Origin of the sequence: Fulvimonas sp. R45, from assembly GCF_030504985.1 — a bacterium.
In the GTDB taxonomy this organism is placed as follows: Bacteria; Pseudomonadota; Gammaproteobacteria; order Xanthomonadales; family Rhodanobacteraceae; genus Rhodanobacter_A.
The window spans coordinates 55533-112179 of sequence record NZ_JASERU010000011.1 but is presented as its reverse complement, the minus strand read 5'-3'; the positions used below and the strand labels follow the sequence as shown (position 1 = coordinate 112179).

The following is a 56647-nucleotide window of genomic DNA, read 5'->3' as shown; positions in this document are numbered from 1 at the left end:
CACCCGCGTCCCGGTCACCGTGCTGGCGATGCAGGACGTGGCGCCGAACGGCCGCCGCCCCGCCATCCTCTACGGCTATGGCGGCTTCGACATCCCCACCGCGCCGCACTTCGTCGGCCCGGAGCTGGCCTGGCTGGAGCGCGGTGGCGTGCTGGCCTTCGCCAACATCCGCGGCGGCAACGAGAACGGCCAGCAATGGCACGCGCAGGGCCAGAAGCTCGACAAGCAGAACGTGTTCGACGACTTCCACGCCGCCGCGCTGGCCCTGCTCGCCGCGCGCTGGACCGACCGCGCGCACCTCGGCATCCTCGGCGGCAGCAACGGCGGCCTGCTGATGGGCGCCTCGCTGGTGCAGCACCCCGGCGACTACCGCGCGGTGGTCTCGATGGTGGGCATCTACGACATGCTGCGCCACGAGACCGAGTTCGCCAACGGCGCCTACAACATCCCCGAGTACGGCAGCATCGACGACCCCGCCCAGTTCAAGGCCACGCTGGCGTATTCGCCGCTGCAGAACGTGAAGCCGCATGTCGCCTACCCGGCGGTGCTGATGACCACCGGCGCCAACGACCCGCGCGTGGCGCCGTGGCAGTCGCGCAAGTTCGCCGCCGCGCTGCAGGCCGCCACGACGTCGCGGCAACCGGTGCTGCTGCTCACGCGCATGAACGCCGGGCACGGCATCGGCGCACCGTTCTCGCAGCGCGTGGGGAACACCGCGATCATGTTGACGTTCTTCGCGCAGGAGCTGGGGTTGCCGCGCGGGAAGTAGGCTGGCGTGATAGCTCGGCTGTTCGCCTGCGGCGGGCTTTCTGCCGTTCGTTGCACGGATCGCAGCGCCCGCTCGCCTGCGGAGGGAATGCCGCAGCCTGTCATGCCCTCGCTTTCTCCAGCGTGGCCGGACGCTTCGTCTTGCCTCGCGCTTCATCTCCCTCGCCGTCATTCCGGCGCAGGCCGGAATAGTTGTTGATGTCGGTCAAGCGCTTGCGCCAAAGGTCGGCAAACGGAGCGCGACGAAGACAGCCCGTCTGCCTCGAGGGCGGGGCAAAAGGCGCCCTCCCCTGCGTGCAGGGGAGGGTTGGGGAGGGGTGCTCTTGGCTTGAAAGCCAAAGCGTGACCCCCTCCCAACCTCCCCCTGCACGCAGGGGGAGGAGTTCATGGCCTACGCCGGAATGACGGGCGGAAGCGGCGAGGCTTTCCAGCCGTCGAAGAGCCGGAGTCCAGTGACGGACTCGTGCGCAGCACGCCTGTCCACACCCTCACCCGCCCCGGAACTCCCGTCGGTACATCGAGGGCGTGGTATTGAACGCGGCGGCGAAGTGCTGGCGCAGCGACAGCGGCGTGCCGAAGCCGGCCCGTTCGGCGACACGCTCGACCGGCTGCGCGGTGGTTTCCAGCAGGCGCTGGGCCAGCGCCAGCCGCTGCGACAGCAGCCACTGGCCCACGGTGGTGCCGGTGTGCCGGCGGAAGTGACGGGTGAAGTTGCGCCGGCTCATCGCCGCGCGTGCGGCCAGCGAATCGAGGCTGTGCGCCGCATCGAGATGGCGCGCCGCCCACGCCAGCGTCTTCGTCAGCGGCGTGTCGCGCGCGGTGGCCAGCACCGGTTGCTCGATGTACTGCGCCTGGCTGCCTTGGCGGTGCGGTGGCACCACCAGGATGCGCGCGACGCGGGCTGCGGTATCCGCCCCCAGGTAATGACGCATCACGTGCAGGCAGCAGTCGATGCCGGCGGCGGTACCGGCCGAAGTGAGCACGTCGCCCTCGTCCACGTACAGCACGTTCGGATCGACACGCACGCCGGGATAGCGTTCGGCGAATCGGGCGGCCCAGCGCCAGTGCGTGGTGGCGCGGCGGCCATCGAGCAGGCCGGCCGCGGCCAGCACCCAGGCGCCCAGACATAGGCCCACCACCAGGGCGCCGCGCGCATGTGCGCGGCGCAACGCGGCCAGCAGCGGCGCCGGCGGGATCTCGTCCGGGTCGCGCCACGAGGGCACCACCACGATGTCGGCCCGCGCCAGCTCCCGCAGGCCGTAGCGGGCATCGATGCCGAAACCGGCCTGCGCGCGCAGCTCGCCCGGCTCGGCGGCGCACACGCGCACGTCGAACAGCGGCGCGTCGCCACCCGCCGTGTCGCCGAACACCGCGCACGGCACCGACAGGTGGAACGGCCGGATCAGGTCGAACGCCACCACCGCCACGCGCATCTTCGTCATCGCCGCCGCTCCATCGAGATTGGCCTGATCATAACCATAATTGTCATTCGGGCCACTCCCGGTCGCAGCCGGCGGGGGCGGATCATGTCTTCGCCGGGGCATACCGCCCTTCATCCCCAGGGAGATCATCATGACCACGCCGTCCCAGCTTCCGCGCCGCGCCCTCGTCGTGATCGACGTGCAGAACGAATACGAGACCGGCGGCCTGCGCATCCAGTACCCGCCGGTGGCCGACTCGCTGCGCAACATCGGCCGCGCGATGGACGCCGCGCACGCCGCCGGCATCCCGGTGATCGTGGCGCAGCAGTCCTCGCCGGTCGACGCGCCACTGTTCGCCACCGGCTCGCGCGGCTGGCAGTTGCACGAGGTCGTCGCCAGCCGCCCGCGCGATCACTACCTGCGCAAGACCCTGCCCAGCGCCTTCGCCGGCACCGACCTCGGCGAGTGGCTCGAGGCGCACGCCATCGACACTCTGGCGGTGGCCGGCTACATGACGCACAACTGCAACGACACCACCATCAAGCACGCCTTCGACGCGGGCCTGCAGGTGGAATTCCTGGTGGACGCCTCCGGCAGCGTGCCCTATGCCAACCGCGCCGGCTCCGCCACCGCCGAGGAGATCCACCGCGTGTTCGCGGTGGTGGAACAGTCGCGCTACGCCGCGGTGGTGACCACCGACGAGTGGATCGCCCACCTCGCCGCCGGCACCACGCCGGAGCGCGACACCATCCACGCCTCGCACCAGCGTGCGCTGGCGCGGGCGGTCGCGGCCGCCTGAGGCTCCGCGCTTCCCCCGCCGCGCGGGGGAAGCCGGGCGACTGCACAGCCGGCCGGCCGCACGGCTCGCGCTAAGCTGTGCGCTTTTCCGCCCCGATGCCCGCCATGTCCGCCCTGCTCCCCGCCGTCGAACACGAAACCGCGCCGAACCCCACCCACAGCATCGTCTGGCTGCACGGCCTGGGCGCCGACGGCCACGACTTCGCGCCGATCGTGCCGGAGCTGGCGGCACCGGGCTGGCCGCCGGTGCGCTTCGTGTTCCCGCATGCGCCGGTGCGGCCGGTGACGGTCAACGGCGGCATGCCGATGCGCGCGTGGTATGACATCGCCGACTTCGACCTGCACGCGCGCCAGGACGCGGCCGGCATGCGCGCCTCGATCGAAGCCACCGAAGCGTTGATCGCCCGCGAGAACGACCGCGGCGTGCCGGACGAGCGCATCGTGCTGGCCGGCTTCTCGCAGGGCGGCGCGATCGCGCTGGCCGCGGGGCTGCGCCATCCGCGCCGGCTCGCCGGCATCGTGGCGCTGTCCACCTACCTGGTGCTGGGTGACAGCCTGGACACCGAGCGCAGCGCGGCCAACGCCGCCACCCCGGTCTTCCAGGCCCATGGCACGTTCGACCCGGTGGTGGCGCCGCCGCGCGGCGCCGACGCCCGCGCGCGGCTGGAGGCGCTGGGCTACGCGGTGGACTGGCACGCCTACCCGATGGCGCACGCGGTCTGCCCCCAGGAAATCGGCGACCTGCGTCACTGGCTGGGCCGCCGGCTCGCCGGTTGAAGCAGGTGCTGCGGCATACTTCGCCGCATGAGGGGAGTCCACACGAAACGCCACGGAAACGCCACGCCGGCGACTGCCAGGCGGATGCTTTTCGTGCCAAACGTGGCTAGTGAATCCCTCTCCCCCCGGGAGAGGGTGGCGGCAGCCGGGAGAGGGTGCGGGCAAAGCAGGACGTGGCGGCGATACCGAACCCTCACCCCAACCCCTCTCCCCACGGGAGAGGGGCTTGAACCCATCGCGCGGCACATACCCGACCAGGCCGCCATCGCATGAGCGAAGCGCCTCCGCCCCGCCCCGAACGCGCCCCGCTGCCGGACTTCTGCAGCCTGCCCGCGCTGTTCGCGCTGTTCGTGGTGGGCGCGCTCACCGTGACGGTGATGTGGCTGGCGCCCGACGGCCAGCGCGACTGGCGCGCGTTCAGCGTCGGCATGGCCTTCGTGGCCTGGCTGGCGCTGCTGCTGGCGGTGGCGCTGTGCAAGCTGGCGCCGCTGCTGCAGCGCCTGCCGCGACGCTGGCCGTATGCCGGCGTGTGGTTGCTGATGGTGCTGCTGGTGGCGCTGGCCTGCGCGGTGGCGCAGTGGCTGGACGGCGCGCTGCAGCTGCAGCTGGTCCGCGGCGGCGGCCTGCGCTTCGTGCGCGACGGCGCGCTGATCGCCGCCCTGCTCGGCGCCGCGATGCTGCGCTACTTCTACGTGCTGGCGCAGTGGCAGGCCCGCCTGGCCGCGGTGGCGCACGCGCAGGTGGAAGCGCTGCAGGCGCGCATCCGCCCGCACTTCCTGTTCAACAGCATGAACACCGTGGCGGCGCTGGTGCGGGTGGACCCGGCCGCGGCCGAGCGCACCATCGAGGATCTCGCCGAACTGTTCCGCGCCGCGCTGGGCCAGCACGGTTCGCGCGACGGCACGCTGGGCGAGGAGCTGGCGCTGGTCGAGCGCTACCTGGCGATCGAACAGCTGCGCCTGGGCGAACGCCTGCGCGTGCACCGCGACCTCGACGCGGCGCCGGCGGATTTCCCGCTGCCGCGCCTGCTGCTGCAGCCGCTGGTGGAAAACGCGGTGCGCCACGGCATCCAGCCGCTGCGCGGGGGCGGCGAGATCGTGCTCGCCGGCCGGTGCGACGGCGGCTTCGTCGAAATCACGGTCGACAACCCGCTGCCGCCCGTGCCCGCGCGCGGCGGCAACGGCCACGGCCTGGACAACGTGCGCCAGCGCGTGGCCTTCCGCTATGGCGCGCGCGCGCAGGTGCAGGCGGGGCCGCGGGACGGCCGCTTCGTGGTGCGCCTGCGGCTGCCGCTGGAACCGGGGGAGGACGACGATGCGCGTGCTGATCGCCGATGACGAACCGCTGGCGCGTACCCGCCTGGCCGCGCTGCTGGGCGAGTGCGAGGGCGCCGAACTCGCCGGCAGCGTCGGCGACGGCGAAGCCGCGCTCGACGCGCTGGCCGGACTGCAGCCCGACCTGCTGCTGCTCGACATCAACATGCCCGGCCTCGACGGCACCGCGCTGGCCGCGCGCCTGGCCGGCCGGCCGCGGCCGCTGGTGGTGTTCTGCACCGCCTACGAGAACCACGCCATCACCGCCTTCGAGCTGGGCGCGGTGGACTACCTGCTGAAGCCGGTGCGGCTGGAGCGCCTGCGTGAGGCGCTGCAGCGCGCGGCGCGCCGCCTCGACGCCGCGCCACGCGAACCGGCCGGCTACCTGCACGCGCGCGTGCGCGGCGAGCAGGTGCGCGTGGCGCTGGGCGAGGTGATCTGCCTGCTCGCCGAGGAAAAGTACGTGCTGGTGCGCCACACCGGCGGCGAGCTGTTGATCGACGACTCGCTGCGCCAGCTGGAAGACGCCTATCCCGAGCAGCTCGTGCGCCTGCACCGCAACTGCCTGGTGCCGCAGGCGCGCCTGGTCGGCCTGAAGCCCCTCGCCGACGGCCGCGCGCTGGCCCGTCTCGCCGGCACCGACTTCAGCCCCGAGGTGAGCCGTCGCAATCTGCCGGCGGTACGCCGGCTGCTGCGAATGGGCTGACACGCACCGCGGACGGCCACACGGCGCGGGCATCTGCGCGACAATGGCCGCCGATCTTCCGCCGCGGAGCCGCCATGACCGTCCCCACCCTGCGCATCGCCACCCGCCAGAGCCCGCTCGCGCTGTGGCAGGCCGAGCACGTGGCGGCGCGGCTGCGCACGGCGCATCCGGACCTGCGCGTGGAACTGGTGCCGATGACCACGCGCGGCGACCAGATCCTCGACCGGTCGTTGGCGACCGTCGGCGGCAAGGGGTTGTTCCTCAAGGAACTGGAGGTGGCGATGCTGGAAGGCCATGCCGACCTCGCCGTGCACTCGCTGAAGGACGTGCCGGCGGAACTGGAGCCCGGCTTCGCGCTGCCGGCGGTGCTGCCGCGCGCGGACGCGGCGGACGCGTTCGTCAGCAACCACCACGCCGACCTCGCCGCGCTGCCGCACGGCGCGCGCGTGGGCACGTCCTCGCTGCGGCGGCAGGCGCAGCTGCGCGCGGCACGGCCGGACCTCGAGCTGCTCGACCTGCGCGGCAACGTGGGCACGCGGCTGGCCAAGCTGGACGCCGGCCACTACGACGCGATCGTCCTGGCCTGCGCGGGGCTGGAACGGCTGGGCCTGGGCGAACGCATCCGCAGCCGGCTGGCCGCGCCGGACTGGCTGCCAGCGCCGGGGCAGGCGGCGATCGCAATCGAGGCGCGCGCCGACCGCCCGGCCGTGCTGGAGCACCTGGCCGTGCTGGACGACGCCGAGACGCGCCTGGCGGTGAGCGCCGAGCGCGCGATGAACCACGCGCTCGGCGGCAGCTGCACGGTACCGGTGGGCGCCTGGTGCACGGTGACCGAACGCGGCCTGCACCTGGCCGGCCTGGTGGGCGACGCGGCCAGCGGCCGCCTGCTGCGCGCCGAGGCGCACGCCGCGCAGGACCACGCCGAAGCGCTGGGCCGCGAAGTCGCCGCGGCGCTGTTCGCGCAGGGCGCGGGCCGGCTGCTGGGCCACTAGGCGGAAAACGAAGAAGCCCCGGCCTGGAGCCGGGGCTTTCGGGCAACCGCGGACCGCGGGCGTGCGTCAGAGGTTGTAGACGACGTTGGTGGTGGCCAGCGTGTCGGTCTTCTTCACACCGGGCAGCACCGAGCTGTGGTGGCGCACTTCGTAACCCACCTTCAGCGACAGCTTCTTGGTCATGCTGACGGCGAGGCCGGCGTCGTCCTGGAAGTACTTGTCCTTGGAGCCCGATTCCGTCAGGAAGGTGTTCTCGAACGTGGTGTTGTCGGTGAGCCGGTACTTGTAGTTGACCAGGCCGCGCAGCACCACTTCCTTCTGCCGGTCCTGGTGGTACGGCGTGCTGACGCCGTTCACCGTGATGGTGGTGTCGGCCGGCTGGTATTCCTTGTAACCGGGGCCGACTTCGAACGACAGCTCGGTGCGCTGCGTCTTCAGCGCGATGTAGCCGTAGCCGATCGAGAGGATCGCCTGCCAGCGGTTGGCGCCGAACTGGTCGTGCTCGTAGCGGCCGGCGCCCACGATGTAGCTGCGCGGGTCGAGCTTGTAGCCCACCGAAGCGCCCATGTCATAGCGGTTGGCGGTGGTGTTGTATTTCTTGAGGGTGTCGCCGTTGCTGTCGACGATCTTCACCTGGCTCTTGGAACGCAGCGCGTCGAGGAAGAAGCTGTTCTTCCACTGCGCGTTTTCCTGGTTCAGGCCCAGCTTGGCGTCCAGGTTCTGCGAGCGCGTGTTGCCGGTGGTGGACGCGAAGCCGAGTTCACCCGAGCCGGTCCAGCTGCCGTTGGCCTGCTGGGTGCCCGAGGTGTCCTGGGCCTGCGCGGCGAAGCAACCGGTGGCGGCGAGCACCAGGCTGGCGAGCAGGAGTTTCTTCATGGGGACGGTCCTTGCTTTGTTAAAACGCTGTTGAACGCGCACCTTAACGGGACGGCTTGAATACGCCGTGAACACGCCCGGTCAGCCGGCCTGCATCGTCGGCGCGGGACGCGGGGCGGCGGCGCGGTACAGGCGCCGCTCGATGCTGCGCCCGAGCACGCAGGCCAGCGCCCCGATCAGCACCGGCCAGCGGTCGTCGACGGTGAAGTGGGTCGCCAGCAGGGCCACGCAGGGCACCGCGTAGGTCAACAGCGCGCCCAGGTAGCGCTGCCGCCACCAGCGGTTGCGTCGCCGCGACCCGGCCAGCGCCTGCCAGCGCATGCCCTCCACCAGGCCCAGCAGCAGGGCCAGCAGGAGCAGGCCGATGATCCAGTCGCGGTTGCCGCCGATGCGCGCGGCCGGGTCCTGCGAGACCACGCACAGCAGCAGCCACAGCCCGCCGCCGTAGCAGGCGGCCACCGCGCGGTCGAGCGACAGCGGCCCGACCAGGGCGGACGGGCGGATGGCACGCTCGCGCCGCGCATAGACCACGCAGGCCAGGCTGCCGGCGGTCAGCGCCACGGCGGCAAGGCGGGTGGCCCAAAAATCGTTGCTGCCGTGCACCAGCCCGGCCACGCCGAACACCGGCAGGTAGCACGCCAGCGCCAGCAGCGCGTCGCGGTCCGGCCGCAGGCCGCGCTCCAGCCGCCAGCCACGCCAGCCGCGCAGCGCCGGCATGCCCAGGCTGGCCAGCAGCGGGCCCAGGCTCACGAACACCGCTCCCAGCAACAGCGGCACCAGGGCCTCGCCGCGGCCGATGCTGTAGATGCCCAGCGCCAGCCCCAGGCCGAGCAGCATCCAGACGCCGTAGCCGCAGGCGGCCAGCGTGCGCAGTGCGGTCGCGATCCAGCCGGGTGCGGGGCGGATTGGCTCGGGCATCGGCATCCTCTGGTGTTTCGCCGCGGCCGGTGGTGGCGGCCGTCCATCGATTGAACACGGATCGACGACGCGATGTCCACCTCGCCGACGCCGACTTGCAGCCGGGGCGCACCGTCTCCATGCTAGGCGGGCCCACGCTTCCGACCCCCGCCATGGACCGCTACGAGCGCATCCTCACCCTGCACCGCGTGCTGAAGTCGGCGCACTACCCCGTGCCGCTGCCCAAGCTGATGGACGAGCTGGAATGCTCGCGCGCCACGCTGTACCGCGACATCGCCTTCCTGCGCGACGCGCTGGGCGCGCCGATCGAGAGCGCCGGTGGCGAGCACGCCGCGTTCCGCTACGAGCAGCGCGAGGGCGAGCGCTTCGAGCTGCCCGGCCTGTGGCTGACCTCGGACGAACTGGCCGCGCTGCTGGCGCTGAACGAGCTGATCGGCCGCAGCGGCCCCGGCGTGCTGGCCGGCGCGCTGGCGCCGTTCAAGGCGCGCATCGAGCACCTGCTGTCCGACCAGGGCAGCGGCAAGGCGCTGCCGGTGGAGCGCATCCGCGTGATCGCCTGGGGCGAACGCAAGCTCGACCAGCACGTGTTCCGCGTGGTGGCCGGCGCGGTGCTGGAACGCCGGCGCCTGCGCTTCCGCTACCGCGCGCGCACCACCAACGCGGACAGCCGCCGCACCGTGTCGCCGCAGCGGCTCACCCACTACCGCGACAACTGGTACCTCGACGTGTGGGATCACGATCGCGAGGCGCTGCGCAGCTTCGCGGTGGACCGCATCGCCGACCCGCAGGCGCTGGACGAGCCCGCGCTCGACGTGCCCGAGGCGCAGCTCAACGACGCGCTGGCCTCCAGCTACGGCATCTTCGCCGGCGCGCCCAAGGCCTGGGCCACCATCCGCTTCTCCCAGCATGCCGCGCGCTGGGTGGCCGACGAACACTGGCATTCGCAGCAGAAGGGCGCGTGGCTGCCCGACGGCCGCTACGAACTGCAGCTGCCCTACTCCAACTCGAAGGAGCTGCTGATGGACGTGCTGAAGTACGGCCCCGACGCGGAGATCGTGGCGCCGCTGCCGCTGCGCGAGGAGATGAAGTCGCTGCTGCACCTGGCCCTGAGCGGCTACCAGGGCCGCGGCTGACGCGCCATTCAGCGGCCGGCCGCGGGATGGAACGGCCAGAAGTGCGGGATCAGCCACATCGACAGCGCGCAGAACACCAGGATCAGCGGGATGCCCACCTTCATGAAGTCCGTGAAGCGGTAGCCGCCGGCGTAGTACACCATCGTGTTGGTCGGATAGCCCACCGGCGTGGCGAACGAGGTCGCCGCGGCGAACGCCACCGCCACCACGAACGGGCGCGGGTCGACGTGCATCGCGCCGGCCACCGACGCGGCGATGCCCACCATCAGCACCACCGACGGGTTGTGGCCCATCAACTCGGTGAGCAGCGCGGTGAGCAGGTACACCATCAGCAGGGCGGCCAGCGGCCCGTGCGTGCCGACCAGGTCCATGCCCAGCCGCACCAGCGCATGCGACAACCCGGTCTTCTCGATCGCGATGCCCAGCGGCAGGATCGCGCCGAGCAGGATGATGATCTTCCAGTCCATGCCTTCGTAGACGTCCTTGCGCCCGAAGCACCCGGCCAGCGCCATCGCGGTGGCGCCGCAGATCGCGGCGATCGGGATCGGCAGCCAGCGCAGGCCCGAAGCGACCACCACGGCCGCCATGATGCCCACCGCGTAGATCGCCTTGCGCGGCGTGCGGCGCATCTCGTCGCGCTGGCCGAGCACGATGAAGGCCTCGTCGTTGCGCAGGTTCGCCAGCGCCTTCTCGTCGACCAGCGCCAACAGCACGTCGCCGACGGCGAAGCTGACGTCGCTGAGCTTGTCGCGCAGCACCTGGCCGCGCCGGTGGATCGCCAGCACCACCGCGTCGTAGCGCCAGCCGATGCCGGTCTCGCCGACACGCCGGCCCTCGACCGCGCTGGCCGGCGCCACCATCAGCTCCACCATCACGCGGGCGTGGTCGTCGTCCTTCACGTAGCGGCTTTCCGGCGCGTTGCGCAGGTCGGCCTGGCGCCGGAAGTCCTCGATCTTGTCCCAGTCGCCGCGCACCAGCAGCACGTCGCCCGCGGCGATCTCCTGCGAGCGCGGCGACCACATGTGCTTTTCGCCGCGCAGCAGCTCCAGCGGATACACGCCGTACGTCTCGCCCAGCCTCGCCTCGGCGAAGCTCTGGCCGATCAACGCCGAACCGGCGGGCACCTCCAGCTCGGTCACGTACTTGCCCACGTCGGCCTGCACCGGCTGTTCGGCATCGACGTGGCGCGGCAGCAGCCAGCGGCCGACCAGCATCAGGTAGGCCATGCCGACCACGGCCAGCACCGCGCCCAGGCGCACGAACTCGAACACGCCGAAGGCCTGCAGGCCGTGCTTCTGCGCCAGGCTGTCGGCCAGCAGGTTGGACGAGGTGCCGATCAGCGTGCAGACGCCGCCCATCTGCGCCGCGTAGGCCATCGGCATCAGCACCCGCGCCGGCGAGGTCCGGGTGCGCTGGCACACGCGCAGCGCCAGCGGCAGGAAGGTGGCGACCAGCGCGATGTTCTTCACGAAGGCGCCGATCGGCGCGATTGCCAGCATCATTGCCAGCGTGAGCACCCATGGCCGCCTGATCCGCGAGAGCAGGCGGGTGAGCGGGTCCAGCGCGCCGGAACGCTCGATGCCCAGGCTCAGCGCGAACATCGCCGCCACGGTGACGGTGGCCTCGTTGCTGAAGCCACTCAGCGCCTCGGCCGGGCTGACGATACCCAGCACCACCAGCGCCGCCAGCACCAGCAGCGCGACCAGGTCGATGCGCAGCTTCTCGCTGGCGAACAGCGCCATCGCCGCCGCGACGATGGCCACGGTCGCCCAGGCCTGCCAGCTCACGCGCACCCCGCGCACAGGGAAACGGAACGCGCGCCGCGGCGCGCCGGGACGATGGCCGGTCTCACGGGCTTCCTCGCTTGCTGCGGGCAGGGCATGGTCGCATGCTACGCGGACACGGGACGGGCGCAACGGCTGGCCGCAGCGTGCGCGATCCCCGGCGCCGACGGCGCGCGCCACCCATGCAGGACCTCCACTTCGCTTTCACACGCATGTCTTCCCTCGCCATCGACGATCACGCCTCCACGCCGCCGCGCCGCCCCACCGTGGCGCTGGCGCTGGGCGCGGGCGGCGCCAAGGGGCTGGCGCACATCGGCGCGATCGAGGAACTGGAGCGCCAGGGCTTCGAGATCATCGCCATCGCCGGCTGCTCGATGGGCGCGCTGATCGGTGGCATCTACGCCACCGGCAAGCTCGACGTGTACCGCGACTGGGTCACCACCCTGGCCCGGCTCGACGTGCTGAGGCTGGTCGACTGGACCTTCCGCGGCGGCGGCCTGATCAAGGGCGACAAGATCATCGACACCCTGCTGGAGATGATCGGCGACGCACGCATCGAAGACCTGCCGCTGTCGTTCACCGCGGTGGCCACCGACATCGACCGCGAGCGCGAACTGTGGCTCAGCCGCGGCTCGCTGTTCGACGCGATCCGCGCCTCCATCGCCATCCCCACCGTGTTCCGCCCGCACCACGTCGACGGCCGGCGGCTGGTCGACGGTGGCCTGCTCAACCCGGTGCCGGTGACGCCGCTGATCCGCGAGGCGGCCGACTACCTGGTGGCGGTGAGCCTGGACGGCCCGCCGCAGCCGGCCACGCCGGAAACGCTGGAGGCGGACGGCGTCCAGCGCCGCCGCGGCCTGCTGCACCGGCTGCTGCCGCACGCCAGCGGGCCGGACAAGCCGCACGAACCGGGCATGCTGGAACTGCTGGGCCGCTCGATGGACCTGATGCAGGCCAACCTGTCGCGCCTGCGGCTGGCCGCGTACGAGCCGGACCTGCTGATCCAGCTGCCGCGCAACGTCTCCACCGCCTACGAGTTCTACCGCGCGAAGGAACTGATCGAGCTGGGCCGCGAGCAGGCGCGAAAGGCGCTGGAAGGCTGGAAGGAACGCCATCCCGGCCAGTTGTCGTAACGCCGCGCCCCTCCCCCTGCTTGCAGGGGGAGGCTGGGAGGGGGTCCAACCTCGCGGCGAGGTTGGGTGACCCCTCCCCAACCCTCCCCTGCAAGCAGGGGAGGGCGCCGCGGTGCCTCAGCCCGGCCCGTGCTTCTTCAGCCAGTTCTCCAGGTAGGCCTTCAGCACCACGGCGTTGTTGTGCTCCTCGTCGCGCGCGCCGAACAGCAGGGTGACGCGGTGGCGCTCGGCCTGCTCGGCCAGCGGGCGCCAGTGCTCGGCCAGCGCGTCCAGCTCGCCCGCGTAGCGGTGGCGGAAGCCTTCCCAGCGCGCCGGGTCGTGGCCGAACCACTGCCGTAGCGCGGTGGACGGCGCCAGTTCCTTCAGCCACAGGTCGATCGCGGCGTCTTCCTTCTTCAGGCCGCGCGGCCACAGGCGGTCGACCAGCACGCGCCGGCCGTCGGACTTCGCGGCCGGCTCGTAGACGCGTTTCACGCTGATGCTCACGGCAAACCTCCCTGGCGGGAAGCTTCAAGCATACGCCGCCGCCATCCATGCGCCGTGACGGGCCTTGCCGGCCCGCGTCGACCCGCGCCTGCCGGTTCCGGCGCGACGACGGGCCGGCGCTCAGAGTTCCTCGACCCGGGTCACCTTGCCGCGGCGCATCAGCCAGGCCACGCCGCGCAGGTCGGCCAGGCCCACCCACAGGCGGTCCAGCATGCCGTACTTCGACGTGCCGGCGGTGCGCGGGCGGTGGCCCACCGGCACGCTCACGCTCTGGAAGCCGGCGCGCTTCACCAGCGCCGGCAGGTAGCGGTGCATGTGGTCGAAGTACGGCAGGCGCAGGAAGGTCTCGCGCTCGAACAGCTTGAGGCCGCAGCCGGTGTCGGGCGTGGCGTCCTTCAGCATGCGCGAGCGCACCGCGTTGGCGATCTTCGAGGAGATGCGCTTGTTGAAGCTGTCGCGCCGCGTGGTGCGCCAGCCGGCGAACAGCTTCACCTCCGGCGCGGCGTCGGCGCGCGCGGCGAGCAGTTTCGGGATGTCGGCCGGGTCGTTCTGGCCGTCGCCGTCCAGCGTGGCGACCCATGGCGCACGCGCCGCGCGCACGCCGTTCCACACCGCGGTGCTCTGCCCGCTGCGGGTGACGTGGTGCAGCACGCGCAGTTCCGGATGCGCGGCCTTCTGCGCGGCCAGCACGGCGCGGCTGTCATCGGCCGAGTCGTCGTCGACGTAGACCACCTCGTAGTCGACCTGGCCGCGCAGCGCGGCGGCGATTTCGGCGAGCAGCGGCGGGATGTTGTCGCGCTCGTTGAACACGGGGACGACGACGGAGAGCTGGGGCATGGCGGGGCCTTTGCGGAAACGGATGCCGCGATGCGACGGCAGGTAGGCAGTTTAATCCATGCGGCTCGCGAACTACGCCCCTCTCCCGGCGGACGCGGGGAAGGGCCATGGATGGCCCTGTCTTGAGGAGCGAGGAAGAGGGGGCGGGGGTGGGGGCACGGGCGAAGCGCGGGGCTGCGCTCCGTCCGTACCCTCACCCGGCCTGCGGCCACCTTCCCCCGGAGGGAGAAGGGAAAGAGCAGCGCCCGGGAAGCGCGAGGCGACCACGCCTCAGCGCAGCTTGCCGAGGATGCCGTCCAGCTCGTCGTTGCTGTGGTAGTGGATCACCAGCTTGCCGCGGCCGCCGCGGCCCTGGGCCACTTCCACCCGGGTGGCGAAGCGCTCGCCCAGCTCGCGCTCCAGCGCGTCGACGTTGGGATCGCGCGCGCCGCCCGCCTTGGCCTTGCCCTTGGGCGCGGTCTGCGCCTTGCGCGCGGCGTCTTCCAGTTCGCGCACCGACCAGCCCAGGGTCGAGGCCCGGCGCGCCAGCGGCAGCGCGATCGCCTCGTCCAGGGTGACGAGGCAGCGGGCGTGGCCCATCTCCAGCTTGCCGTCGTCGAGCAGCTTCTTGATCGGCGCGGGCAGCTCGGTGAGGCGCAGCAGGTTGGACACGGCGGCGCGCGAGCGGCCCACCGCGTCGGCGGCCTGCTGGTGGGTGAGGCCGAAGTCGTCGATCAGGCGCTTCAGCGCGTCGGCTTCTTCCAGCGGGGTGAGGTCCTGGCGCTGGATGTTCTCGATCAGCGCCAGCGCCGGCACGGCGGCTTCCTCCACCACCTTCACCAGCGCGGGGATCTCGTCCAGCTGCGCGCGTTGCGCCGCGCGCCAGCGGCGCTCGCCGGCGATCAGCTCGTAGCTGTCCTTGCCGACCTCGCGCACCACCACCGGCTGGATCAGGCCCTGCGCCTTGATCGAGGCGGCCAGCTCGTCGAGCGCGTCCTCGTTCCAGTGCCGGCGCGGCTGGTACTTGCCGGGGCGGATGCGCTGGATCGGCAGGTTGCGCAGCGGGCCGTCCTGCTCCGGCCCGCCGGCGGCCGCCGGCGCCGCGGCGGCGTCGCCGCCCAGCAGGGCGTCCAGCCCGCGTCCCAGTCCCCGTTTCTTCGCGGCGGCCATCGGTATCAGTGCTCCTGGTGTAGGTACGACGCGGTGTCGACCACGTCTTCGCGGACGCCGTCGCCGTGCATGTCGTGCAGCGCGTTCACCGCCGCCTGGGCGCCGCGCTCGCGACGGATGACCTCGCCGGCCAGGCCGATGTAGGCGATCGCGCCGCGCGAGCTGCGGTCGTACAGGTGGATCGGCTGGCCGTGGCTGGGCGCCTCGGCCAGGCGCACGTTGCGCGGGATGATCGAGCGCAGCACCTTGTCGCCGAAGTGCTGGGTGAGCTGGGCGGAGACCTCGTTGCCGAGGTTGTTGCGCACGTCGTACATGGTGCGCAGCAGGCCCTCGATCTCGAGCGAGGGGTTCAGCCGCTGGCGCACCGCCTTCACCGTGTCGAGCAGGCTGGACAGGCCCTCCAGCGCGAAGTACTCGCACTGCACCGGGATCAGCAGGCCGTCGGCCGCGGTCAGCGCATTGAGGGTGAGCAGGTGCAGCGAGGGCGGGCAGTCGATCAGGATGGTGTCGTAGCGGCCGGCCACCTTGGCCAGCTGCTCCTTCAGCCGGCTCTCGCGGGCCAGCGCGTCCATCAGCTTGAGCTCGGCCGCGGTGAGGTCGCCGTTGCCGGGCAGCAGGTCGTAGTGCGCCTCGGTGGTGACGATGGCCCGGTCGATCGGCGCCTCGTCCAGCAGCACCTCGCAGCCGTTCGGCCTGGCCTCGTGCTTGTCCACGCCCGACGCCATGGTGGCGTTGCCCTGCGGATCGAGGTCGACCAGCAGCACCTTGCGCTTCGCCGCGGCCAGCGCGGCGGCGAGGTTGACGGCGGTGGTGGTCTTGCCGACACCGCCCTTCTGGTTGGCGACGGCGATGATGCGGGCCATGGGTCGTCGGTACCGTGCGCGTGCGAAAGGGGGCTAGATTAGCAGGCCGGCCCCGTCGATGGGCCCGGCCCGGCGCGGCCCATCACCACCAGGCAGCGGCCGGCGTCCAGCCCGGGCACGGCCAGGTCGTGCACGCCGCGTACCGCGAAGCCGGGCGGCACGCCGGGCAGCTCGTCGTCCGGCGCCCTGCCCTTCATCGCCAGCCAGATGCCGCCGGGCGCCAGCAGGTGGCCGCCCCAGGCCAGCATGTCGGCGAGGCTGGCGAAGGCGCGCGCGGTGACGCAATCGAACGTGCCCTCGACCTGCTCCACCCGCGACTGCACGGCGCGCACGCCGTCCAGCCTCAGCGCGCGGATCGCCTCGCGCAGGAAGCGCACCTTCTTGCCGTTGGAGTCCACCAGCAGCACCTGCCGCCCCGGCGCGGCGATCGCCAGCGGGATGCCGGGCAGGCCGGGGCCGGTGCCGAGGTCGGCCAGGGTCGCGCCTTCGACGAAGGGCAGGATCGCCAGCGAATCGAGCAGGTGGCGGGTGACCATCTCGGCCGGGTCGCGCACCGCGGTGAGGTTGTAGGCGGCGTTCCAGCGCTCCAGCAGGGCCACGTAGTCCAGCAGGCGTTCCGGCGCGCCGGCCGGCAGCGCCAGGCCGAGCGCGGCCACGCCGTGTTCGAGCTGGCGGTGCAGGTCGGCGCGTGCGGTCATGCGGGTGTCCATGGCGGGGGGCGGGCCGTGCAGTATCCGGCCCGGCCAAGAAAAGGAAAACCCGCCGGGCGGCGGGTCAAGGCGTTGCAACTCCCCTCGGCGCGGGCGCTCTCGGGCGGCCCTGCGCGTTATTTGGGCATCAGGCGAAGTCCAGCTCCACCCGGGTCACCATCACGCCGCGCTCGCGCAGCAGGCCGTTGAGGCGCTGCTTTAGCGCCGAACCCAGCGCGCGGTTGTCGACGGCGGGCACCGCCTCGCCGCGCAGGGCCTCCAGCGCGCCGTGGCGGATCAGCTGGTCGGCCTGGTCGATCACCGCATCGGCACGCTCCGGCTCCAGCACCTGCCAGTAGACGGTGCCGCGCACGTCGCGCGCATCGGCCAGCGGTTCCTCGAAACGCAGCACCTGGCCGTTGAGGTCGATGCGGTGCGCCACCCGCTCCAGCAGCGGCATCACCACGTGGGTGCCCGGCTGCAGCAGGCGCACCGGCTTGCCGTGGCGATGCAGGCTGTAGACCTGGCCGGCCGGCACCCGCTTCACCGCGCACAGCGCGATGGTGGAGAGGCACAGCAGCAGGGCGGTCCAGATAATCATCGTGAAATCAGCAAGTTATTGAGTGTTTCTGCCAGAAGCTCTACGAAAATAGCTTACAGGCAATTGAAGCAGCTTGGATTAATCTTTATTTAACGACGATCCGCGGCGGGATTCAAGCACCCGGGTAGACTGGTGGGCCGGCGTGTGCGGCAGGTCTCGACGATGGATGGCAACGGCCCGGTGGGCGTGGTGGTGATGGGCGTGTCCGGCTGCGGCAAGAGCAGCCTCGGCGCGGCGCTGGCCGCGGCCGGGGGCTGGCCGTTCCTGGAGGGCGACGACTTCCACCCGGCCGCGAACATCGCCCGCATGCGCGCGGGCCTGCCGCTGGACGACGCCGACCGCGCACCATGGCTGGCCGCGCTGGCGGCGGCGATCGCCGGCCATCTGCACGCGGGACGCAGCGTGGTGGCGTCCTGCTCGGCACTGAAACGCGCCTACCGCGACACGCTCCGCCAGGCCGGGCCGCTGCGCTTCATCTACCTGCCGGTGCCGCCCGGCGAACTGCGCCGGCGCATGCGCGAACGCAGCCACTTCATGCCGCCGGCGCTGCTGGACAGCCAGCTCGCCACGCTGGAGGAACCGGCGGCGGACGAAGGCGCGCTGGTGCTGCCGCCGGCACCGCCGGAGGCGATGCTGGCGCAGGCGCGGGCGTGGCTGGCCCGGCGATGACGCGCCACGCCCTCCCCCGCATGCGGGAGGGAGGGCGCGCCGTGCCTCAGAACCGCCCGGCGCGGAAGTCGGCGATGGCCTCGTGGATCTGCTCGGGCGTGTTCATCACGAACGGACCGTAGCGCGCCACCGGTTCGGCCAGCGGTCGGCCGGCCACCAGCAGCACGCGCGCCGGCGAGCCGCCGCCGGCCACCCGCACGCGGTCGCCGTCGGACAGCACCGCCAGCTCGCTGCGGCCCAGCCGCTGGCCGGCCACCTCGGCCGCCTCGCCGTCGAACACGTAGGCGAAGGCGTGGTGGCCCGCCGGCAGCGGGATCTCCACCTGCGCGCCCGGCTGCAGCGCGAGGTCCAGGTACACCGGCGCGGTGGCGATGCCCTCGACCGGGCCGGTGGCGCCGGCCAGCGCGCCGGCGATCACCCTGGCCGTGACGCCATCGGCCGGCTGCACCGCGGGAATGCGTTCCGGCGCGATGTCCTGGTAGCGCGGCGCGGTCATCTTGTCCGCGGCGGGCAGGTTCACCCACAGCTGGAAGCCCCACATCAGGCCGTTCTCCTGCTGCGGCATCTCCGAGTGCAGGATGCCGCGCCCGGCGGTCATCCACTGCACGCTGCCGGGGCCGAGGTCGCCCTGGTTGCCGTGGTTGTCGCCGTGCCGCATGTGGCCGGCGAGCATGTAGGTGACGGTCTCGAAGCCGCGGTGCGGATGCTCGGGGAAACCGGCGATGTAGTCGTCGGCGCTGTCGGAGCGGAATTCGTCCAGCAGCAGGAAGGGATCGAGCATGTCCAGCCCGGGCTGGCCGATGATGCGCTTCAGCTTCACGCCGGCGCCGTCGGCGGTGTCGATGCCGCGGATGCGGCGGAGGATGCGGCGTTCGCTCATGGCGGAACTCCCCGTGGCAAGTGATGCCGCCAAGATGGTCGCGCGGCGCGCGTGATCCAAGCGCCACGACGGGAACGCATCGTTCCGCCGCGGGAACAGGCTCTCAGTGCACCCAGTGCCCGCTGCGCTGGCGCGGCGGCTGCGGGTCGTCACCCTCGGCGGCGCTGCGCTCGGCCATCGCATCCAGTTCGGCCTCGGTGGCGGGGTGCTGGTACCAGTAGTGGTTCACCGCCACCAGCACCGCCGGCAGCTGCGACAGGCAGTCGTCGTATTCCTCGTCGCTGAGCTTGTCGAACTCCGCCTCGGCGTTGAGGATGCCCTCGTCCACCGCCAGCGCCATCACCGGGCCGAGCATTTCCATCAGGTCGGGATCGTCGGCCAGGCGCTTCTCCCACAACCCCGCGCGCAGGTCGATGCCGCGGCTGAAGCCCTCGCACCAGCCGGCGGCGGACAGCGCCGGGCCGGTGTCGGTCTCCACCTCGCCGAGGATCGGCTCGTAGGCGTCCACGTCCAGCTCGGCGCCGATGGAATCGTTGAGCTTGGCCAGCAGTGCCAGCACGCGGTTGCCTTCGTCGGGATCGGCGAACGGCTCGTGCAGCACCTCGGGCAACCATTCCTCCGGCAGCACCTGCAGCGGTCCTACCGCTAGCGCGCTGAGCAGGCCGTGCACGCCGTCCAGCAGCAGGCGGCCGTCGCCCTCCTGCGTGTGGGCGCGCAGGTAGCGGTCCAGTTCGTCCAGTTCGTCGTCGTCGAGGGAGCTGGGCCAGTCGGTCTTGTCGCTCATCGGATGTCCAGTTCCACCGTCACCGGCGTGTGGTCGGAGGGGCGTTCCCAGCGGCGCGGCTCGCGGTCGATGCCGGCGGCGCGCGCGGCCGGCTTCAGGGCCTCGCCCACCAGGATCAGGTCGATGCGCAGGCCCATGTTGCGCCGGAACGCGGCCTGCCGGTAGTCCCACCAGCTGAAGTGCCCGCCTTCGGATTCGAACAGGCGGAAACTGTCGTGCAGGCCGAGCCCGGTGATCGCCTGCAGCGCCGCGCGCTCGGGCGGCGAGCAGAGGACGTCCTCGCCCCAGCCGGCCGGGTCGTACACGTCGCGGTCGTCCGGCGCGATGTTGAAATCGCCCAGCACGACCAGGCCCGGGTGGCGCTCCAGTTCGCGCGCGAGGAACTCGCGCACCTTCGCCAGCCAGCGCAGCTTGTAGTCGTACTTCTCGTCGCCGACCGCCTTGCCGTTGACCACGTACAGGTCGACCACGCGCACGCCGCCCACGGTGGCGGCGAGGATGCGCCGCTGCGGGTCGTCCAGGCCAGGGATGTCGGTGACCACGTCGGCGAACTCGGCCAGCCCGTCGCGGGCGAGGATCGCCACGCCGTTGTAGGTCTTCTGCCCCGCGTACACGCTGCGGTAGCCGGCGGCGGCCAGTTCGTCGACCGGGAACTTGGCGTCCTCCAGCTTGGTTTCCTGCAGCGCCACCACGTCCGGCCGGGCGTCGGCCAGCCACTGGGTGAGGTGCGGCAGGCGCACCTTCAGCGAGTTCACGTTCCAGGAGGCGATCTTCATGGGGGCATTGTAGAGGCATGCGCCCGGCCCTGCCGGAGGTCACGCTTGACTGCCGGCCATGTGTATTGTTGTATTGATACACATGGATGCCTCCCTGCTCACGATCCAGCCGAACGCGCCCGAGCCGATCTACCGGCAGATCGTCGAGCAGCTGCGCCGGCTGATCGCCGGCGGCCAGCTGTCGCCGGGCGAACTGCTGCCCTCGGTGCGCGAGGTGGCGGGCTTCCACGCGATCAATCCGATGACGGTGTCGCGCGCTTACGGCATCGCCGAGGGCGAGGGCCTGCTGGAACGCCTGCGCGGCAAGGGCATGGCGGTGGCCGCCACGCAGCGGGCCGCGCACACCCAGGCGCAGCGGCTGGCGCTGCTGGAACCGCAACTGCTGGCGCTGGCGCGCCACGCGCGCGAACTGGAACTGCCGCCCGAGCCGGTGCTGCGCCGGCTGTCGAAGCTGCTGGGGGAATGACATGCTCGCCACCTTCGCCACCGCCGCGCTTGCGCTCTACCTGCTGACTGCCGAACCGCTGCTGGGCCGCCGCGGCCACCGCCGCCTGCTGGCCGCGCTGGACGCGGGCGAGCCCGGCGCGCGGCTGCGCTTCTATCGCCAGTGGACCTGGCAGGGCTGGGCGCTGCTGCTGGCCACGCTGCTGGTGACCCTGGTGCTGGCCGGCTGGACGCCGGCGCAACTGGGCCTGCGGCTGCCGCACTGGCCACCGGGCTGGTCGCTATCGGGCGCCCATGGCGGACTGGTCGCGGGCTTCGTGACGGGCATCGCGCTGGCGGCCGTGGGCGGCCTCGCCATCGGGCTGGCGACGGCGCGACGGCGCGGGAAGGCGACACCGGCCCCGCGCATCGCCGGCGGTGACAGGCTGCTGCGCATGCTGCCGCGCGGCCGCGCCGAGCGCCGTGGCTTCGTCGTGCTGGCGTTCACCGCCGGCGTCACCGAGGAAGTGATCTGGCGCGGCTTCGGCCTGGGCCTGCTGTTCGCGCTGCTGCCGCACGCGCCTGTCGCCGTGCCGATCGCGCTGGCGTCGCTGGCCTTCGGCTGGGCGCATCTCTACCAGGGTTGGACCGGCATCCTGGCGACCGCCCTTCTCGGCGGCCTGTTCGCCTGGCTGTACTGGGCCACCGGCAGCCTGCTGCCGCCGATGCTGCTGCACGTGCTGGTCGACCTGCGCGCCGCGTTCCTGCCGATGCCCGTCGACGCGCCGCCCGCCACCGGGACGCCCGCGCCATGACACCGACATCGCGCCGCCACAGGGGCGCCGGTCACGCCACACCACCGCGGCACCCGCGCCGCCACTGATCGACACCGGGGGAAAGACCATGAACGCCATGCCGCAGGACATCACGCCCACCGCCGCCGCGCCACTCGCCGCGCGCGGCCTCACCCATTGCTACGAAGGCGGCAACGTGCTGTGCGGGGTGGACCTCGCGCTGGAGCCGGGCAGCGTGCTGGGCCTGATCGGGCGCAACGGCGCCGGCAAGTCCACGCTGATCCGCGCGATGCTGGGCCTGCTGCAGCCGCTGTCCGGCGAGGCGCGCGTGTTCGGCGAGCCGGCGCTGAGGCTGTCCGACGACGCCAAGGCGCGCCTCGCCTACGTGCCGCAGCAGCCCGAGGCGCTGGCCTGGCTCACCGCGCAGCAGATGCTGGACTACGTGGGCCGTTTCTACCCGCGCTGGGACGCCGCGTTCGCGCACAAGACGCTGGAGCGCTGGAAGATCCAGCCGAACAAGCTGCTGGCCAAGCTCTCGCCCGGCGAGCGCCAGCGCGTGGACCTGATCCGCGCGCTGGCCTCGCAGCCGGAGCTGCTGGTGCTGGACGAACCCGCCGCCGCGCTCGACCCCGTCGCGCGCCGCGAACTGCTGCGCGAGGTGGCGCTGCGCGCGGGCGAGTCCGGCACCACGGTGCTGTTCTCCACCCACATCGTCTCCGACCTGGAGCGCGTGGCCTCGGAGATCGCCTTCCTGCACGAAGGCCGCCTGCTGCTGCACTGTGGCGTGGACGAGACCAAGGAACGCTACGCCCGCCTTTGGCTGCCGGCGAAGACGAGCGCGGCCGCACCCGCGCAGGCGCTGGGGCGGCGCCGCCACGAGGACGGCAGCCTCAGCCTGGTGGTGGAACGCGACGCGCGTGGCCAGTGGCCGGAAGCGGCGCGCCTGCCCGGGGCACGCATCGACGCGTTGGGGCTGGAAGACCTGTTCGTGGAGATCGCCGAATGAACGCACTGCGACAGACGCGGCCGCACGCGGCACGCCCCAGCTCCTTTCTGCTGGGGGCTGAACGATGAACATGAACACGGCTGCCCGGTCCCGCCTCAGCTTTGCCGGCGTACTGCTCGCCCCCTGGCATTCGAGCCGCCGTTCGCTGCGCTGGCTCACCCTGGCCATCGCCCTGGCCTGCGGCCTCGGCGCCATCGCGTTCGGCGTGCTCTCGCCGAAGGCGGATTGGTGGATGGGCAGCACGCTCATCTACGCCATCGGCGTCGGTTACATGTGGGCATTCTGGATGCCCACGCTGTTGCTGCTGGCGATCGATGCGCGCCGCCTGTGCCTGCCGGGCATGCAGCGGGCGGCGGCGTACAGCGTGTGGCTGTACGCCGTGCCTACGCTGGCCGCGCCGATGCTGGCGCTGGGCTTATGCGGCACCGACCTGCGCTACGTGGCTGAGCTGGTGGCGCTGGCGATGGCCGGCGGCCTGGCCTTCGTGCTGCTGCCGCGCTGGTGCGCAATGACGCTCGTCTTCCTGCCTGCGCTGAGCAGCGGCCTGCGCCATCTCGTCCACCTGCCGCCATGGTCCGATCCGCGCTGGCTGGCGTGGGGTGGCCTGGCCCTGCTCGTGTTGCTGCTCGTCGATGCGCTGCGCTGGCGCCAACTGCTGCGCAGCGATTCGGACAACGAGCTTGGCCTCGGCAGCGCGATGCTGATGCAGATGCGCCGCCAGAGCATGGCGGGCGGCTGGAACGGGCTGCAGCAACTCGACAGCGGACAGATGATCCGCCAGCGCCCGGACTGGATGCAGCCCCGCGCCGATCTGCGCGGGGCCGGGCCGCAGTCGCCGGTGCGCGCGCTGCGGGTGGCGCTGGGCGGCTGGTACGTGCCGAAGACGCTGGCGGGCCACCTGCGCGCGGCGGCGCCGGTGCTGCTGCCGATGCTCGCGTACATCCCGGTGATGGCGATCATGCAGGCGGGCGAGCCCCGCCACGACCATGCCGTGCGGTCCATCCTGCTGGGCGTGGGCGTGGGCATGGTGGGCTGGTTGGGCGTCTTCGGCGGGCTGATGCTGGCCGCGATGGCGGCGTTGGTCGTCCACCAGCGCTGGAAGCGCGCGAATGCCGAATTGCCCCTGCTGGCATTGCTGCCGGGCCTGGGCGGCGGGACGGCCCGCCGTCACGCGCTGCTCCGCGCGGCCTTCGCCACGCCGATGCGGCTGCAGGCGCTGCTGCTGGCCGGCGTGCTGGCGACCGCATGGGCGATGCACCTGCCCGGCCCCGCGGTGCTGCTGGTGACGCTGGCCCAGCTTGGCGCGGTCGGCGCGATGGTGGCGCAGATGCTCTGCACGCTGGGGGGCTGCAGGCTGCGGGGGGGAGTGCTGGCGTCGATTTACGTTGTACTGACGGTGTTGTTCTGCCTCAGCACCTTCATCCCGCTGCTGAACGCGGACAAGCATCCATGGGACGGCCTTGCCCCGTTCGAGCACGCCTTGCTGGCGGGTTGGGCCGCGCTGGCCGCGATCCTGCTGTGGCTGGCCCGGCGTGGCTGGCGCGGGCTGCTGGCGCGGCCGCATCCGTTCCTCACGAATTGACATCGAATCCAGGAAAGCATCATGGCACTCGTCACCGTGACCCGACTGCAGCGGGAGTTCGGCATGCCGATACTCGAAGCGTCCACCCTCATCAACGAGCAGCGCGGCGTGGCGTCCAGGCGCCATCGCATGGCGTGGCTGGCGACCACGGTTTGCGCGCTCGCGTCGGGCGCGTCGGGCATCGCCGACCTGCATGGGCCGAAAGCCGTCGTCGAGACGCTCTGGCTGGCGTCCCTGGCGCTGGTGTTCCTGACGCTCTACCTCGTCCATCGCGACTCGCGCGAGCCGATCCTCGCGGCGGCGCGCGCATGGCGCACCGGCGCGCCGGGCGCCTCCTCCGAATGATTCCACCTCGGGGCGCGAGGCACGCGCCCGCTTTTCGCAATCACACAAGGACAGCATGATGAAGCAGCGAGCGCTCCGCCTCACCGCGGCGATTTCCCTGGCCCTGGCCGCCACCGGCGCGATGGCCGCCGCATCCGGCGACGTCACCCGCGCCACCCTCGACAACGGCCTGCGCGTGGTGATCGTGCGCGACCGGCTGGCGCCGGTGGTGGCCACGGAGATGAACTACCTGGCCGGTTCCGACGAGGTGCCGGCGGGCTTCCCGGGCACCGCGCACGCGGTGGAGCACATGATGTTCCGCGGCAGCCCCGGGCTGTCCAAGGACCAGCTGGCGGCGATCGCGGCGAACATGGGCGGCGCGTTCAACGCCGACACCACGCAGGGCGTGACGCAGTACTACTTCGTGGCGCCGTCGCAGGACCTGGACGTGGCCCTGCACGTGCAGGCGTTGCGCATGCGTGGCGTGGACATGAACCCGAAGGAATGGGACAAGGAACGCGGCGCGATCGAGCAGGAAGTCTCGCGCGACCTGTCCAGCCCGGACTTCAAGTTCTACACGCAGATGCTGCAGCAGATGTTCGGCGGCACGCCCTACGCGCATACGCCGCTGGGCACGCGGCCGTCGTTCGACAAGACCACGGCGACGATGCTGAAGCAGTTCCACGACACCTGGTACGCGCCGAACAATGCGATCCTGGTGATCGCCGGCGATGTCGATCCGGACGCCACGCTGGCGAAGGTGAAAGCCGAGTTCGGCGGCATCGCGAAGAAGGCGCTGCCGGCACGGCCCGCGTTCGACTTCGCGCCGGTGGCGGCGAAGACGGTCGAGCTGCCCACCGACGCGCCCTACGGTTCGGTCTACCTGGGCTACCGCCTGCCCGGCCTCACCTCGAAGGACTACGCCACCGCGCTGGTGCTGGGCCAGGCGCTGGGTTCGCAGCGCGCCGCGCTGGCCGGCATGCGCTTCGACGGCATCGCGCTGTTCGGCGGCTTCTTCGACCAGGCCATGCCGCAGGCCGGCGTGGGCATGGCGGTGGGCATCTTCCCCAAGGGCGGCGACCCGCAGCCGATCCTCAAGAAGATGCAATCCATCCTCGCCGAGGCGGCGAGCAAGGGCGTCGACCCGGCGCTGGTCGAGGCGGCCAAGCGCAAGGCCGTCGCCGCGCTGGAGTTCAAGAAGAACTCGGTGGACGGCCTGGCCAACGCGTGGTCGCACGCGCTGGCGTTCCAGGGGCTGGACTCGCCCGACGCGATGAAGCAGGCGATCGAGGCGGTGACGCCGGCGCAGGTGGACGCGCTGGCCAAGGCCAGCTTCGACCCCGCCCACGCGGTCACCGCCATCCTCACCCCCGAAAGCTCGGGCAAGCCGGTGGCTGGCAAGGGCTTCGGCGGCGCCGAGAGCTTCGCCTCCACGCCCAACAAGCCGGTCGAGCTGCCCGACTGGGCGGCCAAGGCCTTCGCCAGGCTCGAGGTGCCGCGCTCCACCCTCAAGCCGGCGAGCTACACCCTGCCCAACGGCCTGAAGCTGATCGTGCAGCCGGAATCGGTGAGCGACACGGTGGAACTCTACGGCCGCGTCAGGACCAACCAGGACCTGCAGGCGCCCAGGGGCGAGGAGGGCGTGGCCGAAGTGCTCGACGGCCTGTTCCCGTTCGGCACCGTGCACATGGACCGCCTGCAGTACCAGCAGGCGCTGGATGCCATCAGCGCCCACGCCAGCGCGGGCAGCAGCTTCTCGCTGTCGGTGCCGTCCGCGCACTTCGCCGAGGGCGTGAAGCTGCTCGCCGACAACGAGCTGCATCCCGCGCTGCCGGCGCAGGCCTTCAGCGTGGTGCAGCGGCAGACCGCGGGCGAAGTGGCCGGCGCGCTGCAGTCGCCCGGCTTCCTGTTCGAGCTGGGCCTGGGCAAGGCGCTGCTGCCGGCCGGCGACCCTTCGCTGCGCCACCCCACGCCGCAGGGCGTGATGGCGCTGACGCCGGACAAGGTGAAGCAGTACTACGCGCAGACCTTCCGTCCCGACATGACCACCATCGTGATCGTGGGCAAGGTCGATCCCGCGCAGGCGAAGCAGGTGGTGGAACAGGCCTTCGGCAGCTGGAAGGCCAGCGGCCCGAAGCCCGACACCGACTACGCCGCCGTGCCGGCGAACAAGCCCGGCAAGCTGCACGTGCCCGACGCCAGCGCGGTGCAGGACAGCGTGACCCTGGCGCAGACCGTCGACGTCACCTACGACGATCCCGCGCGCTTCGCCCTCAACCTCGGCAACCAGGTGCTGGGCGGCGGCTTCTATGCCTCGCGCCTCACCCGCGACCTGCGCGAGAAGCACGGCCTGGTCTACACCGTAGGCGTGGGCCTCGACCCGGACAAGCACCGCGGCACCTACAAGGTGTTCTTCGGCTGCGACCCGGACAAGGTCGGCGCGGCCACCGCGATGGTGCTGCACGACCTGAAGCAGATGCAGCAGCAACCGGTGAGCGATACCGAGCTGAAGCAGGCCAAGGGCATCCTGCTGCGGCGCATCCCGCTGGGCGAATCCAGCTTCGACGCCATCGGCGGCCAGCTGCTCACGCTGTCGCTGCAGGGCAAGCCGCTGGACGCGATGACGATCGCCGGCCGGCACTACCTGGAACTGACCGCGCCGCAGGTGCAGCAGGCGTTCGCGAAGCACCTGCGTCCGGACGGCTTCGTCACCGCGGTGAAGGGGCCGGCACCGAAAGGCTGAGCCCCGCCGCTTCAAGCCCCTCTCCCGCAGGAGAGGGGTTGGGAGGGCTCGGCAACACCGCCACGCCCTGCTTCGCCCGAACCCTCTCCCGCCTGCCGGCACCCTCTCCCACGAGTGGGAGAGGGACTCATCCGGGGAGGTGCCGGGAAGGGACGGACGGTCGCGACCACGCTTCGATCGGGCTTTCGCAGGAACATGCGAAACGCCACCGATCCGACCAAACCAATCGCACTTGCATCGACCTGGCGCCATGCGCTTAGGTGCCGGTTTTCCCCACGTACCGAGGCGGCGCCATGCTGAAACCTGCCCACCTGCTGCTGCCCCTGCTGGCGGCGGCCTTCGTTCCCGCGGCGTTCGCCGACACGCCCGCGCAACACGCCACCGACCCGCGCATCGAACACCTGCTGGCGCAGTTGGACCAGGTGCAGCGGATCGGCGCGGTGGCGCTGTCGCCGGACGGCACGCACCTGGCCTGGACCGTGTCCGGCAAGGGCAAGCCGGTGATCCAGCTGGCCGACGCCGATGGCCGCCACGCGCACGCGCTGGACGTGGGCGCGGCGCTGGCCGGTTGCGGCAAGCGCGACCTGGCCTGGTCGCCCGATTCGCACGGCCTGGCCTTCATTGCCGACTGCGGCCACGACCTCACCAATACCCAGGCGATGCACAACGACGTCTACCTCGCCGACGTGGCCGGCACCGCCGCGCCGCGCCGGCTGGCCGAGCTGGCCGGCTACGCCCGCGCACTGGCCTGGACCAGGGACGGCAAGTCGCTGGGCTTCCTCTACGTGCCCGGCGCCACCCGCCACGCCAGCGCCACCGCGGCCGGCAAGCCGCAGGTGGGCGTGATCGGCGAGGACGCGCACGAGGAAGTGCAGCGCGTGGCCCGCCTCGACGTGGCCGACGGCAGCGTGCACGTGCTGACGCCCGCGTCGCTCTACGCCTACGAGTTCGACTGGGCGCCGGACGGCGCGCGCATCGCCTACACCGCCGCGCCGCCGCCGGGCGACAACAACTGGTGGGTGGCGAAGCTGTACGTGCAGGACGCGCGCGACGGTGCCGCGCCGCGCGTGGCGGTCGACCCGTCCACCGCGGCAGGCTCGCTGCATGGCCTGCAGATGGCCTTGCCGCGCTGGTCGCCGGACGGCACGCGGATCGCCTTCATCGGCGGCCTGATGAGCGACCAGGGTGCCACCGGCGGCGACCTCTACAGCGTGCCGGCGGCGGGCGGCGTGGCCAGCGACCTCACCCCGGGCATCGCGGTGACGCCGTCGTGGTTCGCCTGGACCGGCAACGACGCGCTGCTGGTCAGCCAGAACGCGAAAGGCAAGGTGCAGCTGGCGCCGTACACCGTGCAGGGTGACCACGCCACCGCGCAGGCGCCGTACTTCACCGTGCCCGCCATGATCGGCGACGGCAGCGCGGTGCTGGCGGTCTCGCTGTCCGCCGACCACGCCCGGGTGGCCTTCGAGCAGAGCTCCTACGAACAGGCCCCCGAGGTGCACGCCGGCCCGCTCGGCCACGCGCCGCCGCCCGCGGTCACCGCGATCAACGCCGCGCTGAAGCCGGCCTGGGGCAAGGCGGTGTCGGTGGAGTGGACCAACGAGGGCCGCCACGTGCAGGGCTGGCTGCTGTACCCGGCCGACTACGATCCGCACAAGACCTACCCGATGATCGTCAGCGTGCACGGCGGCCCGGCCTGGGGTGTGCTGTCCAGCTGGCCCGGCACCGGCGCGATGTACGCCGCCACCGGCTACTTCCAGTTCATGCCCAACCCGCGCGGCAGCTACGGCCAGGGCGAGGCCTTCGTGCAGGCCAACCGCAAGGACTTCGGCTACGGCGACCTGCGCGACATCCTCGCCGGCGTCGACGCGGTGGAGAAGATGGCGCCGGTGGACGACCATCGCCTCGGCCTCACCGGCTGGAGCTACGGCGGCTTCATGAGCATGTTCGCGCCCACCCAGACCCAGCGCTTCCGCGCGGTGGTCGCCGGCGCCGGCATTTCCGACTGGCAGAGCTACTACGGCGAGAATCGCATCGACCAGTGGATGATCCCGTTCTTCGGCGCCTCGCTGTACGACGACCCAGCGGTGTACGCGAAGAGCTCCGCCATCACCTACATCAAGCAGGCGAAGACGCCGACCCTGATCATCGTCGGCGACCGCGACGAGGAATGCCCCGCGCCGCAGTCGTTCGAGTACTGGCACGCGCTGCACACGCTGGGCGTGCCCACTCAACTGGTGGTGTACCAGAACGAAGGCCACCACTTCGCCGATCCCAAGCACGCCCGCGACGTGCTGCAGCGCTCGCTGGACTGGTTCGCGAAGTACCTGCCGGCGTCGAAGTAGCGCACTGCGTGGCCGGCTTCCCGGCGACGGGAGGCCGGCTTGCGGCATTCAAGGAATCTATTCAAGAATTAGCCATAGGAACCAGGCAAACCGTTAAATATAAAGCGATTTGACTCGAAGTATCTATTCAAGTACCTATTCGTGCATGGCTCATCCAGCCCCTCCGACCGGGCGCCTGCTCGACCTCCTGCGCCTGCGCAGGGTCGCCAGTGCGCGCGAACTGGGCGAGGCCTTGGGCGTCAGCCAGCCCAGCATCTCGCGCGCACTGGCCACGGCCGGGCCGCGCGTGGCGCGTATCGGCAAGGCGCGGCGCAGCCGCTACGCCGCGGTGCGCGACGTGCGCGGCCTGGGCACGCACTGGCCGCTGTACCGCATCGACGCCCAGGGCCGTCCACATGAATTCGGCCGGCTGACCGCCCTGCACGGCGGCGGTTGCCTGGTCGCTGCCGCATCGCCGCCCGACTGGCTGCAGGGTGAATTCGCCGACGGGCTGTTCCCCGGCCTGCCGTGGTTCCTCGACGACCAGCGCCCGCAAGGTTTCCTCGGCCGCCAGTTCGGCCAGCGCTGGGCAAGCGAGCTGGGCCTGCCCGCCGAGATCCTGCGTTGGAACGAAGATGCCGTGCTCGCCGCCCTGCTGCTGCGCGGCGAGGACGGGCCTGGCGATTTCGTGCTGGGCGACGCTGCGCTGGAACGCGCGTTGCGCGCCGAACACGACGCCATACCCGCGGCCGCGCGCCATCGCCGCTACGCCACACTGGCGCAGGCTGCGCTCGCCGGCGAAGCTGTCGGTTCCTCCGCGGCGGGCGAACAGCCCAAGTTCACCGCCTGCGTGGCCGACGCCGACGGCGGACTGCGCCACGTCATCGTGAAGTTCAGCGAACCGGTCGACGAACACCCGGGCGCACGCCGCTGGGCCGACCTGCTGGTCTGCGAACACCTGGCCGCAGCGCTGCTGGCTGAACACGGGCACGCCAGCGCGCGCACCGAGCTGGTCCGGTCGCAGGGCCGGCTGTGCCTGGAAGCCACCCGCTTCGACCGCATCGGTACGCATGGCCGGCGCGGCTTCGTCACCCTGGCCGCGTGGAGCGACGCCCAAGACGGCGAACGCGACGACTGGGCAGCCGCGGCGGCACGCATGCGGCAAGGCGGCTGGCTCGATGACGACACGCTGACGCAGGTGCAGCGGCGCTGGTGGTTCGGCCGCCTGATCGGCAATGCCGACATGCACTTTGGCAATCTCGGCTTCTTCCTCGACGGTGCGCTGCCGCTGAAGCTGGCGCCCAGCTACGACATGCTTCCCATGTTGTACCGCCCTGCCGCCAACGGCGCCGTGGTGGCGCGCAGGCTCGACCCGCCACCGCCCACGCCCGCCATCCTGCCGCACTGGCGCGTGGCAGCCGCCTGGGCCGGCCAGTTCTGGCGACGCGTGGCGCAACGCAGCGACATCAGCGACGACTTCCGCCGCCTCGCCGACGCCAACCACGCCACGCTGGAAAGCTTGCGCCAGCGCTTCGACACGGGCGACGACAACGCATGAACCTGGCCCTGTTCGATTTCGACGGCACCCTCACCACCCGCGAGACCTTCGGCGATTTCATCCGCTTCGTGGTGGTGCCGCAGCGGCGTGCGCTGGGCGCCCCGCTGTTCGCGCCGATGCTGGCCGGCTACAAGCTGGGGCTGGTATCCGGCACGCGCATCCGCCAGGCGGTGGTCGCCTTCGGCCTCCGCGGCCTGACCGCGGAACACGTGCGGATCGCCGGCGAACGTTTCGCCGCCGAAGTCCTGCCCGGCGTGCTGCGCCCCGAAGCGATGCGGCGCGTCGCCTGGCACCAGTCACAAGGCGACCGGGTGGTGCTGGTCTCCGGCGGCCTGGATGCCTATCTCGCGCCCTGGTGCCGGCAGCACGGCATGGAGCTGGTCTGCTCGCGGCTGGAAAGCCGCCGTGACCGCCTCACCGGCCGCTACCACGGAGCGCAATGCGTGGGTGAGGAAAAGGCCCGCCGCGTGCGTACGCACCTCGACCTCGCCGCCTATCCGGTCTGTCACGCCTACGGCGACACGCACGAAGACGAGGCGATGCTGGCGCTGGCGCAGAGGCGCTTTTATCGCGGCGTCGAAAGGACGTGACCGGATCAGAACAGCTCGCCCTGCGGCGACGGCCTGCGTGGCGGCACGAAGCGTGAGGTGTCCAGCTTGAGTTCGCGGGCGCGGCCGAAGCCGTGCCTGCGGCAGGCGACCTCGAAGCGCTTGCGCAGCAGCTCGGCGAACACGCCCTGGCCGCGCATGCGGGTGCGGAAGTCGCTGTCGTAGTCGCGGCCGCCGTTCATCTGGCGCACCAGGCTCATCACGTGCTCCGCGCGCTGCGGCGCGTGCAGCGCCAGCCACTCGCGGAACAGCGCCTTCAGTTCCCACGGCAGGCGCAGCACGGTGTAGCCGGCGCAGCGCGCGCCGGCTGCGTGCGCGCGCTCCAGCACCGCTTCCATGTCCCTGTCGTTGAGCGCGGGGATGATCGGCGCCACCAGCACGCCCACCGGCACGCCGGCCTCGGCCAGCGCGGCGATGGCCTTGATCCGGCGGTGCGGCGCGCTGGCGCGCGGTTCCAGTTTCGCGGCGAGGTGGTTGTCCAGCGAGTTCACCGAGACGAACACCTGCACCAGTTGCGCGCGCGCCATCGGCGCGAGCAGGTCGAGGTCGCGCTCGACCAGCGCGTTCTTGGTGACGATGGTGCACGGATGGCGGCATTCGGCCAGCACCTCCAGCGCGGCGCGGGTGAGCCGCCACTTCTTCTCGATCGGCTGGTACGGGTCGGTGTTGCTGCCGATGTTGATCGGCTTCGGCACGTAGCCAGGCCTGGCCAGCTCGGCGCGCAGCACCTCGGCGAGGTTGCCCTTGGCGCGGATCTTCGTCTCGAAATCCAGCCCCGGCGAAAGATTGATGTAGCTGTGGCTGGGCCGTGCGAAGCAGTAGATGCAGCCGTGCTCGCAGCCGCGGTAGGGGTTCATCGCCTGCTCGAAGGCGATGTCGGGCGAGTCGTTGCGGGTGATGACGCTGCGCGCGCGCTCGTCGGTGACCTCGGTGCGCGGGCGCGGCGCAGCCTCGTCCAGCAGCAGGCTCTGCCAGCCGTCATCCTCGGCGTGGTGGCGGATGGATTCGAAGCGCCCCTCCGGATTGGAGGCGGCGCCGCGACCCTTGTGGGCTTGGGGCAAGGCGGTCATTCCGGCAGTGTGCGCCGGAGGTGTCTCAGGATGGGCGACATCCCGCCCTGCTGCGGATCCGGTGCCCTCCCCTGCAAAGCAGGGGGTGAGGTGAGGTCAGCCAACCTCGCGGCAAGCCCGACTACCCCCTCCCGGCCTCCCCCTGCGCGCAGGGGGAGGAGTGAAAGCAGGGCGCCTCAGCCGCGCGGCGTTCCCACCGGCAGCACGATACGCTGCTGGTTGTCGTTGATGATCTCGGCGGCGGACAGGTAGAACGCCAGCGCGGCGGTGAGCAGGCCCATATAGCCGCCGGCCTGGTGCAGGCCCGGCATGCCGGTCCACTCGCCCGCCGCGAGCAGGAAGAACGTGATCCACAGCGCGAGGAAGATCGACTGCAGCGCGCGCGGCGCCCTGAACGTGCCCAGCCACATGTAGAAGGTGAACACCCCCCACAGGAACAGGTACCAGCCCACGAAGGCGGCGGGCACCTTGTCGTGCAGGAACAGCACGAACAGCGCGAACGACCACCAGAACGCGCCGTAGCTGAGGAAGGCGGTGGCGCCGAAGGTGTTGCCGCGCGGCAGCTCCATCACGCCGGCGATGGCCTGGGCGGTGCCGCCGTAGGCCAGGGCGCAGGCCAGCACCAAGCCCATGCCGTCGCCGCTGAACCAGCCGGCGTTGATCATGCTGAGCAGCCAGGTGGTCAGCGCGAACCCGGCCAGCCCCAGCGGTGCCGGGTTGGAAAACTTCGCTTGCGTGCTTGCGTCGCTCATCGTGGTGTTCCCCAGGTGGTCTGGACGGTGGCGTGGTGGGACCGTCCGCGGCGCGCGGCGCGCCGTCCACGCGCCGCGCATCGGTTCGTGTCGTCGCGGGCATGCCCTGCTGCCGTGGATGAAAGGCGGCGGCGCCACCCCGGCGCCGCCGCCACGCTCAGAAGTGGTACAGCCCGCTCAGGCTGACCTGGTTGCCGCTGGTGGTCTTGCGGTCGGTGCCGTTGCTGGTGGTGTCGAGCTTGCCGTACAGCCACTCGACGCCGAGCTCGTAGGCGCCGGCGGCGTATTCAAGGTTCAGTCCCGCCTGGCGGCTGCGCAGCAGGCCGGTGGAGCCGTGGCCCATCCAGCGGATCACGTCATTCCGGTTGAGCTTGCTGGTGGCGTAGAGCGCGTTGAGGATCCAGTTCGGCGTGAAGCTGTAGCCTGCCTGCAGGTAGCCGCCGGTGTCCTTGATGTCGCCGAACTGCGACAGGTCGCCGAACAGCTGGCCGATGCCGCGGCCGGTGTAGGCGTTCGCCCGGAACACCCACGGGCCCGGCTTCCACTGGCCGCCCAGCTCGTAGGCCGTGCTCTTCACCTCGGATTTGACCGGCGTCGGCGCGGTGCCGCCCACGCCGCGCAGGTCGACGCGGCTGTAGTGCGCCACCGCGTAGGCCAGCCAGTCCTTGCCCTGCGCGTGCAGGCGCGCCTCGACCTGCGGGCGGAAGCCGGCGTTGCCCGCGGTCAGGTAGTTGGTGTTGTTGACCGCGCCGTCGGGCCCGTTCCACGAACCCTCGAACGCGCCCAGGTCCAGCCGCCACTTGATGCCGCTGTCGCTGCCGTGGTTGAGGTCCTGCATCCACACGATGCCGGGGAAGCGCCAGCCGATCATGCCGGTGCCGAAACCCAGCGGGAAGGCGATGTGCGACAGCGAGGCGGTGACGTTGTCGAGCGGGAACAGCAGCTCCCATTGCTGGCCGATGCGCACCGTGCTGCCGGTATTCGGATTGGTCAGGTCCATGTAGGCCTGGCGCAGGCGCGGCGTGGGCTGCTGTTGGCTGTACGCGCCGGTACCGTTGTAGCCGCCGAAGAAGTCCATCTCGATGCGGCCGCCGCCGACCCAGTCGCCGGCCAGCCTGGCGCCGCTGAAGTCGAGCCAGAAGCGCGTGTTGCGCACGTCCACGCCGCTGAGCGAACCCTTCGAGCCGGATAGCGGGTACTCGGCGTTGGTGCCGTTGCCGTAGGCGAAGCTCTTGTTCTGGCTGAAGGCGCTGGCGCCGATGAAGCCATGCAGCGCCACCGACACGCCCGGTGCGCTGCTGAACACCGGTTTGGCCGGCGCCGGCGCGGCGGCCACGTTCTGCGCGGGCGCCGCCGGCGGTGGCGCGGCTTTCTGCTGCTGCTGCGCCTGGATCATGCTCTTGAGCTGCGCCAGCTCCTGCTCGAGCTGGTTCACGCGCTGCTCCAGCTGCTGCTCGCGCGCGTTGGCGGCGCCCGTGGTCTGGGCCTGCGCTGCCAGCGGCAGGCCGAGGGCGCAGGCGACGCCGAAGGCCAGCGCGCGGACGCGACGATGGTGGGACGGAATCATGCGGACGGCTCTCCCCGGTCGATGGCGGCCCGAGCATGGTCGCCACGCGCGGCGCGCGCCTATTGGCCGATGGTCGAGACTCGACCAAAGTCGAAACGGCCGTGCTGCGCGGTCCGCCGGGCAGCCGCTACACTCGACCGACACGCCCGGTTCCGCCACGCCGCGCCGATGCGCGCCGCCCATCATCCGCCAGCAGGAGGCAAGCATGTCCACGATCCATCCGGTCGATCCCGCGTTCGCCGCCAGGGCGCGCATCCGCAAGGACGACTACGAGCGGCTGTACGCCGAGTCGGTGAAGGATCCCGAAGGCTTCTGGGCCAGGGTGGGCGAGCGGCTGGACTGGGCCAGGAAGCCGACGAAGATCAAGGACGTCTCCTTCGACCCGAAGAACCTGCACATCCGCTGGTACGAGGACGGCACGCTCAACGTGGCCGCGAACTGCCTCGACCGTCACCTGCAGGAACGCGGCGACAAGGTGGCGATCATCTTCGAGGGCGACGATCCTTCCGAGTCGCGCAAGCTCACCTACCGCGAACTGCACGCCGAGGTGTGCAAGTTCGCCAACACGCTGAAGCATCTGGGCGTGGCCAAGGGCGACCGCGTGGCGATCTACATGCCGATGATCCCCGAGGCGGCGGTGGCGATGCTGGCCTGCGCGCGCATCGGCGCAGTGCACTCGGTGGTGTTCGGCGGCTTCTCGCCCGATTCGCTGGCCGGGCGCATCGCCGACTCCGCCTGCAAGCTGGTGGTGACCGCCGACGAAGGCGTGCGTGGCGGCCGGAAGATCCCGCTCAAGGCGAACGTGGACGAGGCGCTCAAGCGCCCCGGCACCAACAGCGTGGAGACCGTGGTGGTGGTGCGCCGCACCGGCAGCGCGGTGCCGATGCAGTCGCCGCGCGACCGCTGGTACCACAATCTGATGGACGGCCAGAGCGCCGACTGCCCGGCCGAGCCGATGGAAGCCGAGCACCCGCTGTTCATCCTGTACACCTCCGGCTCCACCGGCAAGCCCAAGGGCGTGCTGCACACCTCGGCCGGCTACCTCGTCTACACCAGCTACACCCACGAGTGCGTGTTCGACCTGCGCGAGGACGACGTCTACTGGTGCACCGCCGACGTGGGCTGGGTCACCGGCCACAGCTACGTGGTGTACGGCCCGCTGGCCAACGGCGCCACCACTGTGATGTTCGACGGCGTGCCGAACTACCCCGACTTCAGCCGCTTCTGGCAGGTGGTGGACAAGCACAAGGTCACCCTGTTCTACACTGCGCCCACCGCGATCCGCGCGCTGATGCGCGAGGGCGAGGCGCCGGTGAAGCAGGCCTCGCGCGCCTCGCTGCGCGTGCTCGGCACGGTGGGCGAGCCGATCAACCCCGAGGCCTGGGAGTGGTACCACCGTGTGGTGGGCGACAGCCGCCGGCCGATCGTGGACACCTGGTGGCAGACCGAGACCGGCGGCATCCTGATCACCCCGCTGCCCGGCGCCATCGACGCCAAGCCCGGTTCCGCCACCCGCCCATTCTTCGGCATCAAGCCCGCCATCGTCGACGCCAACGGCGAGGTGCAGGAAGGCGTGGCCGAGGGCAACCTGCTGCTCACCGATTCCTGGCCCGGCCAGATGCGCACGGTGTATGGCGACCACCAGCGCTTCATCGAGACCTACTTCAGCGCCTACCCCGGCAACTACTTCACCGGCGACGGCGCGCGCCGCGACGAGGATGGCTACTACTGGATCACCGGCCGCGTCGACGACGTGATCAACGTCAGCGGCCACCGCATCGGCACCGCCGAGGTGGAAAGCGCGCTGGTGGCGCACCCCAAGGTGGCCGAGGCCGCCGTGGTGGGCTGCCCGCACGAGATCAAGGGCCAGGGCATCTACGCCTACGTCACCCTGGTCGCCGGCGAAACCGGCAGCGACGCGCTGAAGAAGGAACTGGTGGCCTGGGTGCGCAAGGAGATCGGCCCGATCGCCACGCCCGACTACATCCAGTGGGCGCCCGGCCTGCCCAAGACCCGCTCGGGCAAGATCATGCGCCGCATCCTGCGCAAGATCGGCGAGAACCAGCCTGACCAGCTCGGCGACATCACCACCCTGGCCGACCCCAGCGTGGTGAAGAGCCTGGTCGAGGAGCGGCTGATCAAATGACGCGGCGGGGAACGGGGCATGGGGAACAAAGGCAGGGAGCGAACCGCTTCCGGCGAAGCGATCTCCGCATGTTCCCCGTTCCCCGTTTCCCCACGTCCAAGCCCCATGCCTGACGTCCTGATCGCCGACGACCACCCGCTGTTCCGCGACGCGCTGCAGCGCGCGGTGCTGGGCGCCCTGCCACAGGCGCGCGTGCACTGCGCCGATGGCGTGCACAGCCTGCTCGGCCTGATCGAGCAGTACCCCGACGCCGACCTGCTGCTGCTCGACCTGCACATGCCCGGCGCGCGCGGCTATTCGGCACTGGCGCACATCCGCGGCCAGTACCCGGGACTGCCGATCATCGTGGTCTCCGGCCACGAGGAAGCCGCGGTGGCGCGTCGCGCGCTGGCCCACGGCGCGGCGGCCTACATCCCCAAGTCCACCGACGGCGTGCACATCGCCGAGGCGATCCGCCAGGTGCTGGACGGCGACACCTGGCTGCCGCCGCAGCTGCTCGGCGGCCACCTGGCCCTGCAGCCGGACGAGGCCGACGCGGCCGCGCGCGTCGCCAGCCTCACCCCGCAGCAGTTCCGCGTGCTCACCATGACCGCCGAGGGCCTGCTCAACAAGCAGATCGCCTGGGACCTGGGCGTCTCCGAGGCCACCGTGAAGGCCCACATGACCGCGATCATGCGCAAGCTGGGCGTGAACAACCGCACCCAGGTGGCCCTGCTGGCCAGCCAGCTGGCGCTGGACCAGGACGCCGTGCCGCCGCTGCCCGCGGACGAGGACTGACGCCTTCCGAAGGCATCCGAAAGCCGGCGCAGGACGGCGACGCCACGGCCGCCACCAAGCGCAAGTACAGGCAAGCCCGCGTCGCCCTTCCGGACTGATGGACGTCCATACGTCTGGACTTCCGTTCCGGTGCTTGCCTTTTTGCTGCGCCGCACTATAGTCAAACGACCAACCGCAGCATCCGCACGTCCCTTCGGGAGGGAGACGATGGACCAACCGCGCGCGCAGGGGCTCTACGATCCCCGTCACGAACACGACGCCTGTGGCGTGGGTTTCGTCGCCCACATCAAGGGCCGCAAGAGCCACGCGATCATCCAGCAGGGGCTGGCGATCCTGCGCAACCTGGACCACCGCGGCGCGGTGGGCGCCGACCCGCTGATGGGCGACGGCGCCGGCATCCTGATCCAGATCCCCGACCGGCTGTACCGCGAGGAGATGGCGCTGCAGGGCGTGACCCTGCCGCCGCCCGGCGAGTACGGCGTGGGCATGGTGTTCCTGCCCAAGGAAGAGGCCTCGCGCCAGGCCTGCGAGCAGGAGCTGGAGCGCAAGGTGCGCGCCGAGGGCCAGGTGCTGCTCGGCTGGCGCGACGTGCCGGTGGACGGCGAGATGCCGATGTCGCCGGCGGTGAAGGAACGCGAGCCGGTGATCCGCCAGGTGTTCATCGGCCGCGGTCCGGACGTGATGGTGCCCGACGCGCTGGAGCGCAAGCTCTACGTGATCCGCAAGACCGCCAGCCACGCCATCCGCGCCCTGAGCTTCAAGCACGGCAAGGAATACTTCGTGCCCTCGATGTCCACGCGCACCGTGGTCTACAAGGGCCTGCTGCTGGCCGGCCAGGTGGGCCGCTATTACCGCGACCTGGCCGACCCGCGCACGGTGTCCGCGCTGGCGCTGGTGCACCAGCGCTTCTCCACCAACACCTTCCCCGCGTGGGAGCTGGCGCATCCCTACCGCATGGTCGCGCACAACGGCGAGATCAACACGGTCAAGGGCAACGTGAACTGGCTCAACGCGCGCACCGGCGCGATCGCCTCGCCGGTGCTGGGTGAGGACCTGCCCAAGCTGTGGCCGCTGATCTACCCTGGCCAGAGCGACACCGCTTCGTTCGACAACTGCCTGGAGCTGCTGACCATGGCCGGCTACCCGCTGGCCCAGGCGATGATGATGATGATCCCCGAGGCGTGGGAACGGCACGCGCTGATGGACGACAGCCACCGCGCGTTCTACGAGTACCACGCCGCGCTGATGGAGCCGTGGGACGGCCCCGCCGCGATCGCCTTCACCGACGGCCGCCAGGTCGGCGCCACGCTGGACCGCAACGGCCTGCGCCCGGCGCGCTACCTGGTCACCGACGACGACCTGGTGATCCTCGCCTCCGAGGCCGGCGTGCTGCCGGTGCCGGAGGCCAGCATCGTGAAGAAGTGGCGCCTGCAGCCGGGCAAGATGCTGCTGATCGACATGGAGGCCGGGCGCATCATCGACGACAAGGAGCTGAAGGACCAGCTGGCCAACGCGCGGCCGTACAAGCAGTGGATCGAGCGCATCCGCATCAAGCTCGACGACCTGCCCGACGCGCCGCCGGAATCGCGCGCCATCGACCGCCTGCTCGACCGCCAGCAGGCCTTCGGCTACACCCAGGAAGACCTCAAGTTCCAGCTGCTGCCGATGGCGCAGTCCGGCGAGGAGGCGATCGGCTCGATGGGCAACGACGCGCCGCTGGCGGTGCTGTCGGACCAGGACAAGTCGCTGTACAGCTACTTCCGCCAGCTGTTCGCGCAGGTCACCAACCCGTCGATCGACCCGATCCGCGAGCAGCTGGTGATGTCGCTGGTGTCCTTCATTGGCCCCAAGCCCAACCTGCTCGACATCAACAACATCAACCCGCCGTTGCGCCTGGAGGTGCAGCAGCCGGTGCTGGGCTTCGCCGAGATGGCGAAGATCCGCAAGATCGGCCGCTACTCCAAGGGCAAGTTCCGCAGCCACACGCTGGACATCACCTACCCCGCCACGTGGGGCAAGGCCGGCATCGAGGCGCGCCTGGCCTCGCTGTGCGCCCAGGCGGTGGACGCGATCCGCCAGGGCCACAACATCCTGGTGGTGTCCGACCGCCACGCCGACCGCGAACGGGTGGCGATCCCCGCCCTGCTGGCCACCTCGGCGGTGCATCTGCACCTGGTCGAGCGCGGCCTGCGCACCAGCACCGGCCTGGTGGTGGAAACCGGCTCGGCGCGCGAGGTGCACCACTTCGCCCTGCTCGCCGGCTACGGCGCCGAGGCGGTGCACCCGTACCTGGCGATGGAGACGCTGGCGCAGCACTACGCCGGCGCGCCGGGCGGCATCACGCCGGAGAAGGCCATCGCCCACTTCGTCAAGGCGATCGACAAGGGCCTGCAGAAGGTGATGTCCAAGATGGGCATCTCCACCTACATGTCCTACACCGGCGCGCAGATCTTCGAGGCGGTGGGCCTGAACCGCGAGCTGGTGGACCGCTACTTCACCGGCACCACCAGCACCATCGAGGGCATCGGCCTGTTCGAGCTGGCCGAGGAAGCGCTGCGCCAGCACGCCGCCGCCTACGGCGACGACCCGGTGCTGGCCGGCTCCCTGGCCGACGGCGGCGACTACGCCTGGCGCGTGCGCGGCGAGCAGCACCTGTGGACGCCGGACGCCATCGCCAAGCTGCAGCACGCCACCCGCGCCAACAGCGCGGCCACCTACGAGGAATACGCGCGCCTCATCAACGAGCAGGACCGCCGCCACATGACGCTGCGCGGCCTGTTCGAGTTCCGCGCCGACCCCGCCGCGGCGATCCCGCTGGACGAGGTGGAACCGGCGAAGGAGATCGTGAAGCGCTTCGCCACCGGCGCCATGTCGCTGGGCTCGATCTCCACCGAGGCGCACGCCACGCTGGCGGTGGCGATGAACCGCATCGGCGGCAAGTCCAACACCGGCGAGGGCGGCGAGGACCCGGCTCGCTACCAGAACGAGCTGCGCGGCGTCGGCATCCAGCCGGGCGACACGCTGGCCGGCATCCTCGGCAGGGACCGCATCGAGCGCGACATCGAGCTGCAGGCTGGCGATTCGCTGCGCTCGCGCATCAAGCAGGTGGCCTCGGGGCGCTTCGGCGTCACCGCCGCCTACCTGGTCTCGGCCGACCAGATCCAGATCAAGGTCTCGCAGGGCGCCAAGCCCGGCGAGGGCGGCCAGCTGCCCGGCCACAAGGTGTCCGAGTACATCGCGCAGCTGCGCTTCTCGGTGCCCGGCGTGGGCCTGATCTCGCCGCCGCCGCACCACGACATCTACTCGATCGAGGACCTGGCCCAGCTCATCCACGACCTGAAGAGCTGCAACCCGCAGGCCTCGATCTCGGTGAAGCTGGTGTCCGAGGTGGGCGTGGGCACGGTGGCCGCGGGCGTGGCCAAGTGCAAGGCCGACCACGTGGTGATCGCCGGCCACGACGGCGGCACCGGCGCCTCGCCGTGGTCGTCGATCAAGCACGCCGGCACACCGTGGGAGCTGGGCCTGGCCGAGACCCAGCAGACCCTGGTGCTGAACCGCCTGCGCGGCCGCATCCGGGTGCAGGCCGACGGCCAGATGAAGACCGGCCGCGACGTGGTGATCGGCGCCCTGCTCGGCGCCGACGAGTTCGGCTTCGCCACCGCGCCGCTGGTGGTGGAAGGCTGCATCATGATGCGCAAGTGCCACCTCAACACCTGCCCGGTGGGCGTGGCCACGCAGGACCCGGTGCTGCGCCGCCGCTTCGCCGGCAAGCCCGAGCACGTGGTGAACTTCTTCTTCTTCGTCGCCGAGGAAGCGCGCCGTATCATGGCGCAGCTCGGCATCCGCCGCTTCGACGACCTGGTCGGCCGCGCCGACCTGCTCGACATGCGCGCCGGCGTGGCGCACTGGAAGGCGAAGGGACTGGATTTCTCGCGCGTGTTCCACCGCCCCGACGTGCCGGCCGACGTCGCCTGGCGCCATGTCGACGCGCAGGATCACGGCCTCGGCCACGCGCTCGACCACGTGCTGATCGAGAAGGCAAAGCCGGCGCTGGAGCGCGGCGAGAAGACCCGCTTCATCGTCGACGTGCGCAACGTCGACCGCAGCGTGGGCAGCATGCTGTCGGGCGAACTGGCGCGCCGCCACGGCCACGAGGGCCTGCCCGACGACACCATCCACGTGCAGCTGGACGGCACCGCGGGGCAGAGCTTCGGCGCCTTCCTCGCGCGCGGCATCACGCTGGACCTGGTCGGCCAGGGCAACGACTACGTGGGCAAGGGCCTGTCCGGCGGCCGCCTCGTGGTGCGCTCGCCGAACGACTTCCACGGCTTCGGCCCCGAGCACATCATCGTGGGCAACACCGTGCTGTACGGCGCCATCGACGGCGAGGCGTACTTCAACGGCGTGGCCGGCGAGCGCTTCGCGGTGCGCAACTCCGGCGCGCGTGCGGTGGTGGAAGGCGTGGGCGACCACGGCTGCGAGTACATGACCGGCGGCACCGTGGTGGTGCTGGGCGAGACCGGGCGCAACTTCGCCGCCGGCATGTCCGGCGGCGTGGCCTACGTGTACGACCCGCACGGCGCGTTCGAGCGCCGCTGCAACCTGGCGATGGTGGCGCTGGAGCCGGTGCTGTCCGGCGTGGAGCAGGAACTGCGCGTGCCGCGCCACCACTGGCACGTGCCCGCGCGCGATGGTGCGCCGGCCACCGACGAGGCGATCCTGCGCCAGCTGCTGGAGGCGCACTTCCGCCACACCGGCAGCTTCCGCGCCAAGGAGATCCTGCACGACTGGCGCGTGGCGCGCGCGCGCTTCGTCAAGGTGATGCCGAACGAGTACAAACGCGCGCTGATCGAGGCGAAGAGCGACGCCGTGCTGGAATCCACCGAGAAGGCCACCGCCTGAGGAGCACTGAGATGGGCAAGATCACCGGCTTCCTCGACCACCCGCGCCAGCACGAGACCAGCGAGGCGCCCGCGCAGCGCAAGCGACACTGGCACGAGTTCGTGCGCCAGCTCGACGACCAGGCCGCGCAGCTGCAGGCGGCACGCTGCATGGACTGCGGCATCCCGTTCTGCCACAACGGCTGCCCGGTCAACAACATCATCCCCGACTTCAACGACCTGGTTTACCGGCAGGACTGGAAGCGCGCGCTGGACGTGCTGCATTCCACCAACAACTTCCCCGAGTTCACCGGGCGGATCTGCCCGGCGCCGTGCGAGGCGGCCTGCACGCTCAACATCAACAGCGATGCGGTGGGCATCAAGTCGATCGAGCACAAGATCATCGACCGCGGCTGGGAAGAAGGCTGGGTGGTGCCGCAGCCGCCGGCGCACAAGACCGGCAAGCGCGTGGCGGTGGTCGGTTCCGGCCCCGCGGGCCTCGCCGCCGCGCAGCAGCTGGCGCGCGCCGGGCACGCGGTCACCGTGTTCGAGAAGAACGACCGCGTGGGCGGCCTGCTGCGCTACGGCATCCCCGACTTCAAGCTGGAGAAGTCGCACATCGACCGGCGCGTCGAGCAGATGCGCGGCGAGGGCGTGGATTTCCGCACCGGCGTGTTCGTGGGCAACCCGCACGACGCGGCTGCGTACGGCCCGCTGGAAACGGTGACGCCGGCCCAGCTCCGGCGCGAGTTCGACGCGGTGGTGATCGCCGGCGGCGCGGAGACCCCGCGCGACCTGCCGGTGCCGGGCCGCGAACTGGACGGCGTGCACTTCGCGATGGACTTCCTGCCGCAGCAGAACCGGGTCAACGCCGGCGACGCCCTCGACGGGCAGATCCACGCCGGCGGCAAGCACGTGGTGGTGATCGGCGGTGGCGACACCGGCTCGGATTGCGTGGGCACTTCCAATCGCCATGGTGCCAAGGCCGTCACCCAGTTCGAGCTGCTGCCACAGCCGCCCGAGCAGGAGAACAAGCCGCTGGTGTGGCCGTACTGGCCGATCCGCCTGCGCACCTCCAGCTCGCACGAGGAAGGCTGCCAGCGCGACTGGTCGGTGGCGACCAAGCGCTTCAACGACGACGGCAAGGGCCGCGTGAAGAGCCTCACCGCCGTCCGCCTGCAGTGGCAGGACGGCAGGATGGCCGAGGTGCCGGGCAGCGAGTTCGAGGTCCGCGCCGAGCTGGTGCTGCTGGCGATGGGCTTCGTCTCGCCGGTGCAGAAGGTGCTGGATGCCTTCGGCGTGGAACGCGACGCGCGCGGCAACGCCCGGGCATCCACCGATGGCGACGACGGCTACCGCACCAGCGTCGACAAGGTGTTCGCCGCCGGCGACATGCGCCGCGGGCAGTCGCTGGTGGTGTGGGCGATCCGCGAGGGGCGCCAGTGCGCGCGGGCGGTGGACGCGTACCTGATGGGGCGTTCCACGCTGCCGCGCTGAGTGCGCGAAGCATATGCTCCTCAATTCCGGCGCAGGCCCACGGCTATCCGGAATATTTCCGCTGCCGGATGAACTCCTTCCCCTGCGTGCAGGGGGAGGTTGGGAGGGGGTCACGCTTTGGCTTTCAAGCCAAGAGCACCCCTCCCCAATCCTCCCCTGCACGCAGGGGAGGGCGCCTTTTGCCCCGCCCTTGAGGCAGACGGGCCGTCTTCGCCACGCTCCGTTGCCGATCTTTGGCGCAAGCTTTCCACCGACATCAACAACTATTCCGGACAGCATTGGACGCAGGCTGGAATGACGGTGAAGTAGCCCTGACCGTTCCGGTCTCTGCAGTGGCGAGGGCAACGCCTTATTGCACCAGTGGCGAGGCGGCGGCTTCCAGTTCCACGCCCTCCAGCTCGGCCTGGCCGGCCAGCACGCGCACGTACTGGCCCAGCGCCTTGCGCTCGGCGGCGGCATGCAGCTCGCGCGCCACGCGTCCGGCCACCGCCTCGAACGGCAGCGGTTCGCCGGGGATGCGCCGGTCCACCGCCACGATGTGGAACCCGTAGCGGGTGTTCACCAGTTTCGGCAGCACGCCGAGTTCGTGGCCTGCGAAGATCGCCTGCTCGAATTCCGGCACGGTGGCGCCGCGCTGCAGCTGGCCGAGCTGGCCACCCTGCGCGCCGGAGGGGCAGTTGGACTTCTCGCGGGCGCGGGCTTCGAACCGTTCCGGCTGCAGGCGCAGTTCCTGCAGCATCGCCTCGGCCACCGCGCGGATCGCCGGCACCGGCGTGCCGGGCGTCACCTGGAACAGGATGTGCCGCGCATGCACCCGTTCGCCGCTGCGGTAGCGTTCCGGGTGGGCGTCGTACCAGCGGCGGCATTCTTCCGGCGTGGGCTCGGGCACACGTACCTCGCGCGCCAGCAATTGCTCGATCGCCTCGCTGCCAGCTGCCGCGTCGGCGCCTTCGTCCAGCAAGCCCAGTTCCCGCGCGCGCTGACGCAGCAGCTCGTGCACCGCGGCCAGCTCGTCGCTGGGCCAGTCGCCGGTGTCCACGGCGATGCCGTTGACGCGCACGCTCACGGGCGCACCATCCGCTTGCGCGTGCGCACCAGCTGGTAGGGACGGAACAGGTAGGCCACGCTGGCCATGCCGCTCCAGATGTGCACCATGCGGGTGAACGGCGAGACCAGGAAGATGCTGAAGCCGAGCAGGATGTGCAGCTGGTACACCCACGGCACGCCCTGCAGCAGCGCGGCGCCGCCGCCGTGGAAGTAGACGATGCCCTGCACGTAGCGGCTGAGCACCTCGAAGGTGGCGCCGTCCATGTGCTGGGCCGACATCGGCACGGTGGCCAGCCCCAGCAGCAACTGGAACCACAGCATCAGCACGATGGCGATGTCCCACCGGCGGCTGTTGCGGCGCACGCGCGGGTCGCCCAACCGGCGCCCGATCAGCAGGCTCAGCCCGATGATCGCCACGAGGCCGGCGAGCCCGCCGGCGACCATCGCCAGCCACTGGTGCTGGCCCGGGCTGAGCAGCCAGCCGATCGCCCATTCGGGGATCAGGAAGCCGGCGAAGTGGCCCAGCACCACCACCAGGATGCCGTAGTGGAACAGGTTGGAGCCCCAGCGCAGCGTCTTCGCGCGCAGGATCTGCGAGGAGTCGCTCTTCCACGAGTACGGCTCGCGGTCGTAGCGGATCAGGCTGCCGAGCAGCAGCACGGTGAGGCAGAGGTACGGGTAGATGCCGAACAGGAACTGGTTCCAGGCGGGTGAGAGGGTCATGGCAGGCACTCCTGGACGGAAGCGGTGGTCACGGCGCGGCCTCGGCGGGCGGTTCGAAGGCGGGACGTTCTTCCCAGCTCGTGTCGATGTCTTCCGGTGGCGGCACCGGCGCGTGCGGGTCGAGGCCTTCCTCGCCGGCCAGCGCCAGCAGCGCGGCGGGTACCGCGGCGTAGCGGCTGCCGCGTTTGACGAGCGCGTTGCCCAGCTTGCGCAGCACGTGGGCGCATTCGCCCAGCAGCTCGGGCGTTTCCGCGGGCTCGCAGCAGCTCAGGTATTCCAGCAGCACCGGCAGGTGGTCGGGCAGTTCGTGGCCGCGCTGTTCCAGCCCGATCCGCCGGTAGCGCTCGCGCAGTTCCAGCATCGCCGAGCCGCGTTCGCGGCCGTCGCCGTGCACGTGCTCGAACAGGTTGAGCGAGGTGGAGCGGCCGTGGTCGAACAGCTCGACGTAGCGCGCCTCGGCATCGAGCAGTTCGCCCTGCCCCAGCTCCCTGGTCAGCGCCAGCAACTCGTCGCGCCGTTGCGCGTCGAGTCCGTGTGCGGCGCGCAGCGCGTCGGCGATTTCCGGCAGCGCGGCACGCAGTTCCGCGTCGGGATAGGCCAGCAAGGCGGCCAGCGCGCGCAAGGTGGTGGCGTGTTCGCTGGCCATCAGGTGTCGTCGTCGATCATGCGGATGGGGATCATCTTGCGCCGGCCCATCTTGCCGCCGAACAGGCCGGCCTTGGCGTCGATGCCGTCGCAGCCATTGCCGAAGGTGAAGCCGCAGCCGCCGCGCAGCTGGTAGGCGTTCTCGGCTTCCTCGCGGTGCGCGGTGGGGATCACGAAGCGGTCCTCGTAGTTGGCGATGGCGAGGTAGCGGTGCATGGCCTCGGCGGTGGCCTCGTCCAGGCCCACCGCGGCCAGCATCGCCGGATCCTGCGGCTGGCCGAGCTGGCGCGCGCGGAACCAGGCCCGCATCGCCAGCATGCGCTTCAGCGCTCCGGTCACCGGCGCCTCGTTGCCGGCGGTGAGCAGGTTGGCGAGGTAGCGCACCGGGATGCGCAGCGAATCCACGTCGGGCAGGCCGTGGTCGGTGCTGTCGATGGCGCCGGCGTTGGCGTGCGCCTGGATCGGCGACAGCGGCGGCACGTACCACACCATCGGCAGGGTGCGGTACTCGGGGTGCAGCGGGAAGGCAATCTTCCACTCCACCGCCATCTTGTAGGTGGGCGAATGCTTCGCCGACTCGATCCACTCGGCCGGCACGCCGTCGGCCAGCGCCTGGCGCTGCACGTCCGGGTCGTGCGGGTCGAGGAACACGTCGAGCTGGGCCTGGTACAGGTCGTGCGGGTTCTCGGTGGCGGCGGCCTCGCCGATGCGGTCGGCGTCGTACAGCAGCACGCCGAGATAGCGGATGCGGCCCACGCAGGTTTCCGAGCACACCGTGGGCAGGCCGGCCTCGATGCGCGGGTAGCAGAAGGTGCACTTCTCCGCCTTGCCGCTGGTCCAGTTGTAGTAGATCTTCTTGTACGGGCAGCCGGAGACGCACATGCGCCAGCCGCGGCACTTGTCCTGGTCGATCAGCACGATGCCGTCCTCCTCGCGCTTGTAGATCGAGCCGGACGGGCACGAGGCCACGCAGGTGGGGTTGAGGCAGTGCTCGCACAGCCGCGGCAGGTACATCATGAAAGTGTTTTCGAACTGGCCGTAGATGTCCTTCTGCACCGCCTCGAAGTTGTAGTCGGCGCTGCGCTTGCTGAACTCGCCGCCGAGGATCTCCTCCCAGTTCGGCCCCCACTCCACCTTGTCCATGGTGCGGCCGGAGACCAGCGAGATCGGCCGCGCTACCGGGGCGGTGGGCAGCTCCGGCGCGGTCTGCAGGTTCTCGTAGTCGAAGGTGAACGGCTCGTAGTAATCGTCGATCTGCGGCATGTGCGGGTTGGAGAACAGCTTGGCCAGCACGGCGAGCCGCCCGCCCTGCTTCGGCACCAGCTTGCCGTTCGGCTTGCGTACCCAGCCGCTGTGCCAGCGTTCCTGGTTCTCCCAGTCCTTCGGGTAGCCGATGCCGGGCTTGGTTTCCACGTTGTTGAACCACGCGTATTCCATGCCCTTGCGCGAGGTCCACACGTTCTTGCAGGTGACCGAGCAGGTGTGGCAGCCGATGCACTTGTCGAGGTTCAGCACCATCGCGATCTGTGCGCGGACTTTCATGGGTCTGCTCCTCAGGCCAGCTTCGTGTCGAGTTCGTCTTCGCGCGCCTTGCGCTGCACGCGGTCCATCCAGTCCACCTTGGCCATCTTGCGCACGATCACGAACTCATCGCGGTTGGAGCCCACGGTGCCGTAGTAGTTGAAGCCCCACGACAACTGCGCGTAGCCGCCCACCATGTGGGTGGGCTTGAGCACGGTGCGGGTGACCGAGTTGTGGATGCCGCCGCGCATGCCGGTGATCTCCGAACCCGGAACGTTCACGATCTTCTCCTGCGCGTGGTACATCAGGCACATGCCTTCCTTCACGCGCTGGCTGACCACCGCGCGCGCGGTGAGCGCGCCGTTCACGTTGAACACCTCGATCCAGTCGTTGTCGACGATGCCAGCCCGGCCCGCGTCGGCCTCGGAGATCCACACGATCGGCCCGCCGCGCGACAGCGTGAGCATCAGCAGGTTGTCGGTGTAGGTGCTGTGGATGCCCCACTTCTGGTGCGGGGTGATGAAGTTCAGCATCACCTCGGGATGGCCGTTGCCCTTCCGGCCCAGCAGCGGCGCCACGGTGCGCGTGTCGATCGGCGGCCGGTACAGCGCGAAGCCCTCGCCGAAGTCGCGCAGCCAGGGATGGTCCTGGTAGAACTGCTGGCGCCCGGAAATCGTGCGCCAGGGGATCAGTTCGTTGACGTTGGTCCAGCCGGCGCTGTAGCTGACATGCTCGCTCTCGATGCCCGACCAGGTGGGCGAGGAGATGATCTTGCGCGGCTGCGCCTGGATGTCGCGGAAGCGGATCTTCTCGTCCTCGCGCGGGCGCGCGAGATGGGTGTGGTCGCGGCCGGTGATCTTCGACAGCGCGGCCCAGGCCTTCACCGCCACCTCGCCGTTGGTCTCCGGCGCGAGGTACATGATGGTCTCGGCGGCGTCGATGTCGCTGTCGATGCGCGGCCGGCCCCTGGCCGGGCCGTCGGCCACGGTGGCGTTGAGCGCGGCCAGGCCGGCCACTTCGTGCCCGGTGTCCCAGGCGATGCCCTTGCCGCCGTTGCCCAGCGTGTCCATCAGCGGACCCAGCGCGGTGTAGCGGGCGAAGGTGGCCGGGTAGTCGCGTTCCACCACGGCGATGTTGGAGGCGGTGACGCCGGGCACCAGTTCGCACTCGCCCTTCTTCCAGTCCTGCCCGCCGAACGGCTGCGCCAGCTCGGCCGACGTGTCGTGCAGGATCGGCGTGAGCACCACGTCCTTCTCCACGCCGAGGTGGCCTTCGGCCAGCGCGGAGAACTTCTTCGCCACCGCCTTGAAGATCTCCCAGTCGCTGCGCGACTCGTAGACCGGGTCCACCGCCGCCGACAGTGGGTGGATGAACGGATGCATGTCGGAGGTGTTGAGGTCGTTCTTCTCGTACCAGGAGGCGGTGGGCAGCACCACGTCCGAGTACAGGCAGGAGGTGGACATGCGGAAGTCCAGCGTCACCACCAGGTCGAGCTTGCCCTCGGGCGCGGGTTCGCGCCATACCACTTCCTCGGGCTTGGCGCCGCCCTCCTCGCCGAGGTCCTTGCCCTGCAGGCCGCAGCGGGTGCCGAGGAAGTGGCGCAGGAAATACTCGTGGCCCTTGCCGGAGGAACCGAACAGGTTGGAGCGCCAGATGAACAGGTTGCGCGGGAAGTTGGTGGGGTCGTCCGGGTCCTCGCTGGCCATGCGCAGCTCGCCGGACTTCAGCGCCGCGGCCACGTAGTCCTTCGCGTCCACGCCGGCGGCCGCGGCGTCGCGGGCCACCTGCAGCGGGTTGCGGTTGAGCTGCGGCGCCGACGGCGTCCAGCCCATGCGCTGGGCGCGCACGTTGCAGTCGATCAGGCTGCGGCCGTAGCGGCGGCGGTCGGCCAGCGGCGAGAGCAGTTCGTCCACGTCGAGCTTCTCGTAGCGCCACTGGTCCGAGTGCACGTAGAAGAACGTGGTGCCGGCCATCTGTCGCGGCGGGCGCGTCCAGTCCAGCGCGAAGGCCAGCGCGGTCCAGCCGGTCTGCGGGCGCAGCTTCTCCTGCCCCACGTAGTGCGACCAGCCGCCGCCGGACACGCCCACCGTGCCGCACAGCATCAGGACGTTGATGATGCTGCGGTAGTTCATGTCCTGGTGGTACCAGTGGTTCATGCCCGCGCCGATGATGACCATCGAGCGGCCCCTGGTTTTCTCCGCGTTGTCGGCGAAGCCGCGCGCCACCGCGATGGCGTGCTGCGCCGGCACGCCGGTGATCGCCTCCTGCCAAGCCGGGGTGTAGGGCACGTTGTCGTCGTAACCCCTGGCGCTGGTGCCGCCCAGGCCGCGGTCCAGGCCGTAGTGCGCGCACAGCAGGTCGAAGGTGGTGGCGACCATCACCTCGCCGTCCTTCGTGACCAGTTTGCGCACCGGCACGTGGCGCAGCAGCACGTCACCCTGCTGGTCGTTGCTCGGGTAATGCGGGTTGACCACGCCGCCGAAGTACGGGAAGGCCACGGCACAGACGGCGTCACGGCGGTCGATCTGGGTCAGTTGCAGCTCGATGGCCGCGCCGTCGGCGCCCTTCTGCTCCAGGTTCCACTTGCCGTGGTCGGGGCTGTCCCGGCCCGGCCAGCGGAAGCCGATCGCGCCCTGCGGCACCACCGGCCGGCCGTCCTTGTCGAAGCCCACGGTCTTCCACTCGGCGTGGCCGGGGCTGCCCAGCGCGCCGTCGAAATCGCTGGCGCGCAGGTAGCGGTCGGGGATCCAGCGTTCGCCGTCGCGGCGCAGCGTCACCAGCAGCGGCAGGTCGGTGTAGCGTCGGCCGTAGTCCTGGAAATAGGTGGCCTGGCGATCGAGGAAGAATTCCCGGAGGATCACGTGGCCCATCGCCATGGCCAGCGCGGCGTCGGTGCCCTGCTTGGGGTGCAGCCACAGGTCGGAAAGCTTGGCGACCTCGGCGTAGTCCGGCGTCACCGCCACCACGTGGGTGCCGTTGTAGCGCGCCTCGACGAAGAAGTGCGCGTCGGGCGTGCGCGTCTGCGGCACGTTCGAGCCCCAGGCGATGATGTAGCCGGAGTTGTACCAGTCGGCCGACTCGGGCACGTCGGTCTGCTCGCCCCAGGTCTGCGGGCTGGACGGCGGCAGGTCGCAGTACCAGTCGTAGAACGACAGCAGGGTGCCGCCGATCAGGCTGAGGTAGCGCGCGCCGGAGGCGTAGGACACCATCGACATCGCCGGGATCGGCGAGAAGCCCACCACGCGGTCGGGTCCGTGCGCCTTCACCGTGTGCACGTTGGCGGCGGCGACCAGTTCCAGCGCCTCGTCCCACTTCACCCGCACGAAGCCACCGAGGCCGCGGCTGGCCTTGTAGTCCTGCATGCCCGGCTCGGCCATCAGCGCGGCCCACGCTTCCACCGGCGCCAGCGTTTCGCGCAGCCTGCGCCAGTGCTTCAGCAACCGGCCGCGGATCATCGGGTACTTCAGCCGGTTCGCGCTGTACAGGTACCAGGAGTACGAGGCGCCGCGCGAGCAGCCGCGCGGCTCGTGGTTGGGCATGCCGGGGCGGGTGCGCGGGTAGTCGGTCTGCTGGGTTTCCCAGGTCACCACGCCCTGCTTGACGTGGATCTTCCAGCTGCACGAGCCGGTGCAGTTCACGCCGTGGGTGGAACGCACGATCTTGTCGTGCGACCAGCGGTTGCGGTAGCCATCCTCCCACTGGCGCGCTTCCTCGCGCACCTCGCCCCAGCCGTCGGAGAAGGCTTCGCGCGGACGCGAGAAATAGCGCAGGCGTTCCAGGAACTGGCCCATGGCGGCGACCTCAGGCTTGGGGCTTGGAGGGCGGGACGTGGCGGCCGTGGAAATCCACCTGCCGCACCTCGGTGAAGAAGATCAGCACCAGCGCCACGATGACGACGCCGTACAGCAGCATGAAGGCGCTGGAGCGGATGCCCAGCCAGTCGAGCAGCCCGCCCCAGAGGATCGGCAGCAGGAAGCCGCCCAGGCCGCCGGCCAGGCCCACGATGCCGGTGACCACGCCCAGGTTCTCGGGAAAGTCGTCGCCCAGGTACTTGAAGGTGGACGCCATGCCGAAGGCCAGCGCCACGCCCAGCACGAACAGCAGCGGCACGAACAGCCACAGCCGCAGCCCGATGTCGAAGCTGGCCGGGCCGCGGATGGTGTGCACCACCAGCTGCGTCTGCGGGTAGGACAGCAGGAACAGCATCACCGACGACACCCACAGCACCCACCAGGTGGTGGCGTGCGCGCCGAATTTGTCCGCCAAGGTGCCGCCCAGCGCGCGCAGCGCGCCGGCCGGCAGCGAGAAGCACGCCGCCAGCAGCGCCGCCGTGCCGATCGCCACGCCGTACTCGCCGATGAAGTACTGCGGCATCCACAAGGACAGCGCGGTGAAGCCGCCGAAGGTCAGCGAGTAGTACTGGCAGTACTTCCACACCCGCGGATCGCGCAGCACGCGCAGCTGCGCGCCCATGCCCGATGCCTTGCCACCCTGGCCCACGCCCGGGTCCGGCGCCGCCAGCAGCCAGAACAGCACCGCGGTGAGCAGCAGCGCCACCGCGTAGATGCGCGGCACCATGCGCCAGCCGTAGTGGTCCACCAGCAGCGGCGTCACGAACAGGTTCAGCGCCGCGCCGCTGGTGCCCGCGCCGAACACGCCCATCGCGAAACCGCGCCGCGAGGCGGGAAAGAAGCGCGCCACGTAGGGCGTGCCCACCGCGAACGAGGCGCCCACCGCGCCCAGGATCAGCCCCACCAGCAGCAGCTGCCACAGCTGCCCGGCGTAGCCCACCAGCCACACCGGCACGGCGCAGGCCAGCAGCAGCACCGTCATCACGATGCGGCCGCCAAAGCGGTCGGTCCAGATGCCCAGCGGCAGGCGCAGCACCGCGCCGGACAGCACCGGCGTGGCGGTGAGCAGGCCGAACCCGGTGGCGTTGAGGCCCAGCTCCTGGCGGATCGGGATGCCGATCACGCCGAACATCATCCACACCGCGAAGCACACCACGAACGCGAACGTACTGGCGAACAACACCCGGTAGGCGACACCCATCGCGCTGGCCTCCCTCGGCTGGCTGTGTCCATGGCCGGCACGGCTGGCGGTCACGCTACCCCCGCGCGGCGCGGTTGTCCTTGTCCGGAGTCAAATGCGCCGCGTGCGCTCCCTGGCCGCGTCCTCCGAACGCCGCGGTAACTTCGCCCAGACAGCGTAAAGTCGAAGTGATGGCGATTTGACGTCGCTGAACGCCGGCGCTCAGACCGGCCAGCAGCGGATCGACGACGTCGGCAGCCGCACCCGGCCGTGCATCGCGCCCTCCGGCGGCAAGGCCGCCCACAGCCGCGCCTGCCCGCAGCGCAGGCCGGCGCCATGGCCGTGCGCGCCCACCTGGCGCAGTTCCACGCTGGCCGCGACGGCATCGGCGGTCGCCGTGGCCGCATCGTGCCATTCCACCGCCTCCGGCGCGATGTGCCAGTCCACCTCGGTGCCATCGACCAGCGCCGTGTCCACCGGCAGCGATGCCCCCGCTTCCGGCCACAGCAACCGCTGCGTGCCCGGCGCCCCGACGATGCGCCCGCGCTGCACGTTGCGCAGGCCGAGCAGGCGCGCGACCGCGCCACTGGCCGGCCGGGCATGCACCTCGGCCGGCGCACCCACCTGCACGATGCGGCGGTCGTGCATCAGCACCAGCCGGTCGGCCACCGCGGCCAGCGCGGGGTCGTGGCTCACCGCCAGCGCGGGGATGCCCGCCGCGTGCACCTCGGCGATCAGTTCGGCCAGCACGTCGTCGCGGGTGGCGGGGTCCAGCGCCGAGGTGGGTTCGTCCAGCAGCAGCAGTTGCGGCTTGCGCGCCAGCGCGCGCGCCAGCGCCACGCGCTGCTGCTGGCCGCCGGACAGCTGGGCGGGACGCCGCTCGGCCAGCGTGGCCAGGCCCACCCGCTCCAGCCACGCCACGGCCTCGTCGCGGCGGCGCGGACCGCGCAGCGCGAAGGCCACGTTCTGCCACGCGTTCAAATGCGGGAACAGCGCATGCCCCTGCGGCAGGTAGCCCACCGCGCGGCGTTGCGGCGGCAGGCCGTCGAAGGGCTCGCCGCGCGCCGGCAGCAGGCCCGCGATGGCGCGCAACAGCAGGGTCTTGCCCTCCCCGCTCGTGCCCAGCAGCACCGTGAAGCCCCCCACCTCGAACGAGGCGGACAGCATCACCGGGCGTTCGATGCGGTAGTCGACGCGCATCAGGCCAGCCGCCTGCGCACGGCCAGGCCCAGCGCCAGCGGCAGCGGCAAGGCGACCAGGAAGAACACCCACAGCAGCGGATACACCGCCGGCAGGCCGAGGTCCTGCAGGTTCGTCCACAGCTTCACCGGGATGCCCTGCGGGTAGTAGGCCACGATCAGCACCACGCCGAACTCGCCCAGCGCGCGCACCCAGGCCAGCGCCACCGCCGCGGCCAGGCCCAGCCGCGCCAGCGGCAGGCTGACGCGGAAGAAACAGCGCGCGGGCGAATGGCCCAGCGTCAGCGCGATCTGCTCCAGCTCGCGCGGCACCCCCTCGAAGGCGGCGCGCGCGGCCAGCACGTAGTACGGCAGCGCGGCGTAGAACTGCGCCATCACGAAGGCCGGCGCGGAGTTGGTCAGCAGCAGGCCCGCCCGTTCCAGCAGCTGTCCGGCCGGGCCGTAGGGGCCGTACACCGTGGCCAGCAGCAGGCCCATCGCCAGCGGCGGCGTGAGCAGGGCCAGCAGCAGCAGCGCGTCGACCAGCCACTGCCCGCGCACGCGATGGCGCGCCAGCCACCACGCCAAGGGCGTGCCCAGCGCCACGATCAGCCCCAGCGCGAGCAGGCTCAGGCCCAGCGACACCGCCACCGCGCCGCCGTCGCCTTGCGCGAAACCGAAATGGCGCCAGTCGGTGGCGAGCGCCAGGCCCACGAACGGCGCCGCCAGCAGCAACAACGCCAGCGCCGCGGCAAGCGTCGTCAGGCGTGGCCGCAGGGCATCGCTCACAGCGCCTTCCCGTGCGGCGGGTCGTAGCCGCGCTCGCGCAGCATCGCCTGTCCCTGCGGGCCCTGCATGAACTGCACGAAGGCGCGGCCCAGCGCTGGCTGCTTCGCATCGACCGGCACCGCGGCGTAGAACACCAGCGGCTGCGCCTCGACCTTCCTGCCGTTGGCCAGGGTGAAGCCGGCCTCGGCGTACCACGACGCCTGCAGCGCCGGTTGCGCCAGGTCGATCTCGGCGGGCAGGTCGACGATGGGCAGGTGGTGCGAGTAGGCGGCGCTGGCGTAGCCAATCGTGGCGTCGAGCTGGCCCGCCTCCAGCCGCGACATCAGCGAGGTTTCGGCGAAGATCTGCCGCGGATTCTGGAAATCGCCGGCCACCTGTTGCAGAAGGTCGGGCTGGTGGTAGTAGCGCGCCGCCAGCCGCAGGGCGAGCAGCGCGTTGGCGCCCTGCGGGTCCACCGCGGGATCGGTGCGGCCGAAGCGCAGGCCGGGCTCGCGCAGCACCTCGTACCAGCGCTTGCGGCCCTGCGCCGCGGCGGCGAAGTCGGCGGCGTAGCGGCTCTTCGGGCTGTAGACCACCACCATGCGCGTGCTGGCCACCGGCACCGCATGCTCCACCAGGCCGGCCTGTTGCAGCAGCTTGACCGGGCCGGGCGTGATCGCCACGAACACGTCGGCCTGCAACTGCCGGCCGGCCAGCAGGCGCGCCAGCGCATACGAGCCCTGGCCGATGCCCTGGTAGCTCGCGTGCTGCGCACTGGCCACCGCGGGGCCGAGGTCGTGGTCCATCACCACGCCCATCGAGCCGGCGTAGGCCACGCGCAGCACCGGGGCATCGCCGGCCAGCGCGGCCAGGCCGAACAGCAGGAGCCACGGCGCCAGCCAGCGCGCGAACCTCGCGGGACGCTTCACGCCTTGCCTGCCTGATCTGCGCGGCGCTGGCGCACGCTGTCGCGCACGTCCACGTCGAACAGCACTTCAAGCGTATCGCCGCCCGGCACCGCCAGCCCGAACGACAGGCCGTCGCGACTGGGCAGGCGCGCGGCGAGTCCGCGCACCGCCGCGTCCGCCAGTTCGATGCGCCAGCCGTCGTCGCCGCGCCGCCAGCCGTGCCGTGCGGCCAGCGCCAGCTGCTGGCGTTCGTCGCGGCCGTCGGGCCAGCGGGTGGCGTTTTCCACCGTGCCGCCCGCCAGCAGCGTCGCCAGTTCCGCCTCGTCGATGCGCAGGCGCAGCGACTGTCCCTGCTGTTGCACTCTCATCGGTTCACCTCGTGCCAGCTTGCCTCGGTGTTGCAGTCGGCCAGTTGCGCGGCC

At 71.1% G+C, this 56647-nt stretch carries 49 protein-coding genes (2 of these 49 only partly in view); 22 read left to right on the top strand and 27 right to left on the bottom strand.

Going from position 1 to position 56647, the window contains the following annotated elements; translation table 11 throughout:
* Window positions 1-769, top strand: partial view of a prolyl oligopeptidase family serine peptidase gene (locus QMK61_RS11610; protein ID WP_302072371.1) — the end only. Its footprint begins 1337 nt before the window's first position; only the last 769 of its 2106 coding nucleotides appear in the window; the start codon falls outside the window, past its left edge; its stop codon occupies window positions 767-769.
* A gap of 487 nt (window positions 770-1256) precedes the next feature.
* Here QMK61_RS11610 and QMK61_RS11605 read toward each other — a convergent pair whose 3' ends face one another.
* Window positions 1257-2210 (bottom strand): helix-turn-helix domain-containing protein, encoded by a 954-nt coding sequence (locus QMK61_RS11605; RefSeq protein ID WP_302072370.1) that lies wholly within the window; start codon window positions 2208-2210, stop codon window positions 1257-1259.
* A gap of 130 nt (window positions 2211-2340) precedes the next feature.
* Between QMK61_RS11605 and QMK61_RS11600 the strand changes: the two genes are divergently transcribed.
* From QMK61_RS11600 to hemC, 5 genes are all read left to right on the top strand, one after another.
* Entirely contained in the window at window positions 2341-2988 is a 648-nt protein-coding gene (locus QMK61_RS11600) for a cysteine hydrolase family protein (protein WP_302072369.1), read from the top strand.
* A 104-nt stretch (window positions 2989-3092) separates the two neighbouring features.
* Window positions 3093-3764: an alpha/beta fold hydrolase gene (locus tag QMK61_RS11595; RefSeq protein WP_302072368.1), complete on the top strand. Its 672-nt coding sequence runs from the start codon at window positions 3093-3095 to the stop codon at window positions 3762-3764.
* A 269-nt stretch (window positions 3765-4033) separates the two neighbouring features.
* A complete protein-coding gene (locus QMK61_RS11590) occupies window positions 4034-5101 on the top strand; it encodes a histidine kinase (protein WP_302072367.1) in 1068 nt (355 codons plus the stop codon).
* On the top strand, window positions 5079-5783 hold the full coding sequence (locus QMK61_RS11585; protein WP_302072366.1) for a LytTR family DNA-binding domain-containing protein: 705 nt from the start codon (window positions 5079-5081) through the stop codon (window positions 5781-5783). Before QMK61_RS11590 ends, QMK61_RS11585 begins: the two co-directional genes overlap by 23 nt.
* Window positions 5784-5857: 74 nt before the next feature.
* A complete protein-coding gene (gene hemC, locus QMK61_RS11580; protein WP_302072365.1) occupies window positions 5858-6775 on the top strand; it encodes a hydroxymethylbilane synthase in 918 nt (305 codons plus the stop codon).
* Window positions 6776-6841: 66 nt separating this feature from the next.
* On the opposite strand, the gene QMK61_RS11575 is transcribed toward hemC, so the two are convergent.
* Together QMK61_RS11575 and QMK61_RS11570 are read right to left on the bottom strand one after the other, a co-directional pair.
* On the bottom strand, window positions 6842-7651 hold the full coding sequence (locus QMK61_RS11575) for a DUF481 domain-containing protein (RefSeq protein WP_302072364.1): 810 nt from the start codon (window positions 7649-7651) through the stop codon (window positions 6842-6844).
* A gap of 81 nt (window positions 7652-7732) precedes the next feature.
* Window positions 7733-8569 carry a hypothetical protein gene (locus QMK61_RS11570; RefSeq protein WP_302072363.1) on the bottom strand — a complete coding sequence of 279 codons (837 nt, stop codon included), beginning with the start codon at window positions 8567-8569 and terminating at the stop codon, window positions 7733-7735.
* 152 nt (window positions 8570-8721) lie between these two features.
* Here QMK61_RS11570 and QMK61_RS11565 point away from each other — a divergent pair, with 152 nt between their 5' ends.
* Entirely contained in the window at window positions 8722-9702 is a 981-nt protein-coding gene (locus QMK61_RS11565; protein ID WP_302072362.1) for a YafY family protein, read from the top strand.
* A gap of 8 nt (window positions 9703-9710) precedes the next feature.
* Here the strand turns inward: QMK61_RS11565 and QMK61_RS11560 are convergent, their stop codons facing one another.
* On the bottom strand, window positions 9711-11489 hold the full coding sequence (locus QMK61_RS11560) for an SLC13 family permease (RefSeq protein WP_302072361.1): 1779 nt from the start codon (window positions 11487-11489) through the stop codon (window positions 9711-9713).
* Window positions 11490-11698: 209 nt separating this feature from the next.
* Between QMK61_RS11560 and QMK61_RS11555 the strand changes: the two genes are divergently transcribed.
* Window positions 11699-12619, top strand: a complete 921-nt coding sequence (locus QMK61_RS11555) for a patatin-like phospholipase family protein (RefSeq protein WP_302072360.1) — start codon at window positions 11699-11701, stop codon at window positions 12617-12619.
* Window positions 12620-12736: 117 nt separating this feature from the next.
* Here QMK61_RS11555 and QMK61_RS11550 read toward each other — a convergent pair whose 3' ends face one another.
* The 6 genes from QMK61_RS11550 to QMK61_RS11525 all read right to left on the bottom strand — a co-directional run bounded on the left by QMK61_RS11550 (window position 12737) and on the right by QMK61_RS11525 (window position 17244).
* Entirely contained in the window at window positions 12737-13105 is a 369-nt protein-coding gene (locus QMK61_RS11550) for a DUF488 domain-containing protein (RefSeq protein WP_302072359.1), read from the bottom strand.
* A 120-nt stretch (window positions 13106-13225) separates the two neighbouring features.
* Window positions 13226-13942: a glycosyltransferase gene (locus QMK61_RS11545; protein WP_302072358.1), complete on the bottom strand. Its 717-nt coding sequence runs from the start codon at window positions 13940-13942 to the stop codon at window positions 13226-13228.
* Between the two features lie 270 nt (window positions 13943-14212).
* Window positions 14213-15091: a ParB/RepB/Spo0J family partition protein gene (locus tag QMK61_RS11540; RefSeq protein ID WP_302072357.1), complete on the bottom strand. Its 879-nt coding sequence runs from the start codon at window positions 15089-15091 to the stop codon at window positions 14213-14215.
* 5 nt (window positions 15092-15096) lie between these two features.
* Entirely contained in the window at window positions 15097-15954 is an 858-nt protein-coding gene (locus QMK61_RS11535; RefSeq protein WP_302072356.1) for a ParA family protein, read from the bottom strand.
* Window positions 15955-15992: 38 nt separating this feature from the next.
* Entirely contained in the window at window positions 15993-16652 is a 660-nt protein-coding gene (gene rsmG, locus QMK61_RS11530; RefSeq protein ID WP_302072355.1) for a 16S rRNA (guanine(527)-N(7))-methyltransferase RsmG, read from the bottom strand.
* A 139-nt stretch (window positions 16653-16791) separates the two neighbouring features.
* Complete coding sequence (locus QMK61_RS11525; RefSeq protein WP_302072354.1) at window positions 16792-17244, bottom strand: SPFH domain-containing protein; 453 nt, start codon at window positions 17242-17244, stop codon at window positions 16792-16794.
* Window positions 17245-17406: 162 nt separating this feature from the next.
* Between QMK61_RS11525 and QMK61_RS11520 the strand changes: the two genes are divergently transcribed.
* Complete coding sequence (locus QMK61_RS11520; protein WP_302072353.1) at window positions 17407-17913, top strand: gluconokinase, GntK/IdnK-type; 507 nt, start codon at window positions 17407-17409, stop codon at window positions 17911-17913.
* A 46-nt stretch (window positions 17914-17959) separates the two neighbouring features.
* On the opposite strand, the gene QMK61_RS11515 is transcribed toward QMK61_RS11520, so the two are convergent.
* The 3 genes from QMK61_RS11515 to xth form a co-directional block, all read right to left on the bottom strand.
* Window positions 17960-18793, bottom strand: a complete 834-nt coding sequence (locus tag QMK61_RS11515; protein ID WP_302072352.1) for a pirin family protein — start codon at window positions 18791-18793, stop codon at window positions 17960-17962.
* 103 nt (window positions 18794-18896) lie between these two features.
* A complete protein-coding gene (locus QMK61_RS11510; RefSeq protein ID WP_302072351.1) occupies window positions 18897-19577 on the bottom strand; it encodes a YecA family protein in 681 nt (226 codons plus the stop codon).
* Window positions 19574-20353, bottom strand: a complete 780-nt coding sequence (gene xth, locus QMK61_RS11505; protein WP_302072350.1) for an exodeoxyribonuclease III — start codon at window positions 20351-20353, stop codon at window positions 19574-19576. Before xth ends, QMK61_RS11510 begins: the two co-directional genes overlap by 4 nt.
* Window positions 20354-20435: 82 nt before the next feature.
* Between xth and QMK61_RS11500 the strand changes: the two genes are divergently transcribed.
* The 9 genes from QMK61_RS11500 (at window position 20436) to QMK61_RS11460 (ending at window position 31697) form a co-directional block, all read left to right on the top strand.
* Complete coding sequence (locus QMK61_RS11500) at window positions 20436-20819, top strand: GntR family transcriptional regulator (protein WP_302072349.1); 384 nt, start codon at window positions 20436-20438, stop codon at window positions 20817-20819.
* Window position 20820: 1 nt separating this feature from the next.
* Entirely contained in the window at window positions 20821-21591 is a 771-nt protein-coding gene (locus tag QMK61_RS11495; protein WP_302072348.1) for a CPBP family intramembrane glutamic endopeptidase, read from the top strand.
* Between the two features lie 88 nt (window positions 21592-21679).
* A complete protein-coding gene (locus tag QMK61_RS11490) occupies window positions 21680-22576 on the top strand; it encodes an ABC transporter ATP-binding protein (RefSeq protein WP_302072347.1) in 897 nt (298 codons plus the stop codon).
* Between the two features lie 70 nt (window positions 22577-22646).
* Complete coding sequence (locus QMK61_RS11485; RefSeq protein ID WP_302072346.1) at window positions 22647-24158, top strand: hypothetical protein; 1512 nt, start codon at window positions 22647-22649, stop codon at window positions 24156-24158.
* Between the two features lie 21 nt (window positions 24159-24179).
* On the top strand, window positions 24180-24503 hold the full coding sequence (locus tag QMK61_RS11480) for a hypothetical protein (RefSeq protein ID WP_302072345.1): 324 nt from the start codon (window positions 24180-24182) through the stop codon (window positions 24501-24503).
* 55 nt (window positions 24504-24558) lie between these two features.
* Complete coding sequence (locus QMK61_RS11475) at window positions 24559-27225, top strand: pitrilysin family protein (protein ID WP_302072344.1); 2667 nt, start codon at window positions 24559-24561, stop codon at window positions 27223-27225.
* A 293-nt stretch (window positions 27226-27518) separates the two neighbouring features.
* Window positions 27519-29570, top strand: a complete 2052-nt coding sequence (locus tag QMK61_RS11470) for a S9 family peptidase (RefSeq protein WP_302072343.1) — start codon at window positions 27519-27521, stop codon at window positions 29568-29570.
* Window positions 29571-29715: 145 nt separating this feature from the next.
* Window positions 29716-31107, top strand: a complete 1392-nt coding sequence (gene yjjJ / locus QMK61_RS11465; protein ID WP_302072342.1) for a type II toxin-antitoxin system HipA family toxin YjjJ — start codon at window positions 29716-29718, stop codon at window positions 31105-31107.
* Window positions 31104-31697, top strand: coding sequence for an HAD family hydrolase (locus QMK61_RS11460; protein ID WP_302072341.1), 594 nt, complete (start codon window positions 31104-31106; stop codon window positions 31695-31697). The genes yjjJ and QMK61_RS11460 overlap by 4 nt, the downstream gene beginning before the upstream one ends.
* 5 nt (window positions 31698-31702) lie before the next feature.
* Here QMK61_RS11460 and QMK61_RS11455 read toward each other — a convergent pair whose 3' ends face one another.
* From QMK61_RS11455 to QMK61_RS11445, 3 genes are all read right to left on the bottom strand, one after another.
* Window positions 31703-32785 carry a PA0069 family radical SAM protein gene (locus tag QMK61_RS11455; RefSeq protein ID WP_302072340.1) on the bottom strand — a complete coding sequence of 361 codons (1083 nt, stop codon included), beginning with the start codon at window positions 32783-32785 and terminating at the stop codon, window positions 31703-31705.
* Between the two features lie 176 nt (window positions 32786-32961).
* On the bottom strand, window positions 32962-33537 hold the full coding sequence (locus tag QMK61_RS11450; RefSeq protein WP_302072339.1) for an acetate uptake transporter: 576 nt from the start codon (window positions 33535-33537) through the stop codon (window positions 32962-32964).
* A 157-nt stretch (window positions 33538-33694) separates the two neighbouring features.
* A complete protein-coding gene (locus QMK61_RS11445; RefSeq protein WP_302072338.1) occupies window positions 33695-35104 on the bottom strand; it encodes a hypothetical protein in 1410 nt (469 codons plus the stop codon).
* Window positions 35105-35309: 205 nt separating this feature from the next.
* Here QMK61_RS11445 and acs point away from each other — a divergent pair, with 205 nt between their 5' ends.
* The 4 genes from acs to QMK61_RS11425 all read left to right on the top strand — a co-directional run bounded on the left by acs (window position 35310) and on the right by QMK61_RS11425 (window position 44404).
* A complete protein-coding gene (gene acs / locus QMK61_RS11440; RefSeq protein WP_302072337.1) occupies window positions 35310-37250 on the top strand; it encodes an acetate--CoA ligase in 1941 nt (646 codons plus the stop codon).
* 105 nt (window positions 37251-37355) lie between these two features.
* Window positions 37356-38027 (top strand): response regulator transcription factor, encoded by a 672-nt coding sequence (locus QMK61_RS11435; RefSeq protein WP_302072336.1) that lies wholly within the window; start codon window positions 37356-37358, stop codon window positions 38025-38027.
* A gap of 207 nt (window positions 38028-38234) precedes the next feature.
* Window positions 38235-42929, top strand: coding sequence for a glutamate synthase-related protein (locus QMK61_RS11430; RefSeq protein ID WP_302072335.1), 4695 nt, complete (start codon window positions 38235-38237; stop codon window positions 42927-42929).
* An 11-nt stretch (window positions 42930-42940) separates the two neighbouring features.
* Window positions 42941-44404 (top strand): glutamate synthase subunit beta, encoded by a 1464-nt coding sequence (locus tag QMK61_RS11425; protein ID WP_302072334.1) that lies wholly within the window; start codon window positions 42941-42943, stop codon window positions 44402-44404.
* Between the two features lie 349 nt (window positions 44405-44753).
* Here QMK61_RS11425 and QMK61_RS11420 read toward each other — a convergent pair whose 3' ends face one another.
* The 11 genes from QMK61_RS11420 to QMK61_RS11370 all read right to left on the bottom strand — a co-directional run.
* Entirely contained in the window at window positions 44754-45470 is a 717-nt protein-coding gene (locus QMK61_RS11420; protein WP_302072333.1) for a peptidylprolyl isomerase, read from the bottom strand.
* Window positions 45467-46174: a respiratory nitrate reductase subunit gamma gene (narI, locus tag QMK61_RS11415; RefSeq protein WP_302072332.1), complete on the bottom strand. Its 708-nt coding sequence runs from the start codon at window positions 46172-46174 to the stop codon at window positions 45467-45469. The genes QMK61_RS11420 and narI overlap by 4 nt, the downstream gene beginning before the upstream one ends.
* Before the next feature lie 28 nt (window positions 46175-46202).
* On the bottom strand, window positions 46203-46820 hold the full coding sequence (gene narJ, locus QMK61_RS11410; protein ID WP_302072331.1) for a nitrate reductase molybdenum cofactor assembly chaperone: 618 nt from the start codon (window positions 46818-46820) through the stop codon (window positions 46203-46205).
* On the bottom strand, window positions 46820-48361 hold the full coding sequence (gene narH / locus QMK61_RS11405) for a nitrate reductase subunit beta (RefSeq protein ID WP_302072330.1): 1542 nt from the start codon (window positions 48359-48361) through the stop codon (window positions 46820-46822). The genes narJ and narH overlap by 1 nt, the downstream gene beginning before the upstream one ends.
* Before the next feature lie 11 nt (window positions 48362-48372).
* The gene (locus tag QMK61_RS11400) at window positions 48373-52131 is read right to left on the bottom strand and encodes a nitrate reductase subunit alpha (RefSeq protein ID WP_302072329.1); all 3759 of its coding nucleotides are present in this window, start codon (window positions 52129-52131) and stop codon (window positions 48373-48375) included.
* Window positions 52132-52141: 10 nt separating this feature from the next.
* Window positions 52142-53446 (bottom strand): nitrate/nitrite transporter, encoded by a 1305-nt coding sequence (locus QMK61_RS11395; RefSeq protein ID WP_302072328.1) that lies wholly within the window; start codon window positions 53444-53446, stop codon window positions 52142-52144.
* A gap of 147 nt (window positions 53447-53593) precedes the next feature.
* A complete protein-coding gene (locus QMK61_RS11390; protein ID WP_302072327.1) occupies window positions 53594-54571 on the bottom strand; it encodes an ABC transporter ATP-binding protein in 978 nt (325 codons plus the stop codon).
* The gene (locus QMK61_RS11385) at window positions 54571-55338 is read right to left on the bottom strand and encodes an ABC transporter permease subunit (RefSeq protein WP_302072326.1); all 768 of its coding nucleotides are present in this window, start codon (window positions 55336-55338) and stop codon (window positions 54571-54573) included. Before QMK61_RS11385 ends, QMK61_RS11390 begins: the two co-directional genes overlap by 1 nt.
* The gene (locus tag QMK61_RS11380; protein ID WP_302072325.1) at window positions 55335-56246 is read right to left on the bottom strand and encodes an extracellular solute-binding protein; all 912 of its coding nucleotides are present in this window, start codon (window positions 56244-56246) and stop codon (window positions 55335-55337) included. The genes QMK61_RS11385 and QMK61_RS11380 overlap by 4 nt, the downstream gene beginning before the upstream one ends.
* Complete coding sequence (locus QMK61_RS11375; RefSeq protein ID WP_302072324.1) at window positions 56243-56593, bottom strand: hypothetical protein; 351 nt, start codon at window positions 56591-56593, stop codon at window positions 56243-56245. The genes QMK61_RS11380 and QMK61_RS11375 overlap by 4 nt, the downstream gene beginning before the upstream one ends.
* Window positions 56590-56647, bottom strand: the end of a protein-coding gene (locus QMK61_RS11370) for an NTP transferase domain-containing protein (protein WP_302072323.1). 515 nt of this gene lie beyond the right edge of the window; only the last 58 of its 573 coding nucleotides appear in the window; the start codon falls outside the window, past its right edge; the stop codon is at window positions 56590-56592. The genes QMK61_RS11375 and QMK61_RS11370 overlap by 4 nt, the downstream gene beginning before the upstream one ends.

What these genes read in the sequence shown, in the direction of transcription:
- QMK61_RS11590 (WP_302072367.1), top strand. Translation starts at nt 4,034, where the DNA reads ATGAGCGAAGCGCCTCCGCCCCGCCCCGAACGCGCCCCGCTGCCGGAC.
- QMK61_RS11495 (WP_302072348.1), top strand. Translation starts at nt 20,821, where the DNA reads ATGCTCGCCACCTTCGCCACCGCCGCGCTTGCGCTCTACCTGCTGACT.
- xth (WP_302072350.1), bottom strand. Translation starts at nt 20,353, where the DNA reads ATGAAGATCGCCTCCTGGAACGTGAACTCGCTGAAGGTGCGCCTGCCG.
- narJ (WP_302072331.1), bottom strand. Translation starts at nt 46,820, where the DNA reads ATGGCCAGCGAACACGCCACCACCTTGCGCGCGCTGGCCGCCTTGCTG.
- QMK61_RS11545 (WP_302072358.1), bottom strand. Translation starts at nt 13,942, where the DNA reads ATGCCCCAGCTCTCCGTCGTCGTCCCCGTGTTCAACGAGCGCGACAAC.
- yjjJ (WP_302072342.1), top strand. Translation starts at nt 29,716, where the DNA reads ATGGCTCATCCAGCCCCTCCGACCGGGCGCCTGCTCGACCTCCTGCGC.
- QMK61_RS11575 (WP_302072364.1), bottom strand. Translation starts at nt 7,651, where the DNA reads ATGAAGAAACTCCTGCTCGCCAGCCTGGTGCTCGCCGCCACCGGTTGC.
- rsmG (WP_302072355.1), bottom strand. Translation starts at nt 16,652, where the DNA reads ATGACCGCACGCGCCGACCTGCACCGCCAGCTCGAACACGGCGTGGCC.
- QMK61_RS11460 (WP_302072341.1), top strand. Translation starts at nt 31,104, where the DNA reads ATGAACCTGGCCCTGTTCGATTTCGACGGCACCCTCACCACCCGCGAG.
- QMK61_RS11600 (WP_302072369.1), top strand. Translation starts at nt 2,341, where the DNA reads ATGACCACGCCGTCCCAGCTTCCGCGCCGCGCCCTCGTCGTGATCGAC.
- QMK61_RS11390 (WP_302072327.1), bottom strand. Translation starts at nt 54,571, where the DNA reads ATGCGCGTCGACTACCGCATCGAACGCCCGGTGATGCTGTCCGCCTCG.
- QMK61_RS11595 (WP_302072368.1), top strand. Translation starts at nt 3,093, where the DNA reads ATGTCCGCCCTGCTCCCCGCCGTCGAACACGAAACCGCGCCGAACCCC.
- narI (WP_302072332.1), bottom strand. Translation starts at nt 46,174, where the DNA reads ATGACCCTCTCACCCGCCTGGAACCAGTTCCTGTTCGGCATCTACCCG.
- QMK61_RS11510 (WP_302072351.1), bottom strand. Translation starts at nt 19,577, where the DNA reads ATGAGCGACAAGACCGACTGGCCCAGCTCCCTCGACGACGACGAACTG.
- QMK61_RS11585 (WP_302072366.1), top strand. Translation starts at nt 5,079, where the DNA reads ATGCGCGTGCTGATCGCCGATGACGAACCGCTGGCGCGTACCCGCCTG.
- QMK61_RS11605 (WP_302072370.1), bottom strand. Translation starts at nt 2,210, where the DNA reads ATGACGAAGATGCGCGTGGCGGTGGTGGCGTTCGACCTGATCCGGCCG.
- QMK61_RS11475 (WP_302072344.1), top strand. Translation starts at nt 24,559, where the DNA reads ATGATGAAGCAGCGAGCGCTCCGCCTCACCGCGGCGATTTCCCTGGCC.
- QMK61_RS11515 (WP_302072352.1), bottom strand. Translation starts at nt 18,793, where the DNA reads ATGAGCGAACGCCGCATCCTCCGCCGCATCCGCGGCATCGACACCGCC.
- QMK61_RS11470 (WP_302072343.1), top strand. Translation starts at nt 27,519, where the DNA reads ATGCTGAAACCTGCCCACCTGCTGCTGCCCCTGCTGGCGGCGGCCTTC.
- QMK61_RS11455 (WP_302072340.1), bottom strand. Translation starts at nt 32,785, where the DNA reads ATGACCGCCTTGCCCCAAGCCCACAAGGGTCGCGGCGCCGCCTCCAAT.
- QMK61_RS11520 (WP_302072353.1), top strand. Translation starts at nt 17,407, where the DNA reads ATGGATGGCAACGGCCCGGTGGGCGTGGTGGTGATGGGCGTGTCCGGC.
- QMK61_RS11430 (WP_302072335.1), top strand. Translation starts at nt 38,235, where the DNA reads ATGGACCAACCGCGCGCGCAGGGGCTCTACGATCCCCGTCACGAACAC.
- QMK61_RS11570 (WP_302072363.1), bottom strand. Translation starts at nt 8,569, where the DNA reads ATGCCCGAGCCAATCCGCCCCGCACCCGGCTGGATCGCGACCGCACTG.
- QMK61_RS11540 (WP_302072357.1), bottom strand. Translation starts at nt 15,091, where the DNA reads ATGGCCGCCGCGAAGAAACGGGGACTGGGACGCGGGCTGGACGCCCTG.
- QMK61_RS11400 (WP_302072329.1), bottom strand. Translation starts at nt 52,131, where the DNA reads ATGGGCCAGTTCCTGGAACGCCTGCGCTATTTCTCGCGTCCGCGCGAA.
- hemC (WP_302072365.1), top strand. Translation starts at nt 5,858, where the DNA reads ATGACCGTCCCCACCCTGCGCATCGCCACCCGCCAGAGCCCGCTCGCG.
- QMK61_RS11485 (WP_302072346.1), top strand. Translation starts at nt 22,647, where the DNA reads ATGAACACGGCTGCCCGGTCCCGCCTCAGCTTTGCCGGCGTACTGCTC.
- QMK61_RS11375 (WP_302072324.1), bottom strand. Translation starts at nt 56,593, where the DNA reads ATGAGAGTGCAACAGCAGGGACAGTCGCTGCGCCTGCGCATCGACGAG.
- QMK61_RS11425 (WP_302072334.1), top strand. Translation starts at nt 42,941, where the DNA reads ATGGGCAAGATCACCGGCTTCCTCGACCACCCGCGCCAGCACGAGACC.
- QMK61_RS11445 (WP_302072338.1), bottom strand. Translation starts at nt 35,104, where the DNA reads ATGATTCCGTCCCACCATCGTCGCGTCCGCGCGCTGGCCTTCGGCGTC.
- QMK61_RS11450 (WP_302072339.1), bottom strand. Translation starts at nt 33,537, where the DNA reads ATGAGCGACGCAAGCACGCAAGCGAAGTTTTCCAACCCGGCACCGCTG.
- QMK61_RS11525 (WP_302072354.1), bottom strand. Translation starts at nt 17,244, where the DNA reads ATGATTATCTGGACCGCCCTGCTGCTGTGCCTCTCCACCATCGCGCTG.
- QMK61_RS11555 (WP_302072360.1), top strand. Translation starts at nt 11,699, where the DNA reads ATGTCTTCCCTCGCCATCGACGATCACGCCTCCACGCCGCCGCGCCGC.
- QMK61_RS11490 (WP_302072347.1), top strand. Translation starts at nt 21,680, where the DNA reads ATGAACGCCATGCCGCAGGACATCACGCCCACCGCCGCCGCGCCACTC.
- QMK61_RS11535 (WP_302072356.1), bottom strand. Translation starts at nt 15,954, where the DNA reads ATGGCCCGCATCATCGCCGTCGCCAACCAGAAGGGCGGTGTCGGCAAG.
- QMK61_RS11435 (WP_302072336.1), top strand. Translation starts at nt 37,356, where the DNA reads ATGCCTGACGTCCTGATCGCCGACGACCACCCGCTGTTCCGCGACGCG.
- QMK61_RS11565 (WP_302072362.1), top strand. Translation starts at nt 8,722, where the DNA reads ATGGACCGCTACGAGCGCATCCTCACCCTGCACCGCGTGCTGAAGTCG.
- acs (WP_302072337.1), top strand. Translation starts at nt 35,310, where the DNA reads ATGTCCACGATCCATCCGGTCGATCCCGCGTTCGCCGCCAGGGCGCGC.
- QMK61_RS11500 (WP_302072349.1), top strand. Translation starts at nt 20,436, where the DNA reads ATGGATGCCTCCCTGCTCACGATCCAGCCGAACGCGCCCGAGCCGATC.
- QMK61_RS11480 (WP_302072345.1), top strand. Translation starts at nt 24,180, where the DNA reads ATGGCACTCGTCACCGTGACCCGACTGCAGCGGGAGTTCGGCATGCCG.
- narH (WP_302072330.1), bottom strand. Translation starts at nt 48,361, where the DNA reads ATGAAAGTCCGCGCACAGATCGCGATGGTGCTGAACCTCGACAAGTGC.